The sequence below is a fragment of the Psychrobacter sp. AOP7-C1-14 genome, from assembly GCF_052376135.1.
Lineage (GTDB): Bacteria > Pseudomonadota > Gammaproteobacteria > Pseudomonadales > Moraxellaceae > Psychrobacter.
In genome coordinates this window covers 1-57,671 of the sequence record NZ_JBQSVH010000016.1, presented here as the reverse complement: position 1 = coordinate 57,671, position 57,671 = coordinate 1, and the positions used below count along the sequence as shown (strand labels likewise).

The following is a 57,671-nucleotide window of genomic DNA, read 5'->3' as shown; positions in this document are numbered from 1 at the left end:
TTTGAGCGTCAATTGCTTGGTATCACTAAAGCAAGTCTAGCAACTGAAAGCTTTATCTCAGCGGCGTCATTCCAGGAGACAACTCGTGTCCTAACTGCGGCTGCTGTGACTGGTAAGGTAGATGAGCTACGCGGTCTTAAAGAAAACGTGGTTGTTGGTCGCTTGATTCCTGCAGGTACTGGTCTTGCTTATCATAAGACACGTAAAGAAAAAGCAGATCAGAAGCTACAAGATAAAGATCTTAATGCAGCGTTTGATATGACTGCAAGTACGGATAGCAAAGATTTTGCAAGCTTTGATGAAGCATTCGCTCAAGAGTTAAACCAAGACAATTAATTGTGTTGAATATTTTTGACTCATGCTTAATTTAATGAAAAAGCCAGCCTAGTCGCTGGCTTTTTTGTGCGTATAAAAAATCAAAAAAGGCATGGTGCTATGATCTAAAAAAATAGTACACTGGAAAATATGCTTTAATTCACTATTCATAGAAGGATAAGTAATCAATGGCAGATAAAACGCGCGTCGCTAAATATCAAGCAGATCGAACCAATCAAAAGCTCTATTTTTGTCGTCTATCCTGTCAATCTGCAGGAAATACTAATGATAAGCAGTTATATCAAGCACATTGCGAGACCGCTATTTTTCATTTGCACGGTGCTTTGTTAGCATTTATCCAAGAACTTGGTCATTTCTATAGCTTGAATATGACGTCACCGACATTGCTTGATATTGAGCAAGCACTGAATGAGCGTACACAAATATCTCCCGAGATTCAGCGCTTGCAGCAATTACAACAGCAAGGGTTTATTGCCAATATAGAGCGCGCTTATCAGCGTTGTCTTTATGCAGTACCACCAGATACGATCGTAGATGAAACATCGAGTAATAGCTCAACATCGCCAGACTTGATTGTCAATGTTGTCACCTTGTCCAATCAGTGGTTACCTGACGAAGCAACAATACGGGAATGGCGCCAACAACTTTTAGACTTAATCGAACAGCTACGTGCAGGGATGGTTGAATTCTAATAGATAATTTTACATTTCTATTAGATGTTGATTGATCCGATCGAGAATACGATCAAATGGGGTAGGCCATAGTCTACAGCACATAGAAAAGGCTTACTCAGTAATGATAGAGTAAGCCTTTTTCTTTTTAAACTAAGTACTGCTTGATTTGTTATTCTGGCATTGTTGGCATGCGCTGGACGGGTGTTACACTTAACGGGTTTTGCGGTACATCATCAGTAGCGCGGCTATTGTCTGAATCGGCTGTTGGTAAGGATTGCGCATTTTCACTAGTTTCTGGTTGCGATGATTCACGTTTTTGTGTTCGAGCCACAGCTGGTTTTTTCGAATCAGATTTTGTAGTAGATGGTTTTCCTTCATTAATGGTAAACCCATAATCATTTGGTACCCACTGGTATGGAGTATTGGCTAGTTGAGCTTTCATGAAATCTATCCAAACTGGCAAAGCTGCTACACCACCATACTCACGGCGACCCATTGTTGATGGTTGATCAAAACCCATCCAAACGACGGTTGCATTGGTAGGATGAAATCCTGCAAACCATGCATCTTTAGCTTTATTGGTTGTACCTGTTTTACCCCCAATATCTTTACGACCTAGCACTTTCGCTCTTCTCGCTGTACCACGTTGAACCACATCACGCAATATATCTGCCATCTCGAACGCTACTCTAGGTTGTAATATACGTGGTGCTTGCTTTGCTCTAGTATACTGTAAAGCTGGCGCTTTTAAGCGGTCTGACTGCGGGCCGGAGTCATATACTGATGAATCAGCTGCCGTGTTAGTTTCATCCTCATTCTCTGACTCTTTCTGAACGGAATCTATTGGATCACCATCTTCAGTTATTTGGTTGTGTTCCTCAACTAATGTATTGTTAAGTTCATCTAGTTGTTCATTAAAGCATGATGCACAAGCTCGGCTTGGATTGGCTTGAAACAATAGTTTGTTACTATAGTTGTAAATTTGACCTATAAAATATGGTTGAATACGACGACCACCATTGGCAAAAGTAGAGTAAGCAGTTGCCATTTGTAATGGTGTAGCTTGTCCTGTACCTAATGCTAATGATAGGGTTGTCGGTAGTTTTTCTTTGTTTAGGCCAAAATTATTCAACAGACTACGTGTATCAGAAATACCGATAGCTTGCAATAATCGAATAGACACTAGATTACGTGATAAGTATAAACCACGACGTAAAGTGATATCCCCTAAAAAACGTCCATCAGAGTTTTTAGGATTCCACCCACCTACTTGAATAGCCTCATCAGAGACTATTGTATCTGGACGATAACCTTTTTCTAAAGCTGCTGTATAGACAAGGGGCTTGATGGTTGATCCAGGCTGGCGCCAACCTTGTAAAGCGCGGTTAAATTTACTGTGGTGGAAATCAAAGCCACCAACTAACGCATTGACAGCGCCGGTTTCTGGATTTAACGAGACCAAACTGCCTTGAATTTTAGGTATTTGACCTAACTGCCAGTTACCATTCGCGGTAGGTATCACGCGAATAATGTCGTTTATCTTAACGACTTGACTGGCGTTACTAGGATAATAACCAATGCGATCAGCGGAAATATATTTACGTGCCCATTTCATACCAGACCAATTAATGGTCACTTCTTCACCGGATTGCAAGACGGCATCAAAGCTACGAGAGTTGACTTTAGTCACTTTGGCAGGAGACATATTGCTGTAGCGTCGGAAGTTTTCAAGAGGCTCATCATTTGCTTCAGCTCCTCGCCAACCATGACGATGCTCGTAGGCAATCAAGCCTGTCACTACTGCTGCTTCTGCATCTGTTTGCGCTTTGCTATCTACCGTGAGACGAACGCGCCAACCACTGTGCATGACTTGATCGCCATAACGTTCGACTAAAGAGGATCGCGTCATTTCTGCCAAGTAAGGCATGTTTATATCGAGCTTTTCTTTATATAGTTTGATACCTATAGGAGAGTTGACCGCCTCATCGTATTGAGCTTGGCTAATATAGCCAAGCTCATGCATGCGTCCAATAATCCAGTTACGACGAGTCAATGCGCGGCTAGGGTTAGCAACAGGATTATACTTAGAAGGAGCCTTTGGTAGACCTGCTAACATGGCCATTTCAGCAATAGTTAGATTGTCTAATGATTTGCTGTAGTATTTTTTAGCCGCCGCGCGAATACCGTAAGCACCTTCACCTAAATAAATTTTGTTGACATATAATGTCAAAATATCATTCTTGCTTAGTTCATCTTCAATTTTTCGAGTCAAAAATAATTCTGTCAACTTGCGGTTCAAAGTACGTTCTGGACTTAAGAAGTAATTTTTGGCAACCTGCATCGTAATGGTAGAGCCACCTGTCTGACCATCGTCATCAGTGACTGCTTCGGTAACAGCTCGACCAAGACCTTTAATACTAATACCGCTATGCTGAAAAAAAGCGGCGTCTTCGGCAGCTAAAAAGGCATGGGTTAAATCTTCAGGAATCTCATCAAAACTAACTGGTAACGATAAACGATTGCCATATTGGCCAATCAATTTATCATCACTACTATAAATTTGTAATGGCATTTCTAGTTTGGCTGTTTTGATCTCTTGTGTACTTGGTAAGGTTGGCGATAAATACATTGCCATCCCATAAAAACCAATAGGTACAGCAAGTGCTAGAACAACTGCCAATGCTAGACAAGCGATAAAGAGTCCCACCAAAAAGCGAATGAGACGAGCGGTAGCATTTGTTTTGGCCATAATAAGACTTATTAGTTAGAATTTGTAGCAGACAATATTATTATACCTTGAACAAAATAGGCAGGTCATAATAAATGTGTAAGTTGGCCTTAATATATTTTTAAATGCTTGAATCTATCAATTAAGTAAAGTATTGTGTTGAAATATTACAAATAATTACCAGATTGTACACTTAATATAAGGTATAGAGCTAGTGAGGCTATTTACTTCCAAGAGTCAACATTTGATTGGCGTGGATATTTGTGCCACTTCAGTAAAGTTGGTTGATATACAACGTCAGCAGGGCATGTTCCATTTGAAATCTTATGGTATTGAAAGACTAACGGAAGGTATCGTAGTCGATAAGATTCTAGTCGATACAGAGACTGTCGGCAATATTATAACGAGTTTAGCAAGGCGCTGCCAAGTCGCAGGTAGTAATGCTGCGACTGCTGTTTCTGGCTCTGCAGTGATTACCAAAATTATTGACATGGATGCAGCACTTAGCGATGTGGAACGTGAAGCGCAAATTCGTTTGGACGCTGATCAGTATATACCGTATCCGTTAGAAGACGTTAACCTAGACTTTGAAGTGTTAGGACCGTCTTTGGTTAGCGAAGGTATGGTTCAAGTGTTGCTAGCTGCTTCTCGTTCAGAAAACGTCGATCAGCGTGTCGACGCTTTAGCGTTTGGTGGTCTACAAACGAAAATCATGGATATTGAATCTCATGCAATCGAGCGTGCGTTTGGATTGATGGTGGATAGCTTACCAAATGTACCAGAACTAGTAGCATTAGTGGATATTGGCCACAATCAGACTACCCTATATATCGCCAAGAATGGCGAATTTATTTATAGTCGTGAGCAGTTATTTGGCGGTGCTCAGCTGACCGAGGCAATACAAAATCGCTATGGCTTGTCAGCAGAAGAAGCGACACTGAGTAAGCGCGAACGTACCTTACCTGACGATTATTATCCTGAGGTGCTAACCCCTTTCATAGAAAACACTATTCAACAAATCACGCGCTCTTTACAGTTTTATTTTTCATCAAGTCAGTATAGCAGTATTGATCATGTGGTGCTTGCAGGGGGCAGCAGCTCTATAGCTGGTCTCGCTGGTATGGCACAACAAAAACTTGGTGTGACTGTTAGTGTTGCCAACCCTTTCACTAATATGACGATTGCACCAAATATTGACAATGAGCAATTGGCAGTTGATGCGCCAAGCTTAATGGCTGCATGTGGTCTTGCGTTAAGGAGCTTCGACTAATGGCTCGTATTAACCTTTTACCTTGGCGACAAGAAGAGCGTGAACGTCGCAATAAAGAATTCATTACTTTAGTAGTGGCAGTTACGCTGCTGACGCTATTAGCCGCTTTTGCTTCATGGAGTTATTTTAATAACGAGCTTGATGAGCAGCTTGATGCCAACGCATTGATCGAACAAGAAAATACTCGCTTAGACACCGCATTGACCGAAATTGACAGTTTAGAGCAGCGCCGTGAAGATATTATTTCACGTATGCAAGTCATCCAAGATTTGCAGGGACGACGTCCTGTACCTGTACGTTTATGGGATGATCTCGCCAAAGCTATTCCACCAGCACTTTATCTAAATAACCTTAAACGAGAAGGTGATGTCCTAACTTTGACAGGCTTAGCAGACAATCCAAATATTGTGTCTAGCCTGATTCGCAACCTTGATAATAGTAAATGGATGGGCGGCTCAGCAGTGAGTAATATTCAACAGAATATTAGTGCTTATGAGGCTGCTCCAGCTCTCAATAATACAGTTAATACTGGTGAACAGCCGCGACCTGTTTATCCTGAAGACAGCTATGTACAGTTTGTAGTAACGACTAGAGTACAATCGGAAACTCCGACTACTGTTGATACCGATGCTGCTCCAGGAGGTGCGTTATGAAGCTTATCCGCAAAAAGAGCCTCTCTAAAACCAAGAAATCTGCTTTAAAGCCTAAAAAGCAATTCGATTTCAATGAGTTTCGCCGTAGTTTTGAGTCGCTAGATTCAGAAAATTATGGCAGTTGGCCATTGCCTGTAAAGGTCACAGTCATTGGTCTTATTATCACTTTTATTGCAGCGTTGTCATGGGCGTTACCTATCAGTAGCAAGATTGATGAGATCAATGCGGCTGAGAGCCAGCAACAGACCTTGCTCGATAGCTACCGTGAAAAAGAATCTCGCGCACGTCATCTAGAGGCTTATCAAGCGCAAGTGGTCCAGATGGAAGCTGAATTTAATACCTTATTGGACCAATTACCGAAAGATACGCGTGTGTCAGAATTGGTAGAAGGCATAAATATGACAGGCGTTGGTAGCAATATCCGTTTTCAAGATATTTCAGTAGAGCCTGAAATTGAAAATGAATTCTTTATTGAGCAGCCAATACGTATTGCAGCTTTGGGTGAATACCATCAGTTTGGTAGCTTTATCAGTGGTCTGGCTGCACTCCCTCGAATCATTACGATGCATGATTTTGAGGTCAGTAATCCGCAGCCTACGTTGGATGTTTTGCCAGAGCTTAATCTAGTCTTGCAAACTAAGACTTATCGCTCTAAAGAAGCGGCTCCTGAAGGTGGTGAAGCCGCTGCTACTGATGCAAATGCAGGAGGCAACTAATGAGTATCCAAAAAATACCCATGCTATTGGCCTTAAGTGTCGCTGTTTTATCTATGACAGGGTGTAGCGACCGTATAGGTATGGCAGAGCAAGCAATGACTGATATTCGCAATCAGCCTGCACAGCCTATTGAGCCGCCGCCCAAAGCTGAGCTGGTAGAGGATTTTGTGTATAGCGCTAGTTCGCAGCGTAGTCCATTTTTACCGCCAAGTTTAGTCAATGTGCAAGGTCCTACCACCTCTATAGATGGTGTGCGCCCAGATATCAATAGAATAAAAGAACCACTTGAGCAGTATGAACTGTCGCAATTGGTCTTTCGAGGTGTAGTGATTTCGCCCGAAGGTCAGCGATATGGATTGATACAGCGGCCTGATGGTTCCGTTGCAAGTGTTAAAGTAGGCGATTATCTTGGATTGAATGACGGCCGTATTGTTGAAATCACGCCGACACAGATTAACTTGATTGAAATTGTGCCAGATAGCCGCGCAGGGTTTGTAGAAAAACCTCAGTCGCTGGTATCCCCTATAAGCTAAGTCGGCAGATTTTTTGAGGAATAAATAATGACAGTACGCAATAACAAGGTAATGACGATGAGTAACCGCGTTTCTTCTTCTCTTGCCGTTTCAGCACTGGCACTGAGCATGGTGGCAGTAAGTAGTAGTGCCTATGCGGCTCAGCGTATTAACAACGTTTCAGTAGTTCAGACTGCGCCTGCAGTAACACAAATGCGTTTAGGATTTACAGGATTGCCAGTATTACCAGCAGCCTATCAGCTTGATGATCCTAGTCGTTTAGTCCTAGATTTTGAACAAGTACAGAACGGGCTTGCTAGCCGCTTCAACGAATATAATATCGGTGCGATTAATGATGTTACTACGTTAAGTAGTGACAGTACCACGCGTCTCATTGTTGGTTTAAAAGAGTCGGGAAACTATACAACAGCGATTGAAGGCAATGATTTGTTATTAACCATCACTGATCCTAATCGTCCAGTTATTACCAGTGACCCAATTCAAGATGTGCTCAATAACAATAATGGTATGACAACGACCGCAATCGTGACGCCTATTGTTGAGAGCTCTACTGTACCAGTGACACCTGTACGTACCAGCAAGGTTGTCGTGAAGAATGAAGTACCAGCTGATACGATGGTAGTAAGAGTTAACCCACTGTTAAATCCACAGCTTGCTTCTTCACAGGTGAGCAGGCAGTACAGTTATGATGGTCTGAGCTCGGTCAATTTTTCAGCGGGAAATGATGGTGGCGGCAGTGTCAGTATGGTACTTTCTAATGAAGCTATCCCAGTAGATGTGCAGCGTCAAGGCAACAAGTTGGTGGTACGATTAACAGGTAGTACGGTGCCTAGAAACCTGCTACGCCGTCTAAATATCAATAATGGACTTGTTAGTAGTATTGATACTAAAAACCAGGGCCAAAATGGTGTTGTCACTATTAATATGAATGACGACTATGAATATCAGGCTTACCAATCAGGTAACCAATTAAATATCAGTATCAACAAGCCTGAGCTGTTACGTGAGCCGACGTTAGAAGAAAGAACCTATAGTGGCGAACCATTATCTATGGAGTTCCAAGATGTTGAGGTTCGTAGCGTTCTAGATATTTTAGCTCAGTTTACTGAAATGAACGTCGTTGCTAGTGACTCAGTCGCTGGCAACATCACCTTGCGTTTGATTAATGTCCCTTGGGATCAAGCCCTCGATATTATTTTAAAGAGCAAAAACCTAGGCAAACGTGAAAATGGCAATGTAATTTTGGTAGCACCTTCTGCTGAGTTAGCTGAGCAAGAAGCACGTGAACTTGAAGCGCAGCAAGCTGTTCAGTCATATGCTCCCCTACGTACTGAGTACATCCGTTTGAGCTATGCAAAAGCACAAGATGTCTTAACACTTATTTCTCAAGGAAGCGGTGCGACTGGTAATAATAGTGGTCTATCAAATCGTGAGGATAATAATACATTGTTATCCAATCGTGGTACGGTAACGGTTGATGAGCGTACTAATACTTTGATTATCAAAGACGTTGCTGACAGTATCGAAAATATCCATAAATTGATCAGTAAAATTGATATTCCTGTTCGCCAAGTTATGATTGAAGCTCGTATTGTCAGTGCTACAGATAGCTTCAGTAAAGAAATTGGGGTTCGCTGGGGTATCTTGTCAAATGGTGCAGCCAACAACCGCAGCTTATTGGTTGGTGGTAGCAATCAAACACTAGCTGATCTTAAAGACTTTGACATAGAGACAACGACTGTAAATGGTCAAACCGTTTCTTATCCTTCTTATGACATTACTAGTCCTGATAACTTAAACGTTGATTTGGGTGTATCTAACCCAGCGGGCAGTATCGCCTTTGGTTTGCTCAGCATGTCGGATGTGATGCTTGATCTTGAATTATCAGCACTACAAGCAGATAACCGCGGTGAAGTCATTTCCACACCTAAGATTTTGACTGCCGACAAACAAACTGCGAAAGTTTCTTCTGGTACTCAGATTCCATATCAAGAAGCCTCAGCCAGTGGTGCGACAACAACCAGCTTTAGAGAAGCTGCATTAAGTTTAGAGGCTACACCAAACATTACGCCAGATGGTAAAATTGGCTTGCAACTGGTTATCACTAATGGCACGCCAACAATCATCAACAATCAGGTTGCCATTTCTGAAGATTCTATATCAACCAATGTCATCATTGAAGACGGACAGACAGTCGTATTAGGCGGCGTCTTTAAAAACCGTACCAACAACGGTGTAGATAAGGTGCCTTTCCTAGGAGACTTACCTTATATTGGTCGTGCCTTCCGACGCGATGTACGTAGCAACAATAAGGAAGAGCTACTTATCTTTGTGACACCAAAATTAATCAATGACGGTACTAGCCGCTTAAATTGATTTTCGTCCAGTTGGTTACCAAAAAAGTAAGCCTTAGTGCTTACTTTTTTTATGCGTGAAATTAGCGATTTTAGCGTTGCAATAGATATGTATGTAACGATAGATAGTGTGCTCTAAATTTTACTCACAATAATCACGGCTCATTACTAGCCAGAATAACAATGACGTTGTATCATACCTAATTTAGCTGAGTAAGTATTATGGGGCAGGAATTACCGTCGGTGTTTTTAGTGGGTCCGATGGGAGCAGGGAAAACGACAATCGGAAAATTGCTGGCCAAGCAGTTAGGTCGCACTTTTGTAGACAGTGATTGGTATATTGAATCGCAGACAGGTGCCGATATTGCTTGGATATTTGCCAAAGAAGGTGAAGCAGGTTTCCGCGAGCGTGAAACGCGTGCTATTGATGAATTGACTCAAAATTCTCAAATCGTATTAGCAACTGGTGGCGGTGCAGTTATGTGTGCCGAAAACCGAGAGTTTCTAGAGCAGCGTGGTATCGTCGTTTATCTTAATGCGCCTGTCGAAGTGCAACTGGCGCGCACTTCTAAAGACAAGTCTCGACCATTATTGCAACAGCCTAATCCTAGAAAGATACTGCAAGATTTGTACAGTACTCGCGATCCACTCTATCGCCAGATTGCACATATTATTATGCCTACTGGTCACACTTACCCACGTCATATGGTCAATCAGTTGATGCAGCAGTTAGAGTCATTCGTCGATTGCCCTACGATATCATCGACGCACCAAGAAGATTAGCAACTACGATTGATATGTAGACTGATTTACTTTTACCTCATTGAAGTGCTTCGGGAGTAACACATGGTAATGCCAACGTTTCATGATAGCCTAATAGTTCACACGCAAAGTCATGATTATCCTATTGTTATTACTGAACAATCTATGACTGAACATAGCAGTATGGCGAAGCAAGTCGCGCCTTATATCAGTGGTCGTCAAGTTTTGATTGTCACTAATGACACTGTGGCACCTTTGTATTTAGCAGCATTAGAAGATGAGCTAGCAGAGCAGTTTACGGTAAAGGTATGCGTATTGCCAGATGGTGAACAATATAAAAATCAGGCAAGTATTGATCAAATTTATGATGCGCTGATGACAGAGCATTTCAATCGTGATGTGACACTGATAGCTCTCGGTGGCGGCGTGATTGGAGATATGACAGGTTTTGCTGCCGCCAGTTTCATGCGTGGTGTAAATTTTATTCAAATTCCAACGACGCTATTGTCACAAGTAGATTCTAGTGTTGGCGGTAAAACGGGTATCAATCATCCGCAAGGTAAAAACATGATTGGTGCTTTTTGGCAGCCACAAATGGTACTTGCCGATATGAGTACGCTTAAGACATTGCCTGCACGTGAGCTATCGGCTGGAGTAGCTGAGATTATTAAATATGCACTTATCATGGATGAGAGTTTCTTAACGTGGCTTGAAGCAAATTTACCTGCGATGATGGCTCTTGATCTGGCAGTACTTGGTGAGGCAGTGAAGCGTTGCTGTCAGTATAAAGCTGACGTCGTGGCACAGGACGAAAGAGAGTCAGGTGTACGCGCGCTATTGAACTTTGGTCATACTTTTGGTCATGTGATTGAGACACATGAAGGTTATGGCAACTGGTTGCATGGCGAAGCAGTGGCGGCTGGTATGTTACAAGCAGCTGAATTGTCACAAAAAATTGGCTGGTTAACTGATGATGAAGTCGTACGTATTAAGCGTGTCCTAGAGTTAGCAAACCTACCTATTGTTCCGCCAGCTATCGATGTAGAAACTGCCTTGGATCTAATGGGGCACGATAAAAAAGTGAAATACGGAAAAATTCGCCTGATTTTGTTAAAATCAATAGGTGATGCGGTACTCACTAATGAGTTTGACGACCAACTGTTACATGAAGTTTTGTCAAAACATAGTGAATAACGTCTCAAAAATTTCTCGTTTATATGTTTATACTAAAATCTCGTACTTGTAGCCGTCTGGTTAGCTGTACCCTAGTTTGAATAAGCATTTATACAATGCTGCTAAACATGTGTTTATCAAGGACCGCCTCATGGCAACATCAAAAACAAAAACGCGTACTGCTAGCCAGTCATACAGTCGTCAAGCACTGATTTGGCTAATAGTGACCCTACTGTTAGGGGTAGTCACAGCGTTAGTATGGATGTTCAGTCAAACGCCAGCCAGGGGAGCTAAAATTGAAAATGCACCAATATCAGCTCCAGAGGTTTTGGACGAAGAGTTTGAGCAGCCGCTGAAAGTTGAATCGTTGCATGAGCTAGATACTGATGTGCAGCCTATTGATTTCGATACTGCGTTTCAAGATCTACGCGATTACCCTGATGAATTCAAAGACAAGCGTTATTTGCTGGCTAATAAAGGTAAGTGGACCGTCCAAGTAATGAATGTTGCTGAGAACGACGTGATTGTTAGTTACTTGGAAGGCCGTAAAGATCGCAATAAATTTGCTTATTTCCGTTATCTTGATGATGAAAAACAGGTCCGTTATATGCTGACTTATGGGATTATGAGTAGCCCACAAGAAGCAGTAGGAGCCGCAAAGTTGATAGACTTTAAATTACCTAACAATGTACGTGTATTACCAGAAGAGATTAATCGGTATGTTAGTATCATTGATAATTATGAACGTTCCGATCCTATAAAAGATTTGAGTACAAAACGTACACGTGCCGTCGATTTAGAACCTACTGAGCAAGAAGTGCCAGCGCGTTCACAAGAAGAAATAGATGCTGCTCAAGCAGCTAACAGTAATCGTGGCAACCAAGGCAGCGCAAACAATAGCAGTGCTCAAAAAAGTATTCGTCAGTCGGCAGATACTTCTGCCACGTTGTCTGTTAGTGAAGAGCGCACGGTTGGTGGTGAGGTGCAAACAATATCTGAAGCATCGTCGAAAGACACAAATAACACAGATAAGCCAGCTGGAGATGGTAATACGAGTAAGAAGTTACCAGTAGTGCCAACACCTAAACCACCTAGTAGTACGAACAATAGCTCAAGTGCTAACGGTAAAAGCGCTGATGCTAACTCTGCTACAAATAACAGTGATAGTATGAAAGCACTAATAGAAGATAAGAGTAATTAATTCTTATTCACCGGATTAATTGAACCCACTAGCTACCTTGTTAGTGGGTTTTTTTTGACATCATATAAAACAATCTTATCGTTGTAATAAACGACTGACTATTAACGCTAAGTATCACTAAGGCCTTTTACTAAATGGCGTATATACGATTCACATTAAAATTTTCATAGTAGTTTTATTTGTCTCATAACCAATAGTAATAAGTTCTCTTACAATTTATGGCTAATGAATCGATAGAAAAGACTAGATTTTTCGACAATCATTAACTAATATAACTGTGGGCGACGTTCTGTATAGTTATCGTAAAAAATGTCTATTTAACAACTATTTAGTAATTTTTTCGTAGTTTTTAGAGTTATTTACTAAATATTATTGTCTCAAGCGCGGTTACTTACCCTCTATAATAAGGTTATTGTAAGTGACGCAACCTCTCTTATTGTCACTATTTTTAGGGTAAACAAAGTGCTTGAATACAGAGCGTCAGATATTCAAGATAAACAAATGCACCGTTATTAAGTCGTTATATGCTTAACTCTAAGTGTTAAACATGACAACATAACAAACAATGCTCAAATGGACGGCATTAGCTATCACTGATTGAGTAACAGGCATCTAAGGGTGTAGATCCACCCGTTGCCAAGGGCTGCTACTTACTATCTTTTGATACACGGACCACATGCCAAGACAGCTACTAACGATCAGGAGGGTCAAGGGTTTACTTCCCATTAGAGTATGATGTCTATCGAGCATTGCACTATTTGCCAATTCGAACACACGAATATCCACTATCAGCCCGTTCTGCTTACGGGTACCAGCTTATACTCCGCATTGGAAATGTAAGCTGCCCGTCTACTTAAAAGGACAAGCTATGTCAATGATTTCCTCACAAACACACTTGGCTACGCCAGATGATTTTTCTGATAATTGCGGTTTTGGCCTAATTGCCCATATTGAGGGTGAAGCAAGCCATGATTTGGTAAAAACTGCCATTCATAGTTTAAGTTGTATGACACATCGCGGCGGTGTTGCTGCTGACGGTAGAACTGGTGATGGTTGTGGCTTACTATTAGCGACGCCTGCCGACTTTTTTAAACAGATTGCTGATGAGCAGCAATTTGCGATTACGGACAATTTTGCCGTTGGCATGGTATTCGTTAATTTAGATAGCGAAAAAGCTAAACATAGCCAAAAAATATTAAGCGATGAAATTACAGCTCAAGGATTAGAAGTGGCTGGCTGGCGTGATGTGCCACTTGATTTGAGCATTGTTGGTGAGATTGGTCGTGAGACGTTGCCAGACTTTAAGCAAGTGTTTGTTAACGCGCCAAATGATCTAGCAGCTGATGATTTCAATCGTAAGCTATTTGTTGCGCGCAAAAAAGCAGAGCAATGCTTAACAGATGATGAGCTATTCTATGTCTGTTCATTGAGTTGTCAGACTATTATTTATAAAGGTTTGGTAATGCCTTCGGATTTACCAGCGTTTTTCTTGGATTTGCAAGATGAGCGTTTGGCATCACATATCGTGGTATTCCATCAGCGTTTCTCAACCAATACGTTACCGCGCTGGCCATTGGCACAGCCATTCCGTTATCTTGCTCACAATGGTGAGTTGAACACCATCACAGGTAATCGCAACTGGTCTAAAGCCCGTACGCCAAAGCTAAAGTCAGACAAACTGCCTAACTTAAATAAGTTGACACCACTTGTAAATAGTACTGGTTCAGATTCATCGAGCTTAGATAATATGCTTGAAGTACTAATGTCTGGCGGTATGAACCTGTTTCATGCAATGTCTATATTGGTACCACCAGCATGGCAAAATGTTGATAGCATGGATATGGATCTGCGTGCGTTTTATGAGTTTTACTCGCAGCATATGGAAGCATGGGACGGCCCAGCAGGTCTCGTCATTCAAGACGGACGCTATGCGGTCTGTATGCTCGATAGAAACGGTTTGCGTCCGTCACGTTGGGTAACCACTAAGAACGGCTATATTACTGTTGCATCAGAAGTGGGCGTTTGGGATTATGAGCCACAAGATGTATTGGCAAAAGGTCGCGTTGGACCTGGTCAAATGCTGGTCATTGATACTTTGACAGGTCAAATTCTAGATACAACAGCTATTGCAACTTTACTAAAAACGGCTCATCCATATCGTAAATGGTTGCGTGAAGAAGCGACGCGTGTCCGTGATGATGAACGTCTAGAAGAAACATTGGCAACGCAAGCGTGCCGTGGTGAGCAGCTAAAAGCGCTACAGAAGATGTATCACATCACTAATGAAGAGCGTACAGAAATCATTCGCCCTAACGCTGAAAATGGTCAAGAACCAGTCGGCTCTATGGGTGACGATACGCCAATGGCTGTACTATCGCAGCAAATTCGCCATGTCGGTGACTTTTTCCGTCAGCAGTTTGCACAGGTGACAAACCCGCCAATCGATCCATTACGTGAATCTATTGTCATGTCATTACAGACCTGTTTAGGCGCTGAGACTAACGTATTTGCACCATCTGCGAGAGATGCGCATCGTATTATTTTGTCATCGCCAGTATTGTCAGCCAGCAAAATGCAGCAGCTTGAAACTTTGGATGATCCAGCGTTTAAGATGGCTCGTATTGATCTAAACTATGACCGTACTCTAGAGCTATCTGATGCTATCGTGGCTATTTGTGAGCAAGTGGCAGATAACATTCGCTCAGGCAATACACTGATTGTCTTATCAGATAAAGATATCGATGCAGACAAAGTACCAGCCAACGCCATTATGGTTACTGGTGCTGTACATCATTATCTAATCGCGCAAGGTATCCGTACCGATGCTAACTTAATCATTGAGACGGGTCTTGCTCGTGACTCGCATCAAATAGCGGTATTGATTGGCTTTGGTGCAACTTGTGTGTATCCGTATCTAGCATATGATGTCATTGATGATTTGGTTGCTACTGGCGAGCTACTTGGTGATCCGATTCAAGCCCGCGTTAATTTCCGCAAAGGCTTGGATAAAGGTTTACTAAAAATATTATCGAAAATGGGTATCTCTACCATTGTTTCTTATCGTGGTGCGCAGTTGTTTGAAGCAGTAGGCCTATCAGAAGAAGTCGTCAATTTGTGCTTTAAAGGCGTACAAAGTCGTATCAAAGGCGCTACCTTTGCAGACCTTGCTGCTGATCAAGCACAATTGGCTGCCAATGCGTTTAAGCGTCGTGCCCCTCTAGATCAGGGCGGTCTGCTCAAGTTTGTCTTCAACAAAGAATACCACGCCTTTAACCCTGATGTGATTAACAGTTTGCATACCGCGGTACGTACAGGTGATTATGACAACTACCGTAATTATGCCGATCTAGTTAATAGCCGTCCGGTTGCTACTTTACGTGATTTGTTGCAACTGAAAACTGATAACAGTATTGATGTTGATGAAGTAGAAGATATCTCTAAGATTTTGACGCGTTTTGATTCAGCTGGTATGTCATTAGGCGCGCTATCTCCTGAAGCGCATGAGTCGATTGCGATGGCTATGAACACCATCGGTGGTCGTTCAAACTCTGGTGAGGGCGGTGAAGATCCTGCGCGTTATGGTACATTGCGCAACTCAAAGATTAAGCAAGTTGCCTCTGGTCGTTTTGGGGTCACGCCTGCCTATCTTCGTTCCGCTGAAGTCATGCAGATTAAAGTAGCTCAAGGTGCTAAGCCTGGTGAAGGTGGACAGCTACCTGGTGGTAAAGTCAACGCGCTCATTGCACGTTTGCGTTATTCGGTACCAGGTGTGACCTTGATTTCGCCGCCGCCACATCATGATATTTATTCTATCGAAGATTTGGCACAGCTGATTTTTGATCTGAAGCAAGTCAATCCAGATGCATTGGTATCGGTTAAATTGGTCTCACGTCCAGGTGTTGGTACGATCGCGACAGGCGTTGCAAAAGCCTACGCCGATTTGATTACGATCTCGGGTTATGATGGTGGTACAGCAGCGTCTCCGCTATCGTCTATCCATCATGCGGGTTCACCATGGGAACTAGGTTTGGCTGAGACTCACCAGTCTCTACGAGTGAACGGGTTACGTGACAAAGTACGTGTCCAGACTGACGGTGGTCTAAAAACAGGACTGGACGTAGTAAAAGCTGCGATCTTGGGTGCAGAGAGCTTTGGTTTTGGCACCACACCGATGATTGCGGTCGGTTGTAAATACTTACGTATCTGCCATTTAAACAACTGTCCAACAGGTGTTGCTACTCAAAAAGCCAAGCTACGTGATGAGCACTTCATTGGCGAAGCAGAAATGCTCATTAACTTCTTTAAGTTTGTTGCAACCGAAACGCGTGAATGGTTAGCAGCGCTAGGCGTTCGTAGCATGGAAGAGCTGGTCGGTCGTACTGACTTACTTGATATTCTAGACGGCAATACTGATAAGCAGCGTCATCTCGATTTAACGCCGTTGCTATTTAGTCATCCAGCCAGCGTGGGTAAAGCACAAACTTGTCAGGTAGAACGTAACGAGCCATTTGATAAAGGCTTGCTTGCTGAGCAGATGATTAGCGATATGCTTGTAAACATTCGCAAAGGTGCAGGTGGTGATTATAGCTACTTTGTTGGCAACTGTGATCGATCTATCGGTGCTCGTATTTCAGGTGAGATTGCTCAAGTTTGGGGCAACCTTGGCATGAACGATATGCCAATTAAACTTCGTTTAACTGGTACTGCAGGGCAAAGTTTAGGTGTATGGAATGCTGGCGGCCTAAACATCGAGCTTGAAGGCGATGCCAACGACTATGTGGGCAAAGGTATGGCAGGTGGTGAGATTGTTATTTATCCACCGAAAGACTCAAACTTTACAGCACAAGAAACCGCCATTATTGGTAACACCTGTCTATATGGTGCAACTGGCGGTAAGCTATATGCTGCTGGTACAGCAGGTGAGCGCTTTGGTGTTCGAAACTCTGGCGTGCATGCAGTCATCGAAGGCACAGGTGACCATTGCTGTGAGTATATGACGGGTGGTATCGTCACAATTCTTGGTCGTACTGGACTGAACTTCGGTGCTGGTATGACGGGTGGTTTTGCTTATGTCCTCGATATGGAAGGTGACTTCTTTGATCGTTGCAACCATGAGCTAATCGATCTAAACCGTATTTCGAGCGAGCAAACAGAAGAGCATCGCATTCACTTGCAACAAGTGATTGAAGCTCACGTAGATAAAACAGGCAGTGCATGGGGTCAGACAATTCTGAATGATTTTGAGCACTATGTTCGTAAGTTCTATTTGGTTAAGCCAAAAGCGGCGAACATCGCAAGCCTTCTTAAAACTACCATGGCCGACCCGCAATAGCCGATACGTAACTGTTGATCCTATCAATGGATTGTATTGATGGATCGACAGTGACTTTAATTAGGGTAGCCAGCGTTCCGTTTTTAGAAACGTTTTAACTCACAGGTTTTCAGCAGGTACGTGACAGCAGCGATATATGTCTTAGATTGTAGACAAACGAAACATCGCTGACTGTCGCCACCCACTGCAAAAGAGCCTTATATAAAAGAGATAGCACCATGGCAAAACGCTTAGAAAATAACTTCCAGTTTTTAGATGTACCAAGATTTGATCCAACCAAAAAAGATATTGCAACGCGTTCAACAGAGTTTGTTGAGATTTATAAACCTTTCGAAAACGAAGCCGTTGCTCAGCAAGCGCATCGCTGCCTTGAGTGTGGTAACCCGTACTGCGAGTGGAAATGTCCAGTACACAACTATATTCCTAACTGGCTAAAACTGGCCACAGAAGGCCAGATATTTCAGGCAGCTGAATTGTGCCACCGTACTAATACCTTGCCTGAAGTATGCGGACGAGTTTGTCCACAAGATCGTTTGTGTGAAGGCGCTTGTACACTGAATGATGGCTTTGGTGCAGTGACTATTGGTAATGTTGAGAAATATATCAACGATACTGCGTTTGCACTTGGCTGGCGTCCAGATATGTCTGAAGTCGTTTGGACGGACAAAAAAGTTGCTATCATTGGTGCAGGACCAGCAGGTCTGGGTTGCGCGGATATCTTAGTCAGAAACGGTGTTAAACCAGTTGTCTTTGATAAGCGCCCTGAGATTGGCGGCTTACTGACATTTGGTATTCCTGAATTCAAAATGGAAAAAGATGTTATGCGCAATCGCCGCGTCATCTTTGAAGACATGGGTATGGAGTTCCGTTTAGAGACAGAAATCGGTACAGATGTCACTATCGATGAGTTGTTAAGTGAATACGATGCTGTGTTTATGGGTATGGGTGCTTATACTTATATGCGCGGTGGCTTTGCTGGAGAAGAGTTGGAAGGTGTATACGATGCGCTAGATTACTTAATTGCTAACGTGAATCGTTGTAATGATTGGGAAAAAGATACTGAAGAATATATCGATTTTAAAGGCAAGAAAGTGGTAGTACTCGGTGGCGGCGATACAGCAATGGACTGTAACCGTACCAGTATCCGTCAAGGCGCTGAAAAAGTAGTTTGTGCCTATCGCCGCGATGAAGAGAACATGCCTGGCTCACGTCGCGAGGTGGTCAATGCTCGTGAGGAAGGCGTTGAGTTCTTATTCAATCGTCAACCGACTGAAATTATTGGCCTAAACGGTAAAGTTAACGGCGTAAAAGTCGTTACTACTCAGTTGGGTGCACCAGATAACCGTGGTCGTCAACGTCCTGAGCCTATTCCTAATTCTGAAGAAATCATTCCATGTGATGCAGTCATTATGGCATTCGGCTTCCGTCCAAGCCCCGCTGACTGGTTCGAGTCTCAGCAAGTAGCAATGGATAGCTCTGGCCGTGTACTAGCAGCCGAAAAGCAAACTTTCAGATTCCAGACGCAAAACCCTAAAATCTTCGCTGGTGGCGATATGGTACGTGGTTCTGATCTGGTTGTCACAGCTATTTGGGAAGGCCGTGAAGCTGCGGAAGGTATATTAGACTTCTTAGAAGTATAGTCGAGCTTATTTTAAGTTCAGCAGTTTGTGAATAGAGTTTGAGCGTAAAACGTCTTTTGTCTTTGGGTAGGCAAGAGACGTTTTTTTGATTATTACTATTATAAATAGTGGTGTGGCTGATAGCATGTTCGTCCATTTTATTTATCAATTAAAAAGAGTAGCCTTACGTGAAATCAACCCTTTGGCAGCGTGTCATATCTCCGTTTGTTGAACCTTATATCCGTTATCAATATGCGGATATTTTGCATGCCATACGCTTAGGTGCGGCAGTGATATTTGCTTTGATAGTTAATGCGCTTACTGGTTTTCCACATGGAGAGTGGACGACCATTACTGTGTTTATCATTTTGGGTTTATTACAGTATCAAGGCGCTATTTATACCAAAGCCAAAGAGCGAATACTGGGTACCATATTTGGTATTATCGCAGCCTTCGGTATTCTGTGGTTCAATGATAGCGTGAACGCATGGGTGTGGGTGTATTATGCGCTCATCGGTCTCGTCAGTAGTATTATTGGTTATTTGGCAGTCAGGAATCTTGGTTATACAGGCTTACTGACTGGTATTACGATGTTGATGATTGTCTCAAACTTAGGCCAAGGTAACATGAGCCAAGACGGTATATACCGTGCCCTAAATATTTTGTTAGGCACTGGTGTTTCGGTGGCTGTGACACTTATTTTGCCGTTGAAGTCGACATTGATGTGGCGATTTTTATTGAGTAGTAATCTTGACGCTTGTAGCAGCCTTTACGCTGGTGTCGGTAAACATATTGATACTACTGATCAAGTCAAAGATGATTTAATGCAGCAGCAAAATACAAAGCTATTTCCCATGGATGAAGTACCTGTTAACAAAGCGTTGCTTACAGAGCTACAGCAAATTAATAAACGCCTGCTGGCTGTACGACCACATATCGCCGCGACAGCAAGTGAGTCAGGTATTGAGAAAGGAACGCTCGAGACGATTCAGCGTACCCATCGTAATATTATTGGAACGATTGACTTACTATTAAGTGCTGCGCCGCGTTTGGCAAATATTGAGATTGATAAAGAAAATCATATTTTATTGGTACATTATCAGAATGAGCTAACCCAAGCGATGCAACATATGGCGGCGGTATTGCGTAGTCCTAGCGATGAAGTATTTCGCCCCATTACTCGTATTGCTGTCTCGGAGTATCCGAGCGTGCAGCATCTAGCATTTGAATGGCAGGGGTATTTTTGGTTGACTCAAACCTTGCAAACACAATTACAACAGCTGAGCGACTTGTTACAAACATCTAAGCTGCATTGGTTTGCTGCATCTGGTTTGAGTTATCAGCGCCGCGAGCAGCGCAGAATGAAAGAAAAAGGTGGTGAGAGAGATTTACATCTATAAGGCACAAAAAACGCTGACCATCTAGGATCAGCGTTTTTATTTTAAAAGTCTACTTTGTTTTTAAAATGCTAAGTCAAAACGATTAACGACCAGTTTTTAGCTTATCCCAATACTGCTGATACACTTGCAATGCTTCATCGCCCACATCTTCTTGGAATTCAGCTTTCGCTAATACTACTTTAGAAGGATAAATCGTTGGGTTGTTTTGTACGCTTTCATCCATCAACTCGCGTGCAGCTATATTTGGTGAGGCGTAGCCAATCTCTTCACTCACGATTTTTGAGTTTTCAGGACGCAATAGATAGTCTATAAATTTATGTGCAGCATCTACTTGCTTAGCATTCTTAGGAATGACAAAGTTGTCCATCCATAAGATAGCTCCTTCGCTAGGGTACTTATAAACCAAGCTAGTGAGACCTTCATCATTGGCAATTACCGCTTCGCCATTCCAGCTCATACCCACTGAGGTTTCACCTTCCATATATGGCATGCGTGTGGCGTCTGAGTTGAACGTCTTAACATTTGGCATTAACGTCGTGAGCTTGTTATAAGCGGCTTCGATTTCATCGGGATTGCTACTGTTACCTGAGTAACCCAGGGTGAATAGCGCCATACCAAACACTTCTCGCACGTCATTGGTTAGCATCACTTGCCCTTTATACTTGGGATCCCATAGATCATTCCAACTATTAACTGTCGCAGGATCAACGCTATCCCCATTGATTGCTAGACCTGTGCTACCCCACATATAAGGGATAGAGTATTTATTATCAGGATCAACTTTAGTATTGGTAAATGAAGTATCAAGATTCTTGAAATTGCTCAATTTGGATTTATCTAGCTCTTGCAGTAGTCCTTCTTTCGCCATTTTTTCAACATAATAAGTTGATGGTACAGCCAGATCGTACTGACTTGAGTCATCGAGTAGCTTAAGCTTGGCATACATGGCTTCATTAGAGTCAAAGGTGGTGTAGTTGACCGAGATACCAGTCTCTTCTTCAAAGCCATCTAAAATCTCTTGCGGCATATATTCTGACCAGTTGTAAAGGTTCAGCGTCTCATTGCTCGCTGCAACGCTGCCATCTGCAGCATTGTCAGAGTTGCTACAGCTGGCAAGCACCAAGCCGACAGCCGCTGCTAATACTGCTTTTGGCACTATACGACCGACACTAGCCGAAGTATGGGTAACTGGATGGGACGATGATAAATGGGTCAAAATATCTCTCCTAAATAAATATAATGCAAATCAGAAAAATTCAATAAAAAATCCAAAAGCCTGACATGGCCAATAAAACTATTATGGCCATTAATTTGTACAATTTAAAGGGGTATTGTTAAGGCAATGCTTAGTGATACTAATAAAGATAGCCGGTTGGCCCAATGAGATGAGTAGCAAAACGAACTTAGTGACAGATAGCTTTGAGTAAAGTTGCCAGCAAGCTGCTGACGTCGAGTCGGAAAAAGATAGTATATAACCATGCTATGATTGGCGCTGATCGGAGTATGATGAACGTAAGCTCAGAGGTAATAAGTCTTGACCATACCCTAATAATAAAGGATACAGCACAATGACCGAAAGCACTTCAACTCAAAACGTCTTGAACAAAAGCCACTCAGCTATACCAGCCTTGCTCATAGATAAAGTCGCCATAGTGACTGGAGCCAGTCGTGGGCTTGGTGCACAGATTGCTCAGCAAATGGCAGCGGCAGGCGCAACCGTTTGTGTCAACTACCTTAACAGTAAAGAAGCTGCTGAGAGGGTAGTGGCTGATATCATCTGCGCAGGCGGTCAAGCATTTGCTTATCAGGCAGATGTCACCGAGCTTGAGCAGGTACAAGCAATGGCAGCTGCAGTCGTCACTCGTTATGGTCGTATTGATATCTTAGTCAATAATGCCTTACCGAGTTATCAGTTCAATCCAAGTGCTGCGTACACCAGTATCGAAACCGTAGAGTGGTCGCATTTCTCGCAGCAGATGGATGGTATTGTTAAAGGTGCAGTTAATATAGTACAAGCAGTATTGCCGCAGATGAAAGCGCAGCAAGTGGGTAAAATTATTAATATTTCGACCAATCTCGTCTACAATCCAGTGGTTACTTATTACGACTATACCACCGCTAAATCAGCACTCATTGGGCTAACGCGTAACTTAGCAAGCGAACTTGGGCAGTATGGTATTCGAGTTAATCTACTGGCAGGTGGACTTTTAAAAACGACCGACGCAAGCAGCTTAACCACTGAGGAAGTATTTGATTATATCGCTACTACAACGCCGCTACGCCAAGCGACTTCGGTCGCTGACTTTGCCAATTCGGTACTGCTTATGGCATCTGACTTGAGTATGGCTATTACCGGACAATCTATCGCCGTCGATGGTGGCTTAACGATGCCTTGATAGCAGGTAGGTACTAAGATCCCATATACTGTGTGTTAGCTCGTTTGCCATTTTATAAAATAGGAAGTTACACTTATTTAGTCCTGAGAGATTTTTAAGTGGCGATAGATTGGATATATTCCGATTTGTCGCCTTTTCTATTTTCGGTACTACATTTTTAGATTCTTGTGGTTTATAGGTTGCATATAGTTACAAACTTTTTGTTTGTTAATACGAAAATATTTGTTTCTAATTGTCAACTATGTTTCAATTTCATTCTTTTATCAATTTCTTATATACCTTAAGTACATTCACTGTGCTTAAGTTTTGATTGGAGTAATGGGATATGCAAGGAAGTAATTCGCCAAATGGCAGTCCGCCACACAACGATTTCGATGCAGCAGAACAAAATTCTCGTATGCAGCGGTTTTTAAAGGGCGTCGAATGGCTCGGTAATTTATTACCGCATCCTGTTATTTTATTCGTTTGGATGTCTGTACTGTTGTTGGTGCTCTCAGCTGTCATGTCATATTTTGGCGTGTCAGTGATTGACCCAAGACCAGAGGGCACAAGCGGACGTAGCGCTGATGGGATGATCGAAGTCGTCAACCTATTGAACGGTGAGGGCTTGGCTCGTATCGTCGAAAATCTTGTGACCAACTTTACTGGTTTTGTACCGCTAGGTACGGTGCTAGTAGCGTTGTTAGGTGTCGGTATCGCTGAACACTCTGGCATGATATCAGCTGCGCTGCGAGGTCTGGTCATGAATGCTCCCAAAAAGATGGTCACCTTTACCATCGTTTTTGCAGGCATCATGTCAAACACGGCTGCTGAGCTAGGTTACGTGGTACTGATACCGCTTGCCGCGGTGATTTTCCACTCGCTAGGTAGACATCCTTTAGCAGGTCTAGCGGCGGCATTTGCTGGGGTATCAGGCGGTTATAGTGCTAATTTACTGCTAGGGACGGTAGATCCTTTGTTATCAGGGATTACCCAAGAAGCGGCGCGTATCATTGATCCCACTTATATTGTTGGTGCAGAGGCCAACTGGTACTTTATGATCGCCAGTACTTTTTTAATCAGTGGTTTGGGTTACTTTGTCACTGAAAAAATCGTTGAACCAAGTTTAGGGGAGTATAACCCTAAGGATGCTGACGATACCTCTGTGCTAGAGACGCAAATCGAAAAGGTATCATCGCTTGAGAAAAAAGGTCTACTGTGGGCAGGCGTTAGCATGTTGATATTTTGCTTGTTGCTGGCGTGGACAGTAGTGCCTGCCGATGGCATCTTGCGTAATGCAGAGACAGGCTTAGTATCAGGCTCACCATTTTTAAAAGGCATTGTGGTCTTTATCTTTGTATTCTTTGCGATTCCAGGTTATATCTACGGTAAGATTACTGGTAGCATCAAGAGCAATCAAGACGTCGTCGATGCCATGAGCAACGCCATGAGCTCGTTAAGTATTTACATCGTGTTAGTATTTTTTGCTGCACAGTTTACGGCGTTCTTTAAATGGTCAAACTTGGGCTCAGTAATGGCCGTATCTGGCGCGACTTTCTTGAGCGATATTGGCCTAACTGGGCCATTATTATTGGTTGGTTTTATCTTGATATGTGGAGTGGTTAACTTGATGCTCGGCTCAGCATCAGCGCAGTGGGCGGTGACCGCACCTATCTTTGTGCCTATGCTGATGCTCACAGGTTACGCACCAGAGATGATTCAGGCAGCCTATCGCATCGGCGATTCGACCACTAATATTATCACGCCTATGATGAGTTATTTTGGCCTTATTCTGGCAGTGGCTATGCGATATAAAAAGAACACAGGTGTAGGAACCTTAATGGCTATGATGCTGCCATACTCGATGGCGTTTTTGATTGGTTGGACAATCTTATTCTCTGTTTGGGTATTTGTACTTGGTTTGCCAGTTGGTCCGGGGTCAGAGACTTTTTATCCAGCACAATAATTAGACAGTGATAGAAAATATATTGATAATAAAAAGCCCTCACTAATGATTTAGTAAGGGCTTTTTTATTGAATGTTAATGGCTTCATTTACTTGGATGTTTTTACAACTTCATATCTAGCTGATCAAGCACGGTTTGAATACCATACTCTTCAATCGTTCCAGTGACGAAATCAGCACGTTCTATTAAAGCTGGCTGCGCATCTCCCATTGCCACAGCAAACCCAACCAGATCAAACATCTCTAAGTCATTGAACCCATCACCAAATGCCATGCATTCACTGGCATCCGCCCCATAATATTTGCAGATGTCTATAATACCTCTCGCTTTGGACGCATCGGCTGGTAGTATATCGGCCCCAATCTGATGCCAATGTACCAGTTTTAAATCATACTGGGCAAAGTCGATGTCTTGCATTTTTTCTTGCTGGTTATTAAAAAATACCGAGCACTGATAGACGGTATTTGTTTTGTAGTAATCAGGATCGAGAATAGAATTGGGCGTGACAGCGTTAAACTCGCGCAAACGTTCATTTTCGCCTGACCAAGCGATATGAGTAGCAGAATCAAACTTATGGATCAAATCGCTCTGCTGGCACAGGCGCACGATTTTATCTGTTTGCTCAGCGGATAATGGGTAGTGGCTGATTTTGCCATTTTTATCAAAACTATATTGTCCATTCATACAAATAATGGCATTCAATATATCCGCATCAAGCAACGACAAAATATCTTTAGGCAATATGGCTTTAGAACGACCAGTCGAAATCACTAGCTTAATATTGGTATCAGCAAGCTGCTCAAGCGTGGCTTTATTATGTTCAGCGATAATACCGTTACGACTCAAAGTATCATCAATGTCAAAAAAGATAATTTTGGGTGTCGAAATCTTAATAGTCATACTTTCTGTGGCAATCTTATCTTCGATAAACATGATGATCCTATTATTTTTAGTCGTCTAGATAATACATTAGATATTACTACAACGCACCTAATCAGATAAGTACCTATCGAGTAACCTATGATGCTATAAACATACTTGCTGATTCTGTATTCGTATGATGGTTAGTGAAGTTGCTCATCGCTTTTGCAGACGATTAACAAAAATGCTAAACGATATGATTAACTCAATCGTATCGATTTATTATAAGGTTATATTCAATTATCAAAACGAATCTACAAAATGAGATGGACTATCATTATTAATGCAGCAGCTACCTAAAGGAACAAGTATGAAGTTTTTCACCTTAAAATCGGTTACCGTTTTGGCAACATTGGCTTTATCTACTAATGCTCTTGCAATGGATGTTAAATTTAACGATGCTGCTTGGGATGGTAAAAAAATACCTGAAGGGCAGCAGTGTCTGAACTATGATGGTAAAAGCCCAGCCACGCCCAGCATGACTGTCTCGGATATTCCAGCAGGCGCGGAAAGCTTGGTATTCGTCTACAACGATGTAAGCAATAAACGTATGCAACACGGTGGACATGGCATTGTAGAGTTCGCACTACCAGAAGGCGCTACAAGTGCAGAGGTGCCACGAGTATTTGGCCATACTTACGAAGTGCCAGTAGGTATTGAGATGGTCGCAGAATACCGCAGCCGTAAAGGCGAGGCAGGCGGTGCATACAAGCCACCTTGCTCTGGTGGTAAAAACCATCTATACACGGTAGATGTGCAAGCATGGCAAGGCGATTCGGTACTTGCTGAAACAACAATCGAGATGGGTCGGTATTGATACGTTAGCTCATTCAATTGGTATGTAATAAAGCCGTCTATACCTGCTGTAGGCGGCTTTTTGTTAAGGGTGAATTATGTTTCAAATACTCATAAATAGGCTAGCGCAACAAGTATAAAAAACTAAAGGTCTGCAATAGCTAGTCGATAAAGCCGAATTGTTGATTAATTTTTTATGAATAAAATACGGTTATAGGCAGATATAGAGTAGACTTTTTAATTATTAGAATAATGGTATCACTGCTATGGTGTCAGGTTTTATAGTATAATTATAATCTGACAAATGTTGACATGATATTTCGTTAAAACTTTATATCATTACTCGAAGAGGATCATGGTAGATTATAGAGAGCGGTTATAAGTTAGTAATAATATTGATTGTGTTTTTTAAAATGTCTTTTGATTCAGTTTAATCATTTATAAATGGATTTTATCATGCATACAGCTACAAGTGATACTGTAAAAAATAGAAAAAGACACGGCGAGCACATTCTTATCCACATGACGTATATTGCTAAAAACGTTGATCTAGATTCGGGAGTTGAGCTAACTCGTGCACTTGAATATTGGCGCAGATATTTTGAAGAAAACAATATAGTTTCCGCTTTAGTTATTAGTGAAGGTTATTTCGTTCAAAGCTTTCAAGGAACAAGGCTTGCTATCAATACTGCCTTAGAAAAAATACTTGATGAGCATTCAACTATTTTCCCTAATATTGTTGATATAAAGGAAATAGAATCGCGTCAATGGAATGGGTTTTTAGTCAAACATTTGACATCAAGCGTTGAAGATGAAGAATATGCACTAAAGAGTTTCTCAGCAGGTTCTGACTATAATCCTTATCTGATGAAAAGCACTCAAATTGAAAGCTTTTTGACAGCGATTTTCAAAGATAATTAATTCAAAAGGTTGTAAACGCGTAAGTTCTGCTCAGTATAAAGGCTGTCTGCTCTAACCAGCATAAAAAAGCCGTCTATGAAGTGTCTTTTGATTTAGGTAAAATTTTTATAAATAAGGTTTCTTATGCACACGACGACAAATCAAACTTCAGAAAATAAGAAAAGACATGGCGAGCATCTGCTGATTAGCCTAACGTATATTGGTAAAAATATAGAAATGAAAACAGGTATAGAGTTGACTCGAGCTCTTGAGCAGTGGCGAAGATATTTTGATGAAAGTGGGCTAGTTTCAGCGTTGGTGATTAATGAAAGTTATTTTATTCAGAGTATTCAAGGCTCAAGACCTGCTGTTAATGTTGCACTAGCGAAAATATTCGATGAACACTCTAAGATTATACCTAATATTGTTAAATTAGAAGAAATAGAAGCCTGTACATGGGATGGTTATTTAATCAAACATTTGACGTCAAGTGTTGAAGATGAAGAGTATGCTTTAAAAAGCTTCTCAGCAGGTTCTGACTTCAATCCTTATCTCATGAAAAGTACTCAAATTGAAAGCTTTTTGGAATCGATATTTGAATATGATGAGTCCAGTAATTTTGAAGAGTAGTGTTTCTTTATATGAAACTTACTTGTTTCAGCGTGCACCAAAAAGCCACCTATACATACGTATAGGCGGCTTTTTTATTGCAGAGAGTAGGTTGTAATGAGAAGCAACAGTTATGTCGCAACCTCAACACTCGTCACATTCTGAAAACCCCTTGGCAACTGACCACCACGATTACCACGCACACCCGTATAGTTAGCCAAGTCATTTGGCTTGAGTGTCACATGACGTTTACCAGCAGTAATGACTAGACTGTCTTGTTGACTGAGTGGCGTGATAGCCATGACCTCTTCGCCGTCTTTTAACTTGATAAGTTTATTACCCTTACCACGAGCCTGTTCAGGTAAGTCATCAAGGGTAAATATCAGTAAATACCCTGCATTGGTCACAACGGCGACATGATCAGGCGCTACCTTTGTATTAGTGCTTTCGCCGCCAGCATTGGCAGCTGTTTCCACTGGCGCATCGATACGGGCAACAGGGAGTAAGCGGCTCTCAGCTGCGAGGTTAATGATATTTTTCCCCGCTTTTTGATTGCTGTCTAGGTTGCCAAGCGTGTTGATAAAACCGTAACCTGCTGAGCTAGCCAAAATAATGCGTTGATTGTCAGCACCTGTTAGTAGCTGCTCAAAGCTAGCACCTGCTGGTGGCTTCAACACACTGGTCAGCGGGTCGCCTTGGCCACGCGCTGAAGCAAGATTGTGCGCGTCAAGGCTATAGCTGCGCCCAGTGCTATCGAGCACGTAGATTCTCTCGTTAGATTTGCCGCGCACATGCGCTTGATAGCTGTCACCTGAGCGATAGCTCATGCCAGCGGCATCGACATCATGACCTTTAGCAGCACGAATCCAGCCCGCTTTTGACAAGATAGCAGTGACAGGCTCGCTCGGTACGAGATCAGATTCTTTTAGTGCTTGAGCTTCTTCGCGTTCTGCCAATGGTGACACACGCTCATTACCGTGCTCTTTCATATCAGCGGTCAGCTCTTCGATCAGCAAGTTGGTCAAGCTGTCTGGATTGTCCAAATACTCTTGAATGACGGCGCGTTCAGCGGCTAGCTCATCTTGCTCACGGCGTAACTCGATTTCCTCTAACTTTGCCAACTGACGTAAACGAATATCCAATATAGCATTGGCTTGAATATCAGTCAGATCATAGTCCTGCATTAAGGTTGCTTTTGGGTCGTCCTCTTCACGAATGATGCGAATGACTTCATCGATATTGAGATAAGCAATCAGTAAGCCTGCCAAAATATGCAAGCGTTTGTCGATTTTATCGAGGCGGTACTCCAAGCGGCGGGTGACCACTGAGCGGCGACACACTAGCCATTCTTCTAATATTTCTTTGAGGTTTTTAACTTGCGGTTTACCGTTTAAGCCAATCATGTTCATATTGACGCGGTAGTTGCTTTCTAGATCCGTACTGGCAAACAGATGACTCATGACACGATCGACATCGACCCGTGTTGATTTTAGCTCAAGCACGATACGGCAAGCGTTTTCGTGATCTGACTCATCATGGATATCTGTGACCCAAGGCAGTTTTTTATCCATCATGAGCTTGGCAATTTGCTCTTGGATTTTGTTGCCCGATACTTGGTAAGGCAGCGCATCGATAATGACAAGATTTTTCTCTTTAGGGTCAATATGGAAAGTCGCACGCATTTTATAGCTACCGCGACCTGTTTCATACATTGCCTGCAAGTCTTTTTTGCTGGTAATGATTTCCGCTGGTGTTGGCAAGTCTGGCGCTGGTATCGATTGGGTAAGCTGTTTAACCGATAGTTCGGGATTTTTGAGTAAACGAATTGCCGCACGCACCACTTCATTGAGATTGTGCGGTGGAATATCGGTTGCCATACCGACCGCGATACCTGTTGTACCGTTTAGCAAGATGTTGGGCAGGCGGGCAGGTAGGGTGGTTGGCTCTTGCATCGTGCCATCAAAGTTATCCTGCCAATCGACCGTACCTTGCCCTAACTCTGCAAGTAAAGTATTGGCGTAAGCTGACATTTTGGCTTCGGTATAACGCATCGCGGCAAATGATTTTGGATCATCTGGGCTACCCCAGTTGCCTTGACCCGTGATAAGCGGATAGCGATAGCTGAACGGCTGTGCCATCAGAACCATCGCCTCATAACACGCACTGTCACCGTGCGGATGGTATTTACCTAACACATCACCGACTGTACGTGCAGATTTTTTGGCCTTGGCAGTGGCTTTCAAGCCCAACTCACTCATGGCATAGACGATGCGGCGCTGAACAGGCTTTAGACCATCAGCGATATTTGGTAGCGCCCGATCCATGATAACGTACATGGCGTAGTTGAGATAGGCTTGCTCAGTGAACTCTGCGACTGAACGAGTATCCATCGGTTCATTGGGAATGATTGGGGCAATCGTATTATCAATAACATCAGACATAAAATAGGATTCACTTATCAGTTTTAATAGGTATAGATAATGGGGTCAAGCACAAAAATAGGATAGTGCTATCGTAAAGGAAATTAGCAGAATTAAAAAGGCATAAGTCATAATAGACGACAAGTCATGACGTGCTTAAAATAAGGGCTTATAAAGATTTTTTATCATGTTGTGGTTCATAGCTTTTATAGATTAAGTTAAGTATAGTAAATCTAATATTTATTTTTTATATGGTTAATAAATGTCTTAGTGTTCCATCAACAACAACTGAGAGTACGATTATTGACACGGACAAGTCGTTACCGAGTTATCTTACAACAAGGAATTTCTATTATGTCGTTTGACCTTTTATCCTACGTTTCCACCTCTACGATGCTAAAAAATAAAAGCAGGCACATAGGAGAAAACGCCATTAGAAATGTACTATTGATTAGTGCTATAGCCAGTCTAGGATTGACAGCCTGTAGCCCTTCACAAATGAGTAAGCCGCTACCAGCCGAGACAAACAGCATAGTCAATCAAGATGCAGCAGTGGTGTCAGAATATATCATGGCATCACCCAGTGTTAAGCGCGCAGTCACGAGCCAACAGATGATGCGCTCTGCGGTGCAGACAAGTATCGTAAGCCCATCACCGCGTATCATCGTCACGCCAGAGGCAAAAGACAACTATCAAAAAAATGAAGCCAACCCTGTACATCGAACTACAGATATGGCGGTATCTACTTTGTCTATCGATACTGATACGGGCAGCTACGCCAATGTGCGCCGATACCTAAATGAGGGTCAACTGCCACCCGTCGATGCCGTACGTGTAGAAGAGTTGATTAATTATTTTAACTATCAGTTTGATGATGGCAAACGTATGGGTAGAGCACCATTTGTTGTATCAACTGAAGTAGTAGATTCACCTTGGGATAAAGCTGATCAAGATAATAAAATAGTCAAGGTTGGTATCAAAGCCGTTGATAGTAGTTGGTCACAAAAAACGGATAAGCAGTCTATGCCACCTGCCAATCTTGTATTTTTAGTAGATGTTTCAGGCTCTATGTCGTCGCGCGATAAGCTGCCATTGGCCCAGTCGTCGCTTAAACTGCTAACAGAGCAACTGCGCACCCAAGACAGCATCAGTATCGTGACCTACTCAGGTAGTACTAGTGTGGCACTGCCTGCGACCAGTGGTGATCAAAAAGCAAAAATATTGGCTGCAATTGATAGATTAAATGCCTCAGGCTCAACCAATGGGGAAGATGCTCTTAAGTTGGCCTATAGACAAGCTGAGCAAGGACTAAAAGAAAACGGTATCAATCGAATCATGATGCTAACGGACGGCGATTTTAATGTCGGTATTAGTGATGTCGATGAGATGTTGGAGTTGGTAAAAGCCAATCGCGATCGCGATATTTCTTTGTCCACCGTTGGCTTTGGTCGTGGCAATCTCAATGATCACATGATGGAGCAGATGGCGGACAACGGCAATGGTAATTATAGTTACATTGACAGTCTCACTGAAGCAAAAAAAGTCTTTGGAGATGAGTTAGCCGCGACATTTAACACCGTCGCTAAAGATGTAAAAGTCCAAGTTGAGTTCAATCCTGATGTGGTGAGTGAGTGGCGCTTGATTGGTTATGAAAACCGCGTACTGGCTGAAGAGGATTTCAATAATGACAAAGTTGATGCAGGTGAGCTCGGAGCAGGCAAGGCGGTTATTGCTTTATTTGAGGTGACACCAAAGGGTCAAAAAGGTCTATATAGCGATCGCCGTTATACTGATAGCAATGCCAGTACTAGTTTGAATAATAACCAGAACGCTAACGAGCTTGGCTACCTAAAAATTCGTTATAAAGCATCGACAGGTGGTAGCTCCAAACTTGTTAGCCAACCGATTAACAAAGCTAGCTATGCTCTAGATAAAGCCAGTATCGATACCCAATTTGCGATGGCAGTAGCAGGATTTGGTCAACGCTTGACTCAAAGCGACTACATCAATGACTGGCAATATAGTGATAGTACCAAGCTTGCCAAAAGTAGTATCGCAGATAGACCAAGTAGCGATGCTGATGGTACTCGTCGCAACTTTGTGACGCTAACTGAGCTGGCTAGTGCGCTAAAAAATAGCCGATAGTAAGCAGATATCATGTTGGCGTGGTTATTAAGGAGTAAAAGTCAAGAGTCATATTTCCTAGTGGTATAACTGGTATCTTTAACATAATATGTTGATATATATGAGGATATTGGGCGTCAAGCCTATTTGCGAACTGGTGTAGCAATCTTTTATATTGAGTACTATCTATAAAGTGTGTATGTTAATAAACAAAGGGTTATTTACCGCTGTATTGTTCGCTCAGCACTGTATAAATATGTCGCAGCCTTGCTTTTCATGATGATGGGCAAGACTTTGACTCTTTGTATATTTATCACACTGTGATTGGCGTGAGTTGACGGTAATGTATTATTACTAGGAGAGAAAAGATTATGGAAAATCAAGGAAACTTAACCCGTCGTGACGATAAAGTTTGGTTAAAAACGTATGAAGAACTTGGTCTGGAGTACAACATCGAGTTGCCAGCGGACAATACGTCACTTATTGATATTTTCGAAAAAAGCTTCGCTGAAAATGCTGATAAAACTGCTTATATCTGCATGGGTTCATCGTTAAGCTTCCAAGAAGTAGATTTATACAGCCGTCAAATGGCTGCTTATCTACAGTCATTAGGATTGGTCAAAGGCGATAAAGTTGCGGTCATGATGCCCAATATTTTGCAGTTGCCGATTTCTGTCATCGCTGTACTACGTGCAGGCTTTACCTTAGTCAACGTCAATCCTTTGTACACTACCAGAGAGCTTGAGCATCAATTGACTGATTCAGACGCCAAAGTGCTGATCATGGTCGAAAACTTTGCCAAAACCTATCAAGACATCGGTCGCAATGTGGTCGATAAGGTCGTGATTACGGGTATGGGCGATTTGATGGGGACGCTTAAAGGCTTTATGGTTAATACGGTCGTCCGCCATGTTAAAAAAATGGTGCCAGACTATAGCATTTCTAATAGCATCAGCTTCAAAACTGCACTAAAGCAAGTCACGGCTAGTAAATATAAGCGTCCAACCAATATCACGCTTGATGACATCGCGGTCTTACAATATACCGGTGGTACGACAGGTGTGGCGAAAGGTGCGATGCTAACGCACAAAAACTTAGTGGCAAATCTAATTCAGTCTAATACCTTTTTGGGCACCGCTTTTGATGATTTCGATCAAAGAGGTGAGCAGCCTGTGATTATGACGGCATTGCCGATGTATCATATTTTCTCATTCACTGTGTGTGGTATGTTCGGTCTGTATCGCGGTTGTGTGGTGCTATTGGTACCAAATCCACGTGACCTTGATAGCTTGTTAAAAGCATACAAAGCCAACCCACCAGCGTTCTTCCCAGCGGTCAACACATTGTTCAATGCGCTTGCCAATAACGAAGAATTCATAGCAATGGATCATAGCAAGCTGCGTCAATCGATGGGTGGCGGCATGGCAGTACTGAGCCCAACCGCAGAAAAATGGCGTCAAGTAACTGGTAATATTATCATTCAAGGTTACGGCCTGTCTGAAACAGCACCAGTAGCGACTTCTAATCCTAGCAATAGTAAAACATTCACGGGCACCATTGGTGTACCGATGCCAGCAACGGATGTCGCTATTTTAGATGATTCTGGTAATGAAGTAGCACTTGGTGAGCGCGGTGAGATTAGTGTTCGTGGCCCACAGGTCATGAAAGGCTACTGGAACCGTGAAGATGCGACCGCTGAGGTTATGACAGCAGATGGATTCTTCCGTACTGGTGATATCGGTATCATGGCGGACAACGGATATGTGACCATCGTTGATCGCAAAAAAGATATGATTTTGGTGTCTGGTTTCAACGTTTATCCGAACGAAGTCGAAGAAGTCATGGCTGGCCATCCTAAGATTTTGGAGTGTGGTGTCATTGGTATCGACGACGAGAAAAGCGGCGAGATTCCTAAAATTTATGTCGTACGCAATGATGAGAGCCTGACCACTGAAGAAGTTCTTGAGTACGGCAAAGAAAACTTAACAGGTTATAAACGTCCGCGCCGTGTTGAGTTTATTGATGAGCTACCAAAATCGAACGTTGGTAAGATTTTGCGTAAAGATCTACGTGTACTGGAAGAAAAGAACCACGGTTAATTTGCTAATACATGCATTTAGAGATGTATTTGATAGGTACGTGTATTAATAAAATATACCTGTGAAAATGCTGCACGACTAGATATTGTAATAACTAAAAATGATAAGGCTGCAACCATGCTGTCTTATCATTTTTTTGTGTTTATCGCTTTTGACATTTGTGAGTGACAGTACTATTAATAGAGAATATCTATTAAAACTGCTATAGTGCCCATCGATATATTTTTGTTTTTAGCTAAAAAATAATACTGATTTTGCTCAAGGTAACCAGCAAAATCATAGTAGTACATATCGTTTTCGACGTGGTCGTTCTGAGTGATAGTATTATTTATCATAGACTCAGTATTGCCTTTTAATTTGCAAAGCTTATGAATGATAAACCCGTTCATACTTATCTATTTTTTATTCATAAGCTTCTGCTGTCAGCGATAATCATAAAAATGGTGTTTCCATTAGCATATTCAATGTTTTTAACAGTAACGTTTAGGAAAAATTATGACGGATAATATTAATAAAAATACGACAGATAATAGCGCTGCAACTAATGATAAATCCGATACTGCTAACGATACTTATCAAAGCAATGCATTTCCTACTATGCCGACCATCGACGGTGACAGTCCATGGCTGAATGCTTATGAGCGTTATAGTATCGATGCGACTATCGAGATGCCAGAAGATAATACTTCTTTACTCGATGTGTTTGAGCGTAATTTTAGTCGTTATGGTCAAAAACCTGCCTATATCTGCATGGGTTCATCGATTACGTTCAAGCAATTAGACCTATATAGCCGACAGATTGCTAGCTATTTGCAGTCGCTAGGACTGGTCGAAGGTGATAAAGTTGGGGTAATGATGCCCAACGTCTTACAGTATCCAGTTGTCGCTTTGGGTATCATTCGTGCAGGGATGGTGTTGGTCAACGTGAACCCTCTATATACCAGCCGTGAGCTATCGCACCAGTTGCACGACAGTGGTGCTAAAGCGCTATTTATCGTAGAAAATTTTGCCAAGACGTATCAAGATGCGGAAGACAAAGGTCAGGTAGAGCATGTAGTGGTATGTACCATTGGTGATATGCTAGGTACGATTAAAGGAGCAGTGGTTAACCTCGTAGCTCGTCATATCAAAAAGATGATTCCTGCTTATAGCATACCGAATAGTGTGAGCTTCAAGCACGCTTTGAATGCTGAGTCAGCCAGTAAGTACCAGCGCCCTGAATTGAACTTGAGCGATGTGGCTTTGCTGCAATATACTGGTGGTACGACAGGAGTAGCTAAAGGCGCGATGCTGTCTCACGGCAATCTAGTCGCCAACATGCTACAGGTCAGTGCGCTGATGAATAGTGCATTTGATGATGATATAGATGGTAGAGATGTGATTTTGACCGCACTGCCGCTATATCACGTATTTTCATTTATGGTCTGCGGTATGTGCAGCATGTACCAAGGCTATGCTTCGCTCCTCATTCCGAATCCACGTGACCTTGATGGGCTTATCAAAGAGATGGCCAAGTATAAGCCAGCGTTTATCCCTGCTGTGAATACCTTGTTTAATGGCTTAGTACACAAAGATAACTTCGCTGATTTGGACTTTTCTAATCTGAAAGCTTCTATCGGCGGCGGTATGTCAGTATTGCCTAGCGTAGCGAAAGAGTGGCATAAAATCACTGGCTTGCCTATCGTTGAAGGTTATGGCTTGTCTGAGACATCACCTGTAGTGGCGTTTAATCCAATGACCATTGCAGAATTTACCGGAAAAATCGGTATACCTGCGCCTAGTACTGATATCGTACTCATTGATGACGACGAAAATATAGTGGCTATGGGCGACCGTGGTGAAATCTGCGTAAAAGGCCCACAGGTTATGATTGGCTATCAGAACCGTCCGAAAGAAACGGCTGAATCCTTTACGGCTAGTGGCTACTTAAAAACTGGCGATATCGGTATCATGGACGAAAAAGGTTTTATCAAAATTGTCGACCGCAAAAAAGACATGATTTTGGTATCTGGCTTTAATGTCTATCCAAACGAAATCGAAGAAGCGATGAGCGAGCATCCAGCAGTCGTAGAATGTGGTGCTATTGGTGTACCAAACGATGATCGCGGCGAAGAGCCAAAGCTTTTTGTGGTCAAGAAAGGTGAAGTGACTGAGGACGAGTTACTCGCTTTTGGTAAAAAGCAATTGACTGGCTATAAACGTCCACGTAGCATTCAGTTCGTTGACGAATTACCAAAGTCGAACGTTGGCAAAATCCTACGTAAGGAATTGCGTAAGATGGAAGGTTTAGAATAATTTACATCTGACATTCTATTAATAACGATGGCGTGATGGCAGGCGCGAATCTTGCTATTGCGCCGCTGTCACGTTAGGATATCTTAAGATTTTAGTCAACTACATATCTATCAATGCGTTTATCGACGACTGATGGGTATTTTTGTGACACTGCTTCTATAATATTGTACTAGGAATTTTTATGCGTATTGACAATCGTGAGCTTGACCAACTTCGCTCGATCAGCTTTGAGCGCCACTATACGAAGCATGCTGAAGGGTCAGTACTGGTAAGTTTTGGCGATACCAAAGTACTATGTACTGCCAGTGTAGAATCTGGTGTGCCGCGCTGGCTCAAAGGTAAAGGCAAAGGTTGGATCACAGCCGAGTATGGCATGTTGCCACGCGCGACCAACACTCGTAATCAGCGCGAAGCAGCTCGCGGTAAGCAGTCAGGTCGTACGCAAGAGATTCAGCGTTTGATTGGTCGTAGCCTACGTGCCATGATTGATCTGAGCAAACTTGGTGAAAACACCATCTATCTTGATTGCGATGTGTTGCAGGCGGATGGTGGTACTCGTACGGCTAGTACTACTGGTGCTGCGATTGCGCTTATCGATGCGCTAGAGAGTATTCAAAAGACCAAAAAACTCAAAACAGATCCGCTAATCGGATTGGTTGCTGCGGTTTCTGTTGGTATGAAAGATGGCGAAGCCTATCTTGATCTGAATTATGAAGAAGACTCTAGCTGCGATACCGATCTGAATGTCGTAATGACCCAAAAAGGCGAGTACATTGAACTGCAAGGTACTGCTGAAGAAAAGCCGTTCACTCGTGCGCAAGCAGATGCTATGCTGTCATTAGCTGAAAAAGGCATTGCTGAATTGATTGAAATGCAACAGACGGCGCTTGGTTGGTAGACTAGCGTTCGTACATAACACTTTATCTTTGTTTTTAGTCTCAATAACTGCCTGTTAGCTGCTAATGGGCAGTTTTTTAATAGAAGATATTCGTACATCACGTAATAGGTAATAACATATGCTAAAGCTGACTGATGATGGCGCCAAAATCACCTTACAAGGGCAATCAAATGCTGCTGATAATGGTATGTTTTGGTTTGGTTCTGCATTGTTGGTAGGGGCGGTCGCAGTGGCCATGGCGATGAGCTTATTACCTGAGCGCTTAGCCATCGGTGCGCTTGCACTGCTCATCATTGGTAGCTTTATTTTCAACAAAAAGCGCCAACAACACAAGAAAGCCATGAGCGGTATGATTAGCAGCGGCACATTGTGGGTAAGGGCTGGTGAGTTGGTTCATGACAATCTAGGTAAGCGTGAGCATATTCATTTGACTGACGACGATAAGATAACACTGATTGACGAACAATTACAGATTGTCGATAGCAGTGATGTCCGAAAATGTCGTATTACTGGTTTTGAAAGTGCTCAAGAAGCAAAAGCTACGAAAGCTATTTTAGAAGGACAAGCGCTAACGAAACGCCATGTAAATATCAAAATGAAGAGCAACTAGCATCATCGCTAAACCCTGTACTGTACCAAAGCAAAGAGATTATCTTTGTCCTACCTAAACCTCTAATTCAAATGTCATTTCAAATCTTACTTAGCGCGTCTCTCCAATATAGTCATTTACTAGTACACTTCTACTGTCTATCACCTATCGCAGGCGAATAGTGCTTGCGGATTTGTGCATAAATGGTTTATAAGTAGGGTTATAAAGTTCATCTTTTTTATTATTGAGACTGTCATTGAGATCTAGTTGACAAGGAGTTAGTCATGTCGCGTTTGTCTATACCGTCAGTCGCCACGTCGTGTGGCCTTTTATTGTTTACCTGTGGCATGGTGGAGCAAGCCAATGCGGATAGTATGAGTATGCTTATCGCCCAGAAGTCAGGACAATCAGTGACAAGCACAGCACATATTTATCCTGAGGTAACACGTCAAGCGCCTACAGTACTACCAGCATTTTTATCAGGTAACTACGATAATGTCGATAGTGAGTATCTACCGCTACTTAGTAATGCAGAGAATCAAAGTAGTCCAGCGGCGCGTGAGGTGGTAAGCACCGCACGTAAAATGGCACTTAACGAGCGCACAATTATTCGGGGTGGCTGCTGGGATTATTTAAATGCTGTATTTAATCGGGCAGGGGTATCGCGTAATACCATACACAAAGGCACTTATGCGCAAGGGCCTTATGCTAGTAGTAGCGAAATTGAAGCAGGCGACTGGCTCTATTATATCAACCATGGCTACAATGGCGTCGAGCATAGCGGCCTGTTTGTTGGTTGGGTCGATGAGCGTGCCAAGCAAGCATTGATACTAAGTTATGCTGGCGAAAACCGCCGCGAACCAGCTCGTTATCGCGTTTATGACTTAAGCAATGTTTATCAAATTATGCGCCCTAGCGTCTGATACTCAGTGTGCAGGATTTAAGATTTAGCAGCAGTTAAAATTGAACAGCAGATTCAAAATACATAGCTAACGATATTAATTTTATCTAATCTACAAGCTATATTCAATTCAAAAAAAAAGCGCCCGTCACTGGTTAAAGTGACGGACGTTTTTTTGCAGGTTAGATGATTTTTCTGAACCTAAAACGGTTTTACCACAACTAAAATAACGATAAATATCAATGCAAACACTGGTATTTCATTAAACCAGCGCCAAAACTTATGCGTCTTATAGTGTGGGTTATCAATCAGTTTTTTACGATATAAGCCGCAAGCACCATGATAGCCTGATAACAGCACGACTAAGAGCAATTTAACATGTAGCCAACCTTGGGTTTTGTACACATCCCAGCCTAGTCCTAGCATCCATAGACCAAAGATCCATGTTGCTATCATCGAGGGTGTCATGATGCCGCGATAGAGTTTACGCTCCATAACGCTAAAGCGCTCTTGGCTGATAGTATCATCGCTCATCGCATGATAGACAAATAGGCGCGGCAAATAGAATATCGCCGCAAACCAGCAGACCATCGAGATGATGTGTGCCGCTTTAATCCAGTTAAAATAATCTGCCATCATAGTCTCTCTTGCTTAGCTTATATTTTTTAGCTTAGTATTGGCTTAATCTGCCAATACTACTTGTGTTTGATGGCCATTCATCGCATCCATGACAGGTAATACTTTAGGTGCTCTTGGTGCGGCAAACTGTTTGGTTAAGCCAAGCTCACGCATCAGTCTATCATCGCCTGATTGACTTGAGTTACCAGTAGTAAGAAGTTTGTCACCATAAAAAAATGAGTTAGCACCTGCCATAAATGCCAAGGCCTGCTCAGAATCTGATAGACTTTCGCGGCCAGCAGATAGACGCACGTAGCTAGTCGGGCAGCAAATACGTGCGACCGCAATAGTGCGAATCCACTCAAGTACAGACAGTTGACCTTCAGCCAGTACTTTATCACCGATTGGTGTGCCTGCAATAGGTACCAGCAAGTTAACGGGAATTGATTCAGGCGCTTTTGGCATTTTTAGCAGCTCGAGTACCCAGTCGATGCGGTCATCACGGCTCTCACCCATACCGACGATATTACCACTACAGACATTGATGCCAGAGTTGCGCACGTTTTCTATTGTATCTAAGCGCTCATCGTAGCTACGTGTGCTGACGACTTGCTCATAGTAGCTGCGCGAAGTATCTAGGTTATGGTTGTAGTAGTCCAGTCCTGCATCAGCCAGTTGAGTTGCCTGATTGGTATCGAGCATACCCAGTGTCATGCACGTCTCAAGTCCTAAAGCTTTTACTTCTTTGATTAGCTCAACTACATAGGGCATATCTTTGGCACTTGGGTGTTTCCACGCAGCACCCATACAAAAGCGTGACGAGCCACTGTTTTTGGCGCGTTTGGCCGCGGCGATGACTTTGTCAACTTCTATACGTTTTTCTGCTTGTAGTTTAGTGGTGTCACGGTGGTGGCCAGACTGTGAGCAGTAGCCACAATCTTCAGGGCAGTTGCCTGTTTTGATAGAAAGTAGCGTGCTGATTTGTACCTCATTGGCAGTGAAGTGCTTTCTATGAATGGTCTGTGCTTGTAATAGCAAGTCCATTAGAGGTAAATCAAACAGCTGCGCAATCTCGTCACGGCTGTACGTGGAGGGAGCTTTACTATCAGTTTGAGCTGCGTCTGTTGCTAGGTTGGCCAAAAAGTCATTGTTGGCCGTATCTGGCTGAGTGGCGTCAGGTTCGGAGATGCTAAGCAATCCTGCCATAAGGTAAGTCCTTTTATAAGAATTGGAGGGTATTAAATAAAACCAATATTTTTATCTATTGTCATTTATAAGGTAACAAAAAAGGTTGCCGTATAGTATACCGCAACCTTTTTAGAAAATCAGAACACTACTAAGCAGTATGTATAATTGTCACAGTAGCGCACACAAATAGTAACTATTTGTCTAACTATTTAGTTCTATATCATCCATTCTACCAATGACAACCGCTTAGTACGTCACTCTTTTTATTTACCAAGTTTGTGCTTGGCAACACCAACCCAATGCTCAGCAAGTTTTTGTGCTTTATATGCATAAGGCTTGGCTTTGTCCAGATACGGTTTGCACTCTTCTGGAATAGCTGGAACGATATGCTTAGCAAGTTTGTTGAACCACATCATTAGGCTATAGTCGCCTTCGATGCTCAAGTTACCTTCTTGTACGGCAGTCATAAAAGCAGGCAAGCTACCTTTGGTTAGCAGTCTAACGCCAGTCATAGAGTCTTTAAAAGTGATGGTCAAATCGGCTTCTTTTGCATGACCGCTTTGTTGACTGAACTGTCCATTATCAAAGCTAAAAGAACGGGCGATATCAGACTCAGTACTAGCAAACTCAATCGTAACTTGACGGTCAGCAAATAACGCTTTGACATCTTCATTATCACTATCAGCTAGCATAGACAAACGATAACCAACCACAGCCAATAAAGCATCTAATGGGTCAGACTTGATATCTAATACAGGAACAGTAAACATAGCAGAACTCCTAAAAAAATGAGGCATAAAAATAAAGCGTACTTTATACCAGTTTTTATGACAAATATATAATTGGATTATAAACTATGATAGGGCGTCAACTCTTTAGGAGTTAAGTAGAGAGCGTTAAGTATCTTGTAACATTCGATGTCACTGACGTAAGTAAGGTATTGATATAGACAAGCAGAGGTATAAATGAGACAGTTTTAACGGAAACGTGGCTGATAGTTATCATCGTAGACAGGAGTATGCTCGATATAGCGTGCGGCTTCTAGCTCGCGTTGCTGACTCACTGTTTGGCTCACATCATCATAGCGCAATGCCCGGTACAGTACCCAAGCCGCCAACGGCAACCAACTGATGCCCATAGCGATGATATAGCGATGCCATGATGATAGCTCCATCAATATAGGACGACCTGCCAATATATTTTGAATCAATTCAACGGTGAACCAGTAGGCCATACCGCCAAACAGATATAGCAATAGCCAACGATATGACGATACGGCAAACACCGCTACTAAAGTTGCTAGCAGTCCATAACCAAGCCATGCCGAGCTGCTCCATGCCTCTACACCGATAAAAGAAAATATAGTCATTAACATCATTCATCTCGCTATTCATAAGGTGAATTTCAATGAGACTATTATGAGAGGTTATTGAGTAAAGCTGAAGAGGGTAGAGGTGACTTTGCGACAACCGTTGACGTTTGGTTTTATGGCTTGTTTTTGCGATATTTGATGGCTAGATTTTAGGATAAGCGCCGTGAGGACGGGCGCTCATTTTGAAGAGTATAGAAATAAGCTTGCTAGTCTGGGAAAACGTCTGCTAGCTAGAAAATATGATAGATGATCTGTCGGATATTTAGACGCGATTGGTACGGCTGCCCCACCACGATAGTAGCGAAACTAGAGTGGCACCAAGTAGCATAAGCCCTATTGTGGTTGGCCACTGTGCACCAGTAGGGTATTGCCATGGCATGACATTATGGACGGCTGCAGTGTTTAGCGAGCCTAAAGCATCTACTTTCCATGGCCATACTTTCATTAGAGAGCCTGCGATAAAGCCTGTAAGTAATGCCAAAGTGGCTTGATAGTAGTGTGATAGTAGCCACTTAAGTGCACGCGTGAACAACAATAATCCAGTCGCCATACCAGCAATAACTGCAAAAATAGCGCTTAGATTCATCGTATCGACCGCCTCTAGCACTGCATCGTAAGCACCTAGCAATAGCAAGATAAACGACCCTGATATGCCTGGTAGGATCATGGCACAAATGGCAATCGCCCCTGCAAAAAACAGATACGGTAAGCTAGGCGTAGTAGTCAGTAACGGCATACTACTAATGAATACGGCGACAATAAGCCCAGTCGCGAACAGGGCGATACGTCCTATATTCCAGCGTTTAATCTCACTGAGTAATATAAAGACTGTAGCAACGACTAGCCCAAAAAAGAATGACCAAATAAGCAGTGGTTGGTTGTCCAATAAATGCTTAATGATACCGGCTAAGGTCGCAAAGCTAGTGGCAATACCCAGTAGCAAACATAGTAGAAATGTCGCGTCCACTTGTCGCCAAATCGCAGCAAGTCCTTTTATGCCACCTTCTTGACGAAATATTGTCCAAAGATTGGGGCCGATACTACCAAGCGCATTGATCAAACGCTCGTAAATCCCTGCAATCAGAGCAATGGTGCCACCAGAGACGCCAGGTACGATATCTGCTGCACCCATGGCCATACCTTTGATATAAACCCCAAAAAGTTGTTTTGGGCTATCGTTGCGTACAGGAGCAGTGCTGGTATCTAATGGCTGCGCTGCTGACGGCTGAGTTGGCCGCGGAGATTGTGGTGCCGTCATGAGCATTCCTTTATCATATAAAAATAAGCGTTATGTAAGAGTGAGCGATAGCTAAAAACAGACGTTAGCTAAAAATAAGTATAAACAGAAAATCTTATTAGCAATCTTGAAGAACTAAAACACAAAAGCCAGATTAATGATGAAACATTAACCCAGCTTATTAAATAACATAAAGCGTTTAGTACTTACTCAGTAGGCGCCAGTGCTGGATAGCCAAGAGCGTATAAAGTACCTTCAAGCCCTGTCACGTTGATAGCGGCATCAGCACGTGCTTGAACGATTGGTTTGGCGTGATAGGCCACTCCCAAATCGGCCAGTGCCATCATCGGTAAGTCATTAGCACCGTCACCGATACAGACCACTTGTGACATCTCGATACCCAGGCGCTCAGCAGTATGCTCAACGATAGACGCTTTTTTGGCACCATTGACAATAGGCAGTTGGACATGACCAGTAACTTCACCATCTTCGATATCTAGAGCATTGGCATGGACTTCATCGATACCTAGCTGCTCAGCGATATAACGGGCAAAATAAGTAAAGCCGCCTGATACAAGTACCGTATGATAGCCTAGTGCTTTTAGCGCACTGATCGTCGTACGCGCACCAGTCGATAACGTTAGGCGACTACAGATATCATCAAGCACCTCGGTAGAGATACCTTTTAATAAAGCCACACGCTGAGCAAATGATTCATCAAAGTCAATCTCACCGCGCATCGCCGATTCAGTGATGGCTTCAACTTCTTCGCCAATCCCAGCAGTTTTTGCCAGCTCTACGATGACTTCTTGCTCGATCAAGGTCGAGTCCATATCAAAGCAGGCAAGCTTGTGCGTCCGTAGCATATGACCGACAGATAGAATATGACAGTCCACGATATTTAGATTGTCGGCGCTGTCAGCACTACGTGTGTTGTTGTATTCTTCAGTTAAGTCATGACGCAGGCGAGTGGTCAGCTGATCATCAATGATGTGAGCGGCTGCGGTTTTTTTGCCAGGGTGCATCAGTGTGTCAGTGACGGGCACTAGCAGATAGCGGTAGACCTGAGTATGGGTAAAGGGTAGACGCTGTGCGTCTGCTGCTGTTGGCTCTGTATCAGATACCGTAATATTGACAAAGCTAGCGTCAGTATCTTCAGCAACGGTCACTAAATGCCAACTCGGCTGCTCATCGACCCACGACTGAACGTACTGATGAATATCTAACGTGGATACCTGAGTAGGTAGTACTACAGTGAGCGCAAAAACAGGTAGCGACTGTAGCGCATCAAAGTCTTGCAAATTGGTATCTTCGGGTAATAATGCTGCAATAGAGTCGACGGCTTGTTGCCATGCTTTGCTGTCTTTTGGTAACGAATAAGATGTATTTTTTGGCATGGCTCAATTGTCCCTTGTATGCTCATATAAGATTAGGAATAATAACAGTTTTACTGGGCAGCGCCTATAGATGACGTGCAAAGTAACAATGATGCTAAAAAACAGATTTTATGGCGTAAGAAGTCATAAAAAATGCGATAAGGTTATTATGATAAATTTATAAAGCGCTCACGCTATAAGGCTTATTATGGTGATATAGTAGATGAGATAAGCTGACCGTTTATTGATGACGTTTTAGCAGAATATGGCAAAAAAAAAAGATAGCAAATTTGGCAACGATATTGATGGTATTAGTCATAATGATGTCATCAATCGGAATTTATCCCAATGTGTAAGTACCGTTTTATGCAGTAATGCTTTAGGTCTAACAGTGTCTTAGATGTAATAGTGTTGTCAGTAGTCGCTAATAATCAGTATTGCTTTATCACTATATGCGCACTACCATTGGCGCGCATCACAATTGTTTAAAAATTAGCCAAAAATGAGCAATAGCTTCGTTTTTTAATTTCTTCTCCCCAAAAAAGTTTAACATATCATGACGTATTTAGCGCCGCGGCAAGGGTTGTTTGCCATTATTCTTCTGGTTAGTTTTTGTTTGCAGACGCTGTTATTGGTCATTAGTACTGACCAGCAGCTGAGCAATAGTCGTGCGTTGAAAGGCGAGCAGATGGTCGCCCAGCTGATTGATGAAGCAAGGTTGTCTTTAGAAAACAAAGATCGTGTCAGTTTAAGCGTTATTGCCAATCGCTACACCAGCGAGCAAGACGTCACACGGATACTGATTAAAGACAACAATGACGAGATCTTGGTGCCAGTAGGCAACGCGCCGATGCAGCAAGGTGATACCATTCGCCAAATCGCTACCAATGGCGACGCAGTCATCGGTAGCGTTGCACTGACCTTGAAAGACGTCAGTAAAGGTGAGATTATCACCATGCAGTGGCCGTTTGTCATTGGTACGATGTTGCTACACTTATTACTTTGGCTAATTTATGGTTACCTCGCTCGCCCGACTAAAGAGCAAATCAATGCATTAAGTCGAGATATCCAAGAGCTGTATCGCGACCAATATAGACCAGTCGACCAGCGTGGCTATGATAGAGAGATCGAGCGCCAGTCAACGGGCCAATCAGCAACTCATTTAGCAGACAGTCAGATAGCGAGCGATAATACTGCAAATGCTGCAGCTGACAAAGTGACTAATACGCGCAAATTTAATGTGCATAATGAAGTGAACGAGTATCTCAGAACCCAACAAAGCCAAGACGCAGGTAGCGATACTGACAATCTAGCGGAGACGAGTGAAGGCGGTGAAAGCGAAGTAGCAGATACCGATAGTGCCGCTTCTAAAGCTGCCAGTCACACGTCTAAATTATCCGCTAGCCGATCTGTTGATAGCGTCACAGTTCAAGTAGGATTCCATGACGAGTTCAATATGCTTGAGCGCTTGGCACCTGCGCAGCGTTTGCCTTATCTAGCACTTTGCACTCAGCTGCTTAACCAAGCTGTGACAGAGTTACTCAAGCAGCCATTGCTATTGGGCGTTAGTGCGATGAATGAAGCGCACTTTGAAGACAATGGCGCAAGCGTGGTACTAAAAGCTGATAATAGCCATGCAAAAGTGGCGCTTGCAGGTGTGATGCTTGCCAAGCTATATTTAATGCTCAACAAAATTATTCATGATAAGCACATTGAGCTGTCACGTTTTGCTTTACCAGCAAAAGCGGGTGTGAGTGATGAGGCGCAGTCAGAACCAATGACACATTTGCTTCAGAGTATCGGTAAAAAAGAGCAGCTATTAATACTATTGCCAAATGCAGGTCTCAAGCAAATCAGTAATCATGTACAAGTACATAGTCTTATGCGCCCAACTACTGTCTATGAGCGCGAGTGTGCGATATTTGATGGTGCTAATGACTCATTGATTCAGCGTTTGGCTGATGTTCGTAACGCAGTCCTGATGATTGAGGACGAGGACGACTTGCACGTTTAATGTCGATTGTATTTATTCATTTATATTACAATTGTCTATTATATGGTCTATTAGACGGTCTTAATCGTAGCCATGAAATGTACTATATTACGAAAAAGGATTGACAACATTCAATTGAGACTTTATAAGGCATATATATATTGATGTATTCTAATACCCTTGCCTAAAAATGATAGGAGTTTGTCATGAGTGACGCTGATATTGATGACGATTTTGATGATGAGTTTGTCGATGATGATGATGCAAAGATGGTTGAAGAAGCTGAGACAAGCGTACGTACACGTTTAAGTAGTCTTGAGAAGCGTCGGTTAATTGATAATTTGCTAGAAGAAAAGCGTTTGGCTAAAGAGTTGAAAGACGATTTAGACGATATAGATAACTTTGACGAAGACGGCGATGATTGGGATGATGACGATTTTTAATTTATCGGCATCAGTCGTTTAAGTGGACTAAAGTGCTTTAGTAACTACTTTGGTGATTAAAAGCCATTTAACCAGTCAAACTAATGGTTTTTTTGTTTGGTGCTTTTCTACAATTGCTCGCAACCAGTTTATCTCGATAATACTTACTTGATAGAGGTCGCTTGAATTTTAGTGAATTAAGCAGCCTTTAGCTAAGTATCTAAATACTTGCTCTCTTTTATTTAACCGATCGTGTACTGCGATTGACGACATCTATCTGCTAAGGAAAACCAAATTATGAGTAACAAATTAAGTTTTGATGAATTACTAGACTATTTGGACAATCAAGAAAGCCAGTTCGTGCTAGATAGTGTCGCCGCGCATGGTTTTTTGACAGCGACGGTTATTGGTCGTCCATTACCAAACTGGATGGATGCCCTGTTTGAAGGTCACGTGAGTGAAATTCCAGAAAATGTGATTGACGGTATCAAACGCTGGCGTGATTCGATCATGGCTGAGCTAAAGAATGAGACGCCTATTGAGCTGCCATTTGGTGAAGATGCTGGTGATGAAGAAGTAGCGGTCGATTTCTCGGACGAGTCAGACATCGTTGCTTGGTCAATTGGTTTTGTCGATGCGATGTATGGCGATGAAGCAAGTGATTGGTTTGAAGATGAGGAAACGGCAGAAGACGTCGCGGTATTGACCTTGCCAATGATTGTGCTTAGCGGTATCGATGACGAAGATCCAGAGTTGTCTGAGATGCGTAAAGACGAGGACAAAATGGTACAGATGGCCAACAGTATCGAAGGCAATTTGACTGAATTGTTTTTATTATTTCATACCAATGATTAATGACGCTAAAAAACAGCGCTGCTAGCAGTGCTGTTTATATTTATGCGATATCACACCGTTTAGTTTTATCATGTATTTTATAAGCCACCGATAAGGTCATCCTATGACTGTGCAACTCTCTAACCTTGAGCATTTACCCAATTATCAAATCACCGAACGTCTAGATGTTGTGTACGGTAGTACCGTACGCTCAAAGCATGTGGGTAAGGATTTGTTTGCAGGGTTGAAAAATATCGTTGGCGGCGAGCTGACGGCTTATACTGAGCTACTAGAAGAGTCACGCCAAGAAGCAATAGATCGCATGATTATCAAGGCAGAGGCGCTAGGTGCTGATGCAATTGTTGGTTTGCGTTTTTCGACTTCTAGCATTGCGCAAGGCGCGTCAGAGTTGTTTGTCTATGGTACAGCGGTTAAGGTCGCGCCAGTATCACAGCAGCAGCATCAAAACCCGTCAGACAGTATTGATAGCCATGCTACTCAAAATACAAACACTCAGACCCAAGCCGCACCTGATGACTTACCGCGTTTCAATCCTTTTGGTTAATCCTACAATACGAAAAACTATAATGCTAAAAGCTCCGATGCTTTTTATGATGAGAAACGTGCTATGAATGACTCACTCACGCAAGTGCTCATCAATTATGGGCCGTTTGTCTTCTTATTTGCGGCTGGCTGGTTTTTTGGATCGCGCCATGAACGTCGGCATTTGGCACAGCTCACAGTGGCAGAGCAAGCATTGGGCGATATCACCGTCTCAAGTGAACGCTTATACCGTCCAACATTAGCGTCGGGTAGTGAAGGTGAGCTGGTACTGGGTAGTGTCGTTATCGCTCAAGATTATTTCAAAATGATCATTGCTCGCGTACTGAGTGTCTTTGGCAAAAACTTAACTACCTATGAGACTTTGCTAGATCGTGCACGCCGCGAAGCCATCGTTCGTATGCGGACTGAAGCAAAAGCCAAAGGCTACACGCATATCTACGGGTTACGTCTTGAGGTAACCAATGTCAACCAATTAGGCAGTATGGTCGAGGCTATCGCCTACGGTACGGCAGTGATTAGTATTGACCATATTAAACCTACATCTGCTGTAAATCACAAAATCCCCGCTTAAATCATTTCTGCTTTATTTTCAAGTGTAAAAACCTATAGTTGACTGACGAGTAGTCAGAAAAATCAAATACATGCAGTTTTACAACGATATACTGAATTTTACTGTTCCGTCATTATTTCGGCGCACGTAGACGAATAACGTCAAAAATATTGTCTCAAAAAACAATACTGTATGAAAAGTATCATATAAAGAGCTGACAACGTCGGTGGCTTTTACCCAAGATATCAGCAGGATTAGCTGGTTGAGCATGACGAGGTTGTCATAAACCTGCCCGTGTGGGCTCTATCTACAAGGATGTAGTTATGGAAGGTGTTGAGTTAGTCACGTTTGTAAACGCAAAAGTCATTCCCATTAGTATCTTTTTAATTATGATGGGCATGGGATTGTCCCTCGTCACCAATGACTTTAAACGAGTCGTCAAATACCCCAAAGCAGTTGCCATTGGGTTAACAAACCAGCTAATATTCTTGCCATTAGTCGGCTTTGCCTTAGCAACATTCATGGCACTAGAACCTGAGTATGCTGTTGGTGTCATGCTATTGGTACTGTGTCCTGGCGGCACAACATCCAACCTGTTTACCTATCTAGCCAAAGGTGACGTCGCGCTTTCGGTCACTATGACAGCCATTGCCAGTGTCATTACCGTATTTACCATTCCTATCGTCCTGAGCTTTTCGCTTGTCTACTTCATGGGCGCTGGTAGTGAGTTTCAGTTGCCAGTGGCTAAGACCATGATCAGCCTAATTGCTCTGACTATTTTACCTGTCAGTATTGGTATGCTGATCAAGCGCTATGCCCCTAATGCTGCAGATAAAGGACAGGTTCTGGTTTCTCGTTTCGGTATAATATTTTTGAGCTTCTTGGTTCTATTCTTAAGCTATGTACAACGAGATATTATTGTAGAGGCTTTAATAGCAACTGGCCCTGTATCATTGATATTAAATGTGTCAACGATGGCGCTTGGTTATTACACCAGTAAATGGTTTGGTTTAGATCCTGCGCAAAGACGCTCGATTACTATGGAAGTCGGCTTGCAAAACAGTACGCTTTCTATGTTTATGGCCCTCACGTTGTTGGCCAACTATAAAATGTCGATGACCCCTGCTATCTATACGCTCATTATGTTCTTGACCGCTGGCATCTTGGTCAGAGTCTTTGCTGCCCAGCACAATAAAGCTAAAAAAACTGAGATAGAAAATAGCGTATTGGCAGCACGTAGAATGTAAGGTGTTTAAGATAACTGTCGTAACGTATTGCTGAACTGGCTAAATGACTGTTTCTAATTGATTGTTTCTAAGTGACTGTTTATTGAAGAGTAATTATCTGCTGAAAAGTAACCAGTTGGTAGACAATCAGCAATATCTGGTTCAATAAAAAAGCCCATAATCCGCTTTGTATGATGAAGCGATTATGGGCTTTTTTGTTTAACGCCAGTTTTAGCTCGAATCTAAAACCTTCGTCTAACCATTTTTGCTCTTGCTTCGGCAGATTGTTCCTTTACCTTTTCAACCTCAAATAAGAACGTACGGTTTTTGAGTACCGCGACGAATACCACACCGCCGACCGTATTGCCCACCAGTACCACGACCAAAAATACTAAGTAGCGCCAGAGACTGACGGTATTGCCATATAGTAATGCTGAAAATACCTCGATGTTGCCAACAATACTATGATGCAAGCCTAAAAATCCAATACTACCCGTGATAAGCGTAACCAGTACGATACGGCTAAGCGTATCACGCGCAGAGGTTACCAGCCATGCGGCCACGCCCATCATCCAGCCCGCCAGTACCGCGCTACCAAATATCACCCACCACTCAAAACCCAAAATATGCTCAGCATAGACATCAATAGCGTGGTCGGTAAACAGGTGCATATGTAGCCCGAGACCAATCATCAACGCTGCAAATATACAGCCACCGACGATATTACCAGCGATGACGATGCCCCATAGCCGTATGAGCTTATGCAACGGTTCAATCTTGTTTAAGACGGGTAAGCTTAAGAGGGAAGTCTGCTCTGTGAATAATAACGATTGACCAATCACTACGATAATAAAGCCAATTGGATATAGCAATGACGATAGCACCATGGCATAGCGACTCGGTATCACATCATTGAGTAGGGCAAACGCCGATAAAATCATAAAAAAGCTGATGCCAATCTCTAACCCAGCCGTAAAGGCACTGGTAAATAGCGAGCCAAGTGAGCGCTCAAACGTTTCTTTTGCATGGATGACTTGCTCAACCAATATACTGGCATAGCTTTTTGCTTGGCTTAGATTGTCATCACTGGCGACCTTTTTGATGGTTTCTTTATCTTCTTCGCTGATTTCTTCTGGTAGGTCATCGTTTTCTAAGTCTTCGGTGGCTTTGATAGGTTCGTCTACATCACCCTCTGGCGTATCGTCTACGTTCTCGTTTACCTCCTTGTCTACCGCGCTCCCTTTAGAAGGGCTATCGCTATCTTCTGGTATATCGTCATCTTCAGATACAGGCGTTATGGTGCTCGCATTTATACGTTCATCGTCTGATAGGTTAGCCTTAGAATGATTGTCATGCTCGGTATCTTGGGACACAATTGGCTCGCTGGTTGTAGGCTAATGATTTTGCGATATAGGGTGTTCAATACGCCCTAGATAAAGACATATTTTATAATATGGTAATCGCAGATTATGTTTAGCATTGAGTCGATTGCTGTTATTAATTGTTTAATATAGTTGAGTTCAAATAATTTCGATACAAGGAAACCGAGTGCAAGCGATACATTAGTATGGTCAGCGAGGATGACGATGTAGCGGATTTATATGGATTTGACTATAACTTGGTTAAAAATGGCGTTCATGCTTTATAAATGACCTTACCATCTAACAAAATATGCCTATCTGCGTTAAAATCACTCTATTCATTATTTTCTAATTTTTATATTAGCTTTAATCCAATTAACTTTGATCACATTCAATCAATAAAAGATAATGCCATTATGAGTAACCATAACCTCACTACATCTATTCAAGCGGCCTTAAGCCAGTTGGAGCATGCGTATAATCCTGCACAAGTCGAAGCAGGCATGTATCAAGGCTGGGAAGAAAGCGGCTATTTTCAGCCAACGTTTGACAAAGACGAGTCGTTTTCTATCGCGCTACCACCGCCGAACGTCACAGGCTCGCTACACATGGGTCATGGCTTTAACAATGCGATTATGGACGCACTCACACGTTATCACCGCATGGATGGTGACAATACGTTATGGCAACCGGGTACGGATCATGCAGGTATCGCCACCCAAATGGTTGTTGAGCGTCGTTTAGAGGCGCAAGGACTCAAGCGCCGTGACATGACGCGTGCAGACTTCATCGATAAAGTGTGGGAGTGGAAAGAAGAGTCGGGCGGTAATATCACTGGCCAAATTCGCCGTTTGGGCAGCTCGGTTGACTGGTCGCGTGAGCGCTTTACCATGGATGATGGTCTATCCAACGCGGTAAAAGAAGTGTTCGTTCGTCTGTTTGATGATGGGCTTATCTATCGTGGTAAGCGATTAGTGAACTGGGATCCTAAGTTCCAAACTGCACTGTCTGACTTAGAAGTCGAGAACCATGATGAAAAAGGCAGCTTGTGGCATTTCCGCTATCATTTCACGGATACAGACCTAACCACTCAAGATGGCAAAAACTATCTGGTCGTTGCGACCACGCGTCCTGAGACACTCCTTGGTGATACCGCTGTCGCCGTCAATCCTAGCGATGAGCGTTATGCACATTTAGTTGGCAAAACCATTACTTTGCCAATCACTGGTCGCGTCGTGCCTATCGTCGCTGATGATTATGTCGAGAGCGACTTCGGTACAGGCTGTGTCAAAATTACTCCAGCACATGATTTTAACGATTATGATCTAGGTCGTCGTCATGACTTACCATTGATTAATATCTTGGATGAGCGCGCCAATATCCTACCAGCGATGGAAGTCTATCCTGACTTGCAGACGCGTGAGCCAGAGTTAGAGACCACGCCTAGCGAGTATGCAGGGCTAGAGCGTTTCGCTGCGCGTAAGTTCCTTGTGGCGCAAGCAAAGGATCAAGGCTGGCTAGAAGACATCGAAGACTACGCCCTAAAAGCCCCACGTGCTGAGCGTGGCGGTACGATCGTTGAGCCATGGTTGACCGATCAGTGGTATGTCGCGGTCAAAGAGCTGGCCAAGCCTGCGATTGACGCAGTAGAAGACGGCAGCATCGAGTTCGTCCCTGCGCAGTACAAAAACATGTACATGGCATGGATGACCGATCTACAAGATTGGTGCATCAGTCGTCAGCTGTGGTGGGGTCATCGTATCCCTGCATGGTATGACGATTCGACGGGTGAAATCTATGTCGCCCGTGACGAAGCGGAAGTACGTAGCAAGTATAATCTGAGCGACGATGTCGTATTGCGTCAAGATGATGATGTGCTTGATACGTGGTTTAGCTCTGGTCTATGGACATTCAGTACGCTTGACTGGGCAGACATCAACGCTGATCCGCGCGTGATGGATACTTTCCATCCAACCAGTGTGCTCGTGACAGGTTTTGACATTATCTTCTTTTGGGTCGCCCGCATGATCATGATGACCATGCACTTCGTGAAAAACGAAGACGGCACGCCGCAAGTACCATTTAAGACCGTCTATGTACATGGTCTGGTACGTGATGGTAATGGTCAAAAAATGTCAAAATCAAAAGGCAATGTCTTAGATCCGATTGATCTAATCGATGGTATTGATCTAGAAGCGCTGGTAGACAAACGCACCAGCAATATGATGAATCCAAAAGACGCGGCTAAGATTGAGAAGCAAACGCGTAAAGAGTTCCCAGAAGGCATCCCAGCGTATGGTACGGACGCACTGCGCTTTACCTTCACATCACTAGCCAGTACAGGTCGCGATATCAACTTTGATCTAAAGCGTGTCGAGGGCTATCGTAATTTCTGTAATAAAATTTGGAACGCCAGCCGTTTTGTACTGATGAACTGTGTCGATGGCGAAGGCAGTGCCAAGCCTATTGATCAATCGGCCAACCCTGACGTTTGGGAATTACCAGAAAAATGGATCATGAGTCGTCTAAACTCTAGTATTGCCAATATCCATCAGCATTTCGCTCAGTATCGTCTCGATATGGTCAGCCAAGATATCTATGAGTTTATCTGGAATGAGTACTGTGATTGGTACGTTGAGCTAGCCAAAGCCAGTCTAAACGATGACTCAGTGTCGGATGAGCGTAAAGCGCAAATCCGCTATGTGCTGCTGCATGTGCTAGAGACAGCGCTACGCTTCACGCATCCAATCATGCCGTATCTGACTGAGCAAATCTGGCAGACCATCGCGCCGCTACTAGGTCGCAAAAACACCGACAGCATCGTAGTCGCTGACTATCCGCAGACCGATGACAGCCAAATTAGTGAGCAGACTGAGGCGGATATGGCGTGGCTACAGGAGCTAATCGCGAGCGTACGTAACATCCGTGGTGAGATGAAACTGGGTAATGCGGTACGTCTGCCAGTACTGCTACAGAATATCTCGCTAGCAGAAGATGAGCGCCTATCGCGCATTGCCAATCAGTTCAAAGCGCTTGCTAAAGTAGATAGCTTAGCCATCGTAAAAGAAGGCGATGAGGTGCCATTGTCATCATCAAGTATGGTCGGTCAGCTACGCGTACTCGTACCGATGAAAGGGCTAATTGATCCAACAGCTGAGCTGGCGCGTCTGGATAAAGCGCATGAAAAACTGCAAAAGCAAGCTGATGGTATCGCGCGCAAGCTAGGCAATGAAGGCTTTGTCAGTAAAGCCCCTGCACAAGTGGTCGAAGCAGAGAAAGCGAAACTGGCTGAGCTAGAAGGGCAGTTGACCGCGATGACGGCGCAGATGGAGCAGTTGAAAGCGTTGTAAATAAAGCGTAAATATCTATAGTAAGAGAAAACGCCGTCAAGATTGTGATGGCGTTTTTTATTGTCAGGATGATGGTCAACAAGGTATCTACCTGATGTACCTGAGATGCCTAAATTTAGTTAGCGTCGTCCAAATCTATACTGTTAAAGAGTAGTAATACCCCAATAGCCAAATAGGAATGATTCCTTTGTGTTAAGGGGTGTATATTGCATGCTGTTTTTTTATTTTTGAGTTCGCTTTACCCATTTGATTTATTTGAAACATTATTTTGAGGGATATTATGTTAGCTGCTTATCGAGATGATACGTTTTTTCTTAGTCGAGCGTTACCCGTGCTGGTTGCTTTAGCGGCTATTTATGGACTGTTGTCATTGCTGTCTATTCCGATCAATGCTGTGGTGTTGGCCATTGTCCTTATGGTTGTATTTTGTCTTATCAAAATTCCCGTTGCAATCTCTCTAGTCTCAGCGGCTTTGCTAGGCGGTATGCATGCACAAATGGCGTTTCCAGATATCTTGCAAGTATTGAATGACAACTTACTCAGTGGTGCGCAAGTAGGTATGACTTATATCATGGTCGGGGCATTTGCCGTCGCACTATCGAGGAGTGGTGTCCTCGATTGGGTGGCGCAAAAAATGGCTCGTAGTCTAAATCGTGAAGGTGTTCATGTGCGCAAGCAGGTCAAATGGATGCTGTTTATACTGTTCATTGTCGCCTCGTTACTCTCGCAAAACTTGATTCCAGTACATATCGCCTTTATTCCAGTATTAATCCCGCCATTACTTGGATTGATGAATCGTCTGCAAATGGATCGTCGTGCCATCGCTTGTATTTTGGCTTGTGGTATCAGTGCGTCTTATCTGTTGTTACCGTTTGGTTTTGGTGCGATTTATCTCAACGAGATTTTATTAGAAAATTTTAATACGGTGGGTGCGGCCTCTGGGTTTGTTGCCACAGCCAGTATGGCGCCTAAAGCGATGTTTTTTCCAGTGATGGGTATTTTGGCTGGTATGTTGGTTGCTGTGTTTATCACGTATCGTAAGCCGCGCACTTATACTGAATCACCAAAACAAGAAATGGCGACATCTATCGATCAAGAAAAAATAGAGATAGGCATACAGCCTTTGCTGTTTACTGCATTGGCTGTGGTAGTGGTGTTGCTGTTTCAAATGTATTTTGATTCGTTGTTTATTGGCGCCATGATAGGGTTTGTGATTCTTGGCTTCTCTGGTATTTATCGCTGGCGGGCTCAGGATGATGTCTTTACGCAAGGCGTTCGATTGATGGCTGAAATCGCTGTGATTATTACTATTGCCTCTAGTTTTGGTGCAGTACTGACGGCCACAGGTGACATCGATCCGTTAGTGGCTTCTGCTGCTCAGATGTTAGGTGATAACAAGCTATTCGGTGCTGTCATGATGCTGGTCGTGGGTTTGTTTATCACGATTGGTTTTGGTGATTCATTTGCTTCTGTACCGATTTTGGCACCTATTTATATTCCATTATGCGTAGCGCTGGGTTTTTCTCCATTAGCGACACTGGCTATGCTTGGTGCGTCTGCGGCATTGGGTGATGCGGGCTCACCTGCGTCTACACTTACGCTTGGTGCGACTGCTGGTTTGAATGCTGATGGACAGCATGACCATATCAAAGACAGTGTGATACCGACTTTTTTCCATGCTAATATCGGTATGCTGCTATTTACTTTAATCGCTGTGGTATGGCTGTTGGGTTAAATTGGCTGAGCTAGAAGGGCAGTTGACCGTGATGACAGCGCAGATGGAGCAGTTAAAAGCGTTGTAAATAAGGCGTAAATATCTATAGTAATAAAGAACGCTGTCACAATTGTGATGGCGTTTTTTTATTGTCTACTGTTTAGTTCTCTAATCAACTTTTGGCACTGCAAAATACTGAATATTTGTGTGCTATTATCTTGTT

General features: G+C 42.9%; 43 protein-coding genes (1 of these 43 running past the window's edge). 32 read left to right on the top strand and 11 right to left on the bottom strand.

Translation table 11 applies throughout. The annotated features are described in order from the left end of the window. Both rpoC and ACT3QN_RS10680 read left to right on the top strand, forming a co-directional pair. Positions 1-336 carry the 3' portion of a DNA-directed RNA polymerase subunit beta' gene (rpoC, locus tag ACT3QN_RS10685; protein ID WP_444520346.1) on the top strand. The gene continues 3,882 nt to the left of window position 1, outside the view, so the window shows 336 of its 4,218 coding nt (coding positions 3,883-4,218); its start codon lies off the left edge, out of view; it ends in the stop codon at positions 334-336. A gap of 167 nt (positions 337-503) precedes the next feature. Next, a complete protein-coding gene (locus tag ACT3QN_RS10680) occupies positions 504-1,028 on the top strand; it encodes a DUF6586 family protein (protein ID WP_444523251.1) in 525 nt (174 codons plus the stop codon). Between the two features lie 151 nt (positions 1,029-1,179). On the opposite strand, the gene ACT3QN_RS10675 is transcribed toward ACT3QN_RS10680, so the two are convergent. After that, the gene (locus ACT3QN_RS10675) at positions 1,180-3,759 is read right to left on the bottom strand and encodes a penicillin-binding protein 1A (RefSeq protein WP_444523252.1); all 2,580 of its coding nucleotides are present in this window, start codon (positions 3,757-3,759) and stop codon (positions 1,180-1,182) included. A gap of 193 nt (positions 3,760-3,952) precedes the next feature. Here ACT3QN_RS10675 and pilM point away from each other — a divergent pair, with 193 nt between their 5' ends. From pilM to ACT3QN_RS10620, 11 genes are all read left to right on the top strand, one after another. Then, complete coding sequence (pilM, locus tag ACT3QN_RS10670; RefSeq protein ID WP_444523253.1) at positions 3,953-5,008, top strand: type IV pilus assembly protein PilM; 1,056 nt, start codon at positions 3,953-3,955, stop codon at positions 5,006-5,008. After that, entirely contained in the window at positions 5,008-5,661 is a 654-nt protein-coding gene (locus tag ACT3QN_RS10665) for a PilN domain-containing protein (protein ID WP_444523254.1), read from the top strand. The genes pilM and ACT3QN_RS10665 overlap by 1 nt, the downstream gene beginning before the upstream one ends. Further along, the gene (locus ACT3QN_RS10660) at positions 5,658-6,377 is read left to right on the top strand and encodes a type 4a pilus biogenesis protein PilO (RefSeq protein ID WP_444523255.1); all 720 of its coding nucleotides are present in this window, start codon (positions 5,658-5,660) and stop codon (positions 6,375-6,377) included. Before ACT3QN_RS10665 ends, ACT3QN_RS10660 begins: the two co-directional genes overlap by 4 nt. Further along, complete coding sequence (locus ACT3QN_RS10655; protein WP_444523256.1) at positions 6,377-6,910, top strand: pilus assembly protein PilP; 534 nt, start codon at positions 6,377-6,379, stop codon at positions 6,908-6,910. The genes ACT3QN_RS10660 and ACT3QN_RS10655 overlap by 1 nt, the downstream gene beginning before the upstream one ends. A 27-nt stretch (positions 6,911-6,937) precedes the next feature. Next, positions 6,938-9,286: a type IV pilus secretin PilQ gene (gene pilQ, locus ACT3QN_RS10650; protein WP_444523257.1), complete on the top strand. Its 2,349-nt coding sequence runs from the start codon at positions 6,938-6,940 to the stop codon at positions 9,284-9,286. A 200-nt stretch (positions 9,287-9,486) separates the two neighbouring features. Further along, on the top strand, positions 9,487-10,047 hold the full coding sequence (gene aroK / locus ACT3QN_RS10645; protein ID WP_444523258.1) for a shikimate kinase AroK: 561 nt from the start codon (positions 9,487-9,489) through the stop codon (positions 10,045-10,047). 63 nt (positions 10,048-10,110) lie between these two features. After that, the gene (gene aroB / locus ACT3QN_RS10640) at positions 10,111-11,220 is read left to right on the top strand and encodes a 3-dehydroquinate synthase (protein WP_444523259.1); all 1,110 of its coding nucleotides are present in this window, start codon (positions 10,111-10,113) and stop codon (positions 11,218-11,220) included. A 130-nt stretch (positions 11,221-11,350) separates the two neighbouring features. Then, the gene (locus ACT3QN_RS10635; protein ID WP_444523260.1) at positions 11,351-12,400 is read left to right on the top strand and encodes a hypothetical protein; all 1,050 of its coding nucleotides are present in this window, start codon (positions 11,351-11,353) and stop codon (positions 12,398-12,400) included. A gap of 868 nt (positions 12,401-13,268) precedes the next feature. Beyond that, positions 13,269-17,732, top strand: a complete 4,464-nt coding sequence (gene gltB, locus ACT3QN_RS10630; protein ID WP_444529208.1) for a glutamate synthase large subunit — start codon at positions 13,269-13,271, stop codon at positions 17,730-17,732. Positions 17,733-17,950: 218 nt separating this feature from the next. Next, positions 17,951-19,372 carry a glutamate synthase subunit beta gene (locus ACT3QN_RS10625; protein ID WP_444529207.1) on the top strand — a complete coding sequence of 474 codons (1,422 nt, stop codon included), beginning with the start codon at positions 17,951-17,953 and terminating at the stop codon, positions 19,370-19,372. A 167-nt stretch (positions 19,373-19,539) separates the two neighbouring features. After that, the gene (locus ACT3QN_RS10620; RefSeq protein ID WP_444523263.1) at positions 19,540-20,751 is read left to right on the top strand and encodes an FUSC family protein; all 1,212 of its coding nucleotides are present in this window, start codon (positions 19,540-19,542) and stop codon (positions 20,749-20,751) included. 82 nt (positions 20,752-20,833) lie between these two features. Here the strand turns inward: ACT3QN_RS10620 and ACT3QN_RS10615 are convergent, their stop codons facing one another. Further along, entirely contained in the window at positions 20,834-21,967 is a 1,134-nt protein-coding gene (locus ACT3QN_RS10615; RefSeq protein ID WP_444523264.1) for an ABC transporter substrate-binding protein, read from the bottom strand. A gap of 352 nt (positions 21,968-22,319) precedes the next feature. Here ACT3QN_RS10615 and ACT3QN_RS10610 point away from each other — a divergent pair, with 352 nt between their 5' ends. Both ACT3QN_RS10610 and ACT3QN_RS10605 read left to right on the top strand, forming a co-directional pair. After that, on the top strand, positions 22,320-23,147 hold the full coding sequence (locus ACT3QN_RS10610; RefSeq protein ID WP_444523265.1) for a 3-oxoacyl-ACP reductase: 828 nt from the start codon (positions 22,320-22,322) through the stop codon (positions 23,145-23,147). Between the two features lie 325 nt (positions 23,148-23,472). Then, positions 23,473-25,092, top strand: coding sequence for an AbgT family transporter (locus ACT3QN_RS10605; protein ID WP_444523266.1), 1,620 nt, complete (start codon positions 23,473-23,475; stop codon positions 25,090-25,092). 102 nt (positions 25,093-25,194) lie between these two features. Here ACT3QN_RS10605 and ACT3QN_RS10600 read toward each other — a convergent pair whose 3' ends face one another. Next, the gene (locus ACT3QN_RS10600) at positions 25,195-26,025 is read right to left on the bottom strand and encodes an HAD family hydrolase (RefSeq protein ID WP_444523267.1); all 831 of its coding nucleotides are present in this window, start codon (positions 26,023-26,025) and stop codon (positions 25,195-25,197) included. Between the two features lie 298 nt (positions 26,026-26,323). Between ACT3QN_RS10600 and ACT3QN_RS10595 the strand changes: the two genes are divergently transcribed. From ACT3QN_RS10595 to ACT3QN_RS10585, 3 genes are all read left to right on the top strand, one after another. Next, positions 26,324-26,830 carry a hypothetical protein gene (locus ACT3QN_RS10595; protein WP_444523268.1) on the top strand — a complete coding sequence of 169 codons (507 nt, stop codon included), beginning with the start codon at positions 26,324-26,326 and terminating at the stop codon, positions 26,828-26,830. Positions 26,831-27,264: 434 nt separating this feature from the next. After that, complete coding sequence (locus ACT3QN_RS10590) at positions 27,265-27,729, top strand: BLUF domain-containing protein (protein WP_444523269.1); 465 nt, start codon at positions 27,265-27,267, stop codon at positions 27,727-27,729. Between the two features lie 123 nt (positions 27,730-27,852). After that, on the top strand, positions 27,853-28,338 hold the full coding sequence (locus ACT3QN_RS10585; protein ID WP_444523270.1) for a hypothetical protein: 486 nt from the start codon (positions 27,853-27,855) through the stop codon (positions 28,336-28,338). Positions 28,339-28,448: 110 nt separating this feature from the next. On the opposite strand, the gene parC is transcribed toward ACT3QN_RS10585, so the two are convergent. Next, on the bottom strand, positions 28,449-30,758 hold the full coding sequence (gene parC, locus ACT3QN_RS10580) for a DNA topoisomerase IV subunit A (protein WP_444523271.1): 2,310 nt from the start codon (positions 30,756-30,758) through the stop codon (positions 28,449-28,451). A 333-nt stretch (positions 30,759-31,091) separates the two neighbouring features. On the opposite strand from parC, the gene ACT3QN_RS10575 reads away from it, so the two are divergent. The 6 genes from ACT3QN_RS10575 to ACT3QN_RS10550 all read left to right on the top strand — a co-directional run bounded on the left by ACT3QN_RS10575 (position 31,092) and on the right by ACT3QN_RS10550 (position 39,665). Continuing rightward, positions 31,092-32,882, top strand: coding sequence for a vWA domain-containing protein (locus ACT3QN_RS10575; RefSeq protein ID WP_444523272.1), 1,791 nt, complete (start codon positions 31,092-31,094; stop codon positions 32,880-32,882). A 350-nt stretch (positions 32,883-33,232) separates the two neighbouring features. Further along, positions 33,233-34,960: an AMP-binding protein gene (locus ACT3QN_RS10570; protein ID WP_444523273.1), complete on the top strand. Its 1,728-nt coding sequence runs from the start codon at positions 33,233-33,235 to the stop codon at positions 34,958-34,960. 495 nt (positions 34,961-35,455) lie between these two features. After that, positions 35,456-37,255, top strand: coding sequence for an AMP-binding protein (locus tag ACT3QN_RS10565; RefSeq protein ID WP_444523274.1), 1,800 nt, complete (start codon positions 35,456-35,458; stop codon positions 37,253-37,255). Positions 37,256-37,436: 181 nt separating this feature from the next. Then, entirely contained in the window at positions 37,437-38,153 is a 717-nt protein-coding gene (gene rph, locus ACT3QN_RS10560) for a ribonuclease PH (RefSeq protein ID WP_444523275.1), read from the top strand. Positions 38,154-38,271: 118 nt separating this feature from the next. After that, complete coding sequence (locus tag ACT3QN_RS10555; RefSeq protein ID WP_444523276.1) at positions 38,272-38,763, top strand: hypothetical protein; 492 nt, start codon at positions 38,272-38,274, stop codon at positions 38,761-38,763. Between the two features lie 263 nt (positions 38,764-39,026). Beyond that, a complete protein-coding gene (locus ACT3QN_RS10550) occupies positions 39,027-39,665 on the top strand; it encodes a hypothetical protein (RefSeq protein ID WP_444523277.1) in 639 nt (212 codons plus the stop codon). Between the two features lie 179 nt (positions 39,666-39,844). Here the strand turns inward: ACT3QN_RS10550 and hemJ are convergent, their stop codons facing one another. The 6 genes from hemJ to serB all read right to left on the bottom strand — a co-directional run bounded on the left by hemJ (position 39,845) and on the right by serB (position 45,455). Then, positions 39,845-40,279, bottom strand: coding sequence for a protoporphyrinogen oxidase HemJ (hemJ, locus tag ACT3QN_RS10545; protein ID WP_444523291.1), 435 nt, complete (start codon positions 40,277-40,279; stop codon positions 39,845-39,847). A 45-nt stretch (positions 40,280-40,324) separates the two neighbouring features. Beyond that, positions 40,325-41,467, bottom strand: a complete 1,143-nt coding sequence (bioB, locus tag ACT3QN_RS10540) for a biotin synthase BioB (RefSeq protein ID WP_444523278.1) — start codon at positions 41,465-41,467, stop codon at positions 40,325-40,327. 245 nt (positions 41,468-41,712) lie between these two features. After that, positions 41,713-42,219 (bottom strand): SCP2 sterol-binding domain-containing protein, encoded by a 507-nt coding sequence (locus ACT3QN_RS10535; RefSeq protein WP_444523279.1) that lies wholly within the window; start codon positions 42,217-42,219, stop codon positions 41,713-41,715. A 206-nt stretch (positions 42,220-42,425) separates the two neighbouring features. Next, on the bottom strand, positions 42,426-42,818 hold the full coding sequence (gene aciT / locus ACT3QN_RS10530; protein WP_444523280.1) for an AciT family ciprofloxacin tolerance protein: 393 nt from the start codon (positions 42,816-42,818) through the stop codon (positions 42,426-42,428). Between the two features lie 265 nt (positions 42,819-43,083). After that, complete coding sequence (locus ACT3QN_RS10525) at positions 43,084-44,079, bottom strand: DUF368 domain-containing protein (protein WP_444523281.1); 996 nt, start codon at positions 44,077-44,079, stop codon at positions 43,084-43,086. A 185-nt stretch (positions 44,080-44,264) separates the two neighbouring features. Continuing rightward, on the bottom strand, positions 44,265-45,455 hold the full coding sequence (serB, locus tag ACT3QN_RS10520) for a phosphoserine phosphatase SerB (RefSeq protein WP_444523282.1): 1,191 nt from the start codon (positions 45,453-45,455) through the stop codon (positions 44,265-44,267). A gap of 535 nt (positions 45,456-45,990) precedes the next feature. Between serB and ACT3QN_RS10515 the strand changes: the two genes are divergently transcribed. From ACT3QN_RS10515 to ACT3QN_RS10490, 6 genes are all read left to right on the top strand, one after another. Next, the gene (locus ACT3QN_RS10515; RefSeq protein WP_444523283.1) at positions 45,991-47,448 is read left to right on the top strand and encodes a hypothetical protein; all 1,458 of its coding nucleotides are present in this window, start codon (positions 45,991-45,993) and stop codon (positions 47,446-47,448) included. A 185-nt stretch (positions 47,449-47,633) separates the two neighbouring features. After that, complete coding sequence (locus ACT3QN_RS10510; protein ID WP_444520312.1) at positions 47,634-47,870, top strand: PA3496 family putative envelope integrity protein; 237 nt, start codon at positions 47,634-47,636, stop codon at positions 47,868-47,870. 276 nt (positions 47,871-48,146) lie between these two features. Continuing rightward, a complete protein-coding gene (locus ACT3QN_RS10505) occupies positions 48,147-48,704 on the top strand; it encodes a YecA/YgfB family protein (protein WP_444520311.1) in 558 nt (185 codons plus the stop codon). A 103-nt stretch (positions 48,705-48,807) separates the two neighbouring features. Next, positions 48,808-49,248, top strand: coding sequence for a YbjQ family protein (locus ACT3QN_RS10500; RefSeq protein ID WP_444523284.1), 441 nt, complete (start codon positions 48,808-48,810; stop codon positions 49,246-49,248). 63 nt (positions 49,249-49,311) lie between these two features. Beyond that, positions 49,312-49,818, top strand: a complete 507-nt coding sequence (locus ACT3QN_RS10495) for a YbjQ family protein (protein ID WP_444523285.1) — start codon at positions 49,312-49,314, stop codon at positions 49,816-49,818. A 302-nt stretch (positions 49,819-50,120) separates the two neighbouring features. Further along, a complete protein-coding gene (locus tag ACT3QN_RS10490) occupies positions 50,121-51,044 on the top strand; it encodes a bile acid:sodium symporter family protein (protein ID WP_444523286.1) in 924 nt (307 codons plus the stop codon). Positions 51,045-51,265: 221 nt separating this feature from the next. On the opposite strand, the gene ACT3QN_RS10485 is transcribed toward ACT3QN_RS10490, so the two are convergent. Next, on the bottom strand, positions 51,266-52,396 hold the full coding sequence (locus ACT3QN_RS10485; protein WP_444523287.1) for a formate/nitrite transporter family protein: 1,131 nt from the start codon (positions 52,394-52,396) through the stop codon (positions 51,266-51,268). A 404-nt stretch (positions 52,397-52,800) separates the two neighbouring features. Here ACT3QN_RS10485 and ACT3QN_RS10480 point away from each other — a divergent pair, with 404 nt between their 5' ends. Both ACT3QN_RS10480 and ACT3QN_RS10475 read left to right on the top strand, forming a co-directional pair. Beyond that, positions 52,801-55,734 (top strand): valine--tRNA ligase, encoded by a 2,934-nt coding sequence (locus ACT3QN_RS10480; protein ID WP_444523288.1) that lies wholly within the window; start codon positions 52,801-52,803, stop codon positions 55,732-55,734. A gap of 280 nt (positions 55,735-56,014) precedes the next feature. Continuing rightward, a complete protein-coding gene (locus tag ACT3QN_RS10475) occupies positions 56,015-57,469 on the top strand; it encodes a Na+/H+ antiporter family protein (protein WP_444523289.1) in 1,455 nt (484 codons plus the stop codon). Positions 57,470-57,671: the final 202 nt, after the last annotated feature.

Bases quoted from the DNA above. Each gene is read 5' to 3' on its own strand.
- ACT3QN_RS10550 (WP_444523277.1), top strand. From the start codon at position 39,027: ATGTCGCGTTTGTCTATACCGTCAGTCGCCACGTCGTGTGGCCTTTTA.
- ACT3QN_RS10660 (WP_444523255.1), top strand. From the start codon at position 5,658: ATGAAGCTTATCCGCAAAAAGAGCCTCTCTAAAACCAAGAAATCTGCT.
- pilQ (WP_444523257.1), top strand. From the start codon at position 6,938: ATGACAGTACGCAATAACAAGGTAATGACGATGAGTAACCGCGTTTCT.
- ACT3QN_RS10590 (WP_444523269.1), top strand. From the start codon at position 27,265: ATGCATACAGCTACAAGTGATACTGTAAAAAATAGAAAAAGACACGGC.
- rph (WP_444523275.1), top strand. From the start codon at position 37,437: ATGCGTATTGACAATCGTGAGCTTGACCAACTTCGCTCGATCAGCTTT.
- ACT3QN_RS10655 (WP_444523256.1), top strand. From the start codon at position 6,377: ATGAGTATCCAAAAAATACCCATGCTATTGGCCTTAAGTGTCGCTGTT.
- ACT3QN_RS10565 (WP_444523274.1), top strand. From the start codon at position 35,456: ATGACGGATAATATTAATAAAAATACGACAGATAATAGCGCTGCAACT.
- ACT3QN_RS10575 (WP_444523272.1), top strand. From the start codon at position 31,092: ATGTCGTTTGACCTTTTATCCTACGTTTCCACCTCTACGATGCTAAAA.
- ACT3QN_RS10515 (WP_444523283.1), top strand. From the start codon at position 45,991: ATGACGTATTTAGCGCCGCGGCAAGGGTTGTTTGCCATTATTCTTCTG.
- ACT3QN_RS10480 (WP_444523288.1), top strand. From the start codon at position 52,801: ATGAGTAACCATAACCTCACTACATCTATTCAAGCGGCCTTAAGCCAG.
- aciT (WP_444523280.1), bottom strand. From the start codon at position 42,818: ATGACTATATTTTCTTTTATCGGTGTAGAGGCATGGAGCAGCTCGGCA.
- ACT3QN_RS10595 (WP_444523268.1), top strand. From the start codon at position 26,324: ATGAAGTTTTTCACCTTAAAATCGGTTACCGTTTTGGCAACATTGGCT.
- hemJ (WP_444523291.1), bottom strand. From the start codon at position 40,279: ATGGCAGATTATTTTAACTGGATTAAAGCGGCACACATCATCTCGATG.
- ACT3QN_RS10555 (WP_444523276.1), top strand. From the start codon at position 38,272: ATGCTAAAGCTGACTGATGATGGCGCCAAAATCACCTTACAAGGGCAA.
- ACT3QN_RS10500 (WP_444523284.1), top strand. From the start codon at position 48,808: ATGACTGTGCAACTCTCTAACCTTGAGCATTTACCCAATTATCAAATC.
- ACT3QN_RS10535 (WP_444523279.1), bottom strand. From the start codon at position 42,219: ATGTTTACTGTTCCTGTATTAGATATCAAGTCTGACCCATTAGATGCT.
- serB (WP_444523282.1), bottom strand. From the start codon at position 45,455: ATGCCAAAAAATACATCTTATTCGTTACCAAAAGACAGCAAAGCATGG.
- ACT3QN_RS10525 (WP_444523281.1), bottom strand. From the start codon at position 44,079: ATGACGGCACCACAATCTCCGCGGCCAACTCAGCCGTCAGCAGCGCAG.
- ACT3QN_RS10635 (WP_444523260.1), top strand. From the start codon at position 11,351: ATGGCAACATCAAAAACAAAAACGCGTACTGCTAGCCAGTCATACAGT.
- ACT3QN_RS10610 (WP_444523265.1), top strand. From the start codon at position 22,320: ATGACCGAAAGCACTTCAACTCAAAACGTCTTGAACAAAAGCCACTCA.
- bioB (WP_444523278.1), bottom strand. From the start codon at position 41,467: ATGGCAGGATTGCTTAGCATCTCCGAACCTGACGCCACTCAGCCAGAT.
- ACT3QN_RS10510 (WP_444520312.1), top strand. From the start codon at position 47,634: ATGAGTGACGCTGATATTGATGACGATTTTGATGATGAGTTTGTCGAT.
- ACT3QN_RS10600 (WP_444523267.1), bottom strand. From the start codon at position 26,025: ATGTTTATCGAAGATAAGATTGCCACAGAAAGTATGACTATTAAGATT.
- ACT3QN_RS10585 (WP_444523270.1), top strand. From the start codon at position 27,853: ATGCACACGACGACAAATCAAACTTCAGAAAATAAGAAAAGACATGGC.
- ACT3QN_RS10605 (WP_444523266.1), top strand. From the start codon at position 23,473: ATGCAAGGAAGTAATTCGCCAAATGGCAGTCCGCCACACAACGATTTC.
- ACT3QN_RS10495 (WP_444523285.1), top strand. From the start codon at position 49,312: ATGAATGACTCACTCACGCAAGTGCTCATCAATTATGGGCCGTTTGTC.
- ACT3QN_RS10570 (WP_444523273.1), top strand. From the start codon at position 33,233: ATGGAAAATCAAGGAAACTTAACCCGTCGTGACGATAAAGTTTGGTTA.
- ACT3QN_RS10680 (WP_444523251.1), top strand. From the start codon at position 504: ATGGCAGATAAAACGCGCGTCGCTAAATATCAAGCAGATCGAACCAAT.
- ACT3QN_RS10505 (WP_444520311.1), top strand. From the start codon at position 48,147: ATGAGTAACAAATTAAGTTTTGATGAATTACTAGACTATTTGGACAAT.
- aroB (WP_444523259.1), top strand. From the start codon at position 10,111: ATGGTAATGCCAACGTTTCATGATAGCCTAATAGTTCACACGCAAAGT.
- ACT3QN_RS10665 (WP_444523254.1), top strand. From the start codon at position 5,008: ATGGCTCGTATTAACCTTTTACCTTGGCGACAAGAAGAGCGTGAACGT.
- ACT3QN_RS10475 (WP_444523289.1), top strand. From the start codon at position 56,015: ATGTTAGCTGCTTATCGAGATGATACGTTTTTTCTTAGTCGAGCGTTA.
- parC (WP_444523271.1), bottom strand. From the start codon at position 30,758: ATGTCTGATGTTATTGATAATACGATTGCCCCAATCATTCCCAATGAA.
- aroK (WP_444523258.1), top strand. From the start codon at position 9,487: ATGGGGCAGGAATTACCGTCGGTGTTTTTAGTGGGTCCGATGGGAGCA.
- ACT3QN_RS10675 (WP_444523252.1), bottom strand. From the start codon at position 3,759: ATGGCCAAAACAAATGCTACCGCTCGTCTCATTCGCTTTTTGGTGGGA.
- ACT3QN_RS10490 (WP_444523286.1), top strand. From the start codon at position 50,121: ATGGAAGGTGTTGAGTTAGTCACGTTTGTAAACGCAAAAGTCATTCCC.
- gltB (WP_444529208.1), top strand. From the start codon at position 13,269: ATGTCAATGATTTCCTCACAAACACACTTGGCTACGCCAGATGATTTT.
- ACT3QN_RS10625 (WP_444529207.1), top strand. From the start codon at position 17,951: ATGGCAAAACGCTTAGAAAATAACTTCCAGTTTTTAGATGTACCAAGA.